This is a genomic window from Acinetobacter sp. ANC 3813 (genome assembly GCF_002135435.1).
Classification (GTDB): Bacteria; Pseudomonadota; Gammaproteobacteria; order Pseudomonadales; family Moraxellaceae; genus Acinetobacter.
This window is the reverse complement of record NZ_NEGK01000012.1, coordinates 1-55,620: the sequence shown is the minus strand read 5'-3', so window position 1 is coordinate 55,620 and position 55,620 is coordinate 1. Positions and strand designations below refer to the sequence as shown.

General features: G+C 44.4%; 69 protein-coding genes and 2 pseudogenes (1 of these 71 only partly in view). 63 read left to right on the top strand and 8 right to left on the bottom strand.

What is annotated here, in order from left to right:
• From B9T34_RS16280 to B9T34_RS16110, 35 genes are all read left to right on the top strand, one after another.
• On the top strand, positions 1–909 hold the 3' portion of the coding sequence (locus B9T34_RS16280) for a leucine-rich repeat domain-containing protein (RefSeq protein WP_086214189.1). Its footprint begins 234 nt before the window's first position; the window shows 909 of its 1,143 coding nt (coding positions 235–1,143); its start codon lies beyond the left edge, outside the window; its stop codon occupies positions 907–909.
• Positions 910–916: 7 nt separating this feature from the next.
• The gene (locus B9T34_RS16275; RefSeq protein WP_171265230.1) at positions 917–1,987 is read left to right on the top strand and encodes a leucine-rich repeat domain-containing protein; all 1,071 of its coding nucleotides are present in this window, start codon (positions 917–919) and stop codon (positions 1,985–1,987) included.
• Positions 1,988–2,080: 93 nt separating this feature from the next.
• On the top strand, positions 2,081–2,782 hold the full coding sequence (locus B9T34_RS16270) for a hypothetical protein (protein WP_086214187.1): 702 nt from the start codon (positions 2,081–2,083) through the stop codon (positions 2,780–2,782).
• A complete protein-coding gene (locus tag B9T34_RS16265; RefSeq protein WP_086214186.1) occupies positions 2,779–3,336 on the top strand; it encodes a hypothetical protein in 558 nt (185 codons plus the stop codon). The genes B9T34_RS16270 and B9T34_RS16265 overlap by 4 nt, the downstream gene beginning before the upstream one ends.
• A gap of 94 nt (positions 3,337–3,430) precedes the next feature.
• A complete protein-coding gene (locus B9T34_RS16260; protein WP_086214185.1) occupies positions 3,431–5,314 on the top strand; it encodes a hypothetical protein in 1,884 nt (627 codons plus the stop codon).
• Positions 5,315–5,381: 67 nt separating this feature from the next.
• Complete coding sequence (locus B9T34_RS18945) at positions 5,382–5,939, top strand: hypothetical protein (protein ID WP_213034167.1); 558 nt, start codon at positions 5,382–5,384, stop codon at positions 5,937–5,939.
• 3 nt (positions 5,940–5,942) lie between these two features.
• The gene (locus tag B9T34_RS16250; protein WP_086214184.1) at positions 5,943–7,286 is read left to right on the top strand and encodes a hypothetical protein; all 1,344 of its coding nucleotides are present in this window, start codon (positions 5,943–5,945) and stop codon (positions 7,284–7,286) included.
• An 11-nt stretch (positions 7,287–7,297) separates the two neighbouring features.
• Positions 7,298–8,062 carry a hypothetical protein gene (locus B9T34_RS16245; protein ID WP_086214183.1) on the top strand — a complete coding sequence of 255 codons (765 nt, stop codon included), beginning with the start codon at positions 7,298–7,300 and terminating at the stop codon, positions 8,060–8,062.
• An 88-nt stretch (positions 8,063–8,150) separates the two neighbouring features.
• Entirely contained in the window at positions 8,151–8,585 is a 435-nt protein-coding gene (locus B9T34_RS16240) for a hypothetical protein (RefSeq protein WP_086214182.1), read from the top strand.
• A gap of 113 nt (positions 8,586–8,698) precedes the next feature.
• Complete coding sequence (locus B9T34_RS16235) at positions 8,699–9,220, top strand: hypothetical protein (RefSeq protein WP_086214181.1); 522 nt, start codon at positions 8,699–8,701, stop codon at positions 9,218–9,220.
• Positions 9,221–9,571 (top strand): hypothetical protein, encoded by a 351-nt coding sequence (locus B9T34_RS16230; protein WP_086214180.1) that lies wholly within the window; start codon positions 9,221–9,223, stop codon positions 9,569–9,571.
• Complete coding sequence (locus B9T34_RS16225; RefSeq protein ID WP_086214179.1) at positions 9,568–9,882, top strand: hypothetical protein; 315 nt, start codon at positions 9,568–9,570, stop codon at positions 9,880–9,882. The genes B9T34_RS16230 and B9T34_RS16225 overlap by 4 nt, the downstream gene beginning before the upstream one ends.
• A 4-nt stretch (positions 9,883–9,886) precedes the next feature.
• Positions 9,887–11,344 carry a hypothetical protein gene (locus B9T34_RS16220; protein WP_086214178.1) on the top strand — a complete coding sequence of 486 codons (1,458 nt, stop codon included), beginning with the start codon at positions 9,887–9,889 and terminating at the stop codon, positions 11,342–11,344.
• Positions 11,329–13,344 (top strand): hypothetical protein, encoded by a 2,016-nt coding sequence (locus B9T34_RS16215; protein WP_086214177.1) that lies wholly within the window; start codon positions 11,329–11,331, stop codon positions 13,342–13,344. The genes B9T34_RS16220 and B9T34_RS16215 overlap by 16 nt, the downstream gene beginning before the upstream one ends.
• Before the next feature lie 75 nt (positions 13,345–13,419).
• The gene (locus B9T34_RS16210; protein ID WP_086214176.1) at positions 13,420–14,040 is read left to right on the top strand and encodes a hypothetical protein; all 621 of its coding nucleotides are present in this window, start codon (positions 13,420–13,422) and stop codon (positions 14,038–14,040) included.
• The gene (locus tag B9T34_RS16205) at positions 14,040–14,477 is read left to right on the top strand and encodes a hypothetical protein (protein WP_086214175.1); all 438 of its coding nucleotides are present in this window, start codon (positions 14,040–14,042) and stop codon (positions 14,475–14,477) included. The genes B9T34_RS16210 and B9T34_RS16205 overlap by 1 nt, the downstream gene beginning before the upstream one ends.
• 3 nt (positions 14,478–14,480) lie before the next feature.
• Positions 14,481–15,377 carry a hypothetical protein gene (locus B9T34_RS16200; RefSeq protein ID WP_086214174.1) on the top strand — a complete coding sequence of 299 codons (897 nt, stop codon included), beginning with the start codon at positions 14,481–14,483 and terminating at the stop codon, positions 15,375–15,377.
• Entirely contained in the window at positions 15,374–15,826 is a 453-nt protein-coding gene (locus B9T34_RS16195) for a hypothetical protein (RefSeq protein ID WP_086214173.1), read from the top strand. The genes B9T34_RS16200 and B9T34_RS16195 overlap by 4 nt, the downstream gene beginning before the upstream one ends.
• A gap of 1 nt (position 15,827) precedes the next feature.
• Positions 15,828–16,757, top strand: a complete 930-nt coding sequence (locus tag B9T34_RS16190; RefSeq protein ID WP_086214172.1) for a hypothetical protein — start codon at positions 15,828–15,830, stop codon at positions 16,755–16,757.
• An 80-nt stretch (positions 16,758–16,837) separates the two neighbouring features.
• The gene (locus B9T34_RS16185) at positions 16,838–18,442 is read left to right on the top strand and encodes a hypothetical protein (RefSeq protein WP_213034166.1); all 1,605 of its coding nucleotides are present in this window, start codon (positions 16,838–16,840) and stop codon (positions 18,440–18,442) included.
• A complete protein-coding gene (locus tag B9T34_RS16180) occupies positions 18,443–19,111 on the top strand; it encodes a hypothetical protein (protein WP_086214171.1) in 669 nt (222 codons plus the stop codon).
• Between the two features lie 67 nt (positions 19,112–19,178).
• Complete coding sequence (locus tag B9T34_RS16175; protein ID WP_086214170.1) at positions 19,179–21,839, top strand: hypothetical protein; 2,661 nt, start codon at positions 19,179–19,181, stop codon at positions 21,837–21,839.
• 11 nt (positions 21,840–21,850) lie between these two features.
• Complete coding sequence (locus B9T34_RS16170) at positions 21,851–25,198, top strand: LPD1 domain-containing protein (RefSeq protein ID WP_086214169.1); 3,348 nt, start codon at positions 21,851–21,853, stop codon at positions 25,196–25,198.
• 121 nt (positions 25,199–25,319) lie between these two features.
• Positions 25,320–25,520 carry a hypothetical protein gene (locus B9T34_RS16165; protein WP_086214168.1) on the top strand — a complete coding sequence of 67 codons (201 nt, stop codon included), beginning with the start codon at positions 25,320–25,322 and terminating at the stop codon, positions 25,518–25,520.
• Positions 25,521–25,541: 21 nt separating this feature from the next.
• Complete coding sequence (locus tag B9T34_RS16160) at positions 25,542–26,531, top strand: hypothetical protein (RefSeq protein WP_086214167.1); 990 nt, start codon at positions 25,542–25,544, stop codon at positions 26,529–26,531.
• A gap of 251 nt (positions 26,532–26,782) precedes the next feature.
• Positions 26,783–27,019 (top strand): hypothetical protein, encoded by a 237-nt coding sequence (locus B9T34_RS16155; protein WP_086214166.1) that lies wholly within the window; start codon positions 26,783–26,785, stop codon positions 27,017–27,019.
• 38 nt (positions 27,020–27,057) lie between these two features.
• A complete protein-coding gene (locus B9T34_RS16150) occupies positions 27,058–27,246 on the top strand; it encodes a hypothetical protein (protein ID WP_086214165.1) in 189 nt (62 codons plus the stop codon).
• A 76-nt stretch (positions 27,247–27,322) separates the two neighbouring features.
• The gene (locus B9T34_RS16145) at positions 27,323–27,613 is read left to right on the top strand and encodes a hypothetical protein (RefSeq protein ID WP_086214164.1); all 291 of its coding nucleotides are present in this window, start codon (positions 27,323–27,325) and stop codon (positions 27,611–27,613) included.
• Positions 27,614–27,662: 49 nt separating this feature from the next.
• Complete coding sequence (locus tag B9T34_RS16140) at positions 27,663–28,445, top strand: hypothetical protein (RefSeq protein ID WP_086214163.1); 783 nt, start codon at positions 27,663–27,665, stop codon at positions 28,443–28,445.
• 5 nt (positions 28,446–28,450) lie between these two features.
• On the top strand, positions 28,451–29,185 hold the full coding sequence (locus tag B9T34_RS16135) for a hypothetical protein (RefSeq protein WP_139841282.1): 735 nt from the start codon (positions 28,451–28,453) through the stop codon (positions 29,183–29,185).
• Between the two features lie 186 nt (positions 29,186–29,371).
• Positions 29,372–29,887, top strand: coding sequence for a hypothetical protein (locus B9T34_RS16130; RefSeq protein WP_171265229.1), 516 nt, complete (start codon positions 29,372–29,374; stop codon positions 29,885–29,887).
• A 3-nt stretch (positions 29,888–29,890) separates the two neighbouring features.
• Complete coding sequence (locus tag B9T34_RS16125; RefSeq protein ID WP_086214160.1) at positions 29,891–30,160, top strand: hypothetical protein; 270 nt, start codon at positions 29,891–29,893, stop codon at positions 30,158–30,160.
• Positions 30,157–31,023 (top strand): glycoside hydrolase family 19 protein, encoded by an 867-nt coding sequence (locus B9T34_RS16120; RefSeq protein ID WP_086214159.1) that lies wholly within the window; start codon positions 30,157–30,159, stop codon positions 31,021–31,023. The genes B9T34_RS16125 and B9T34_RS16120 overlap by 4 nt, the downstream gene beginning before the upstream one ends.
• A gap of 108 nt (positions 31,024–31,131) precedes the next feature.
• Positions 31,132–31,677, top strand: coding sequence for a hypothetical protein (locus B9T34_RS16115; RefSeq protein ID WP_086214158.1), 546 nt, complete (start codon positions 31,132–31,134; stop codon positions 31,675–31,677).
• A 46-nt stretch (positions 31,678–31,723) separates the two neighbouring features.
• Entirely contained in the window at positions 31,724–32,002 is a 279-nt protein-coding gene (locus B9T34_RS16110; protein ID WP_086214157.1) for a hypothetical protein, read from the top strand.
• Between the two features lie 122 nt (positions 32,003–32,124).
• On the opposite strand, the gene B9T34_RS16105 is transcribed toward B9T34_RS16110, so the two are convergent.
• The 8 genes from B9T34_RS16105 to B9T34_RS16070 form a co-directional block, all read right to left on the bottom strand.
• Positions 32,125–32,490, bottom strand: a complete 366-nt coding sequence (locus tag B9T34_RS16105) for a hypothetical protein (protein ID WP_086214156.1) — start codon at positions 32,488–32,490, stop codon at positions 32,125–32,127.
• A gap of 400 nt (positions 32,491–32,890) precedes the next feature.
• Positions 32,891–34,219 (bottom strand): hypothetical protein, encoded by a 1,329-nt coding sequence (locus B9T34_RS16100; RefSeq protein WP_086214155.1) that lies wholly within the window; start codon positions 34,217–34,219, stop codon positions 32,891–32,893.
• Between the two features lie 846 nt (positions 34,220–35,065).
• Entirely contained in the window at positions 35,066–35,623 is a 558-nt protein-coding gene (locus B9T34_RS16095; protein WP_086214154.1) for a hypothetical protein, read from the bottom strand.
• A gap of 42 nt (positions 35,624–35,665) precedes the next feature.
• A complete protein-coding gene (locus B9T34_RS16090) occupies positions 35,666–36,004 on the bottom strand; it encodes a hypothetical protein (RefSeq protein ID WP_086214153.1) in 339 nt (112 codons plus the stop codon).
• Between the two features lie 11 nt (positions 36,005–36,015).
• The gene (locus B9T34_RS16085; RefSeq protein WP_086214152.1) at positions 36,016–36,675 is read right to left on the bottom strand and encodes a ParA family protein; all 660 of its coding nucleotides are present in this window, start codon (positions 36,673–36,675) and stop codon (positions 36,016–36,018) included.
• A 127-nt stretch (positions 36,676–36,802) separates the two neighbouring features.
• Positions 36,803–37,630, bottom strand: a complete 828-nt coding sequence (locus B9T34_RS16080; protein WP_086214151.1) for an ERF family protein — start codon at positions 37,628–37,630, stop codon at positions 36,803–36,805.
• 5 nt (positions 37,631–37,635) lie between these two features.
• Positions 37,636–37,992, bottom strand: coding sequence for a hypothetical protein (locus tag B9T34_RS16075; RefSeq protein ID WP_086214150.1), 357 nt, complete (start codon positions 37,990–37,992; stop codon positions 37,636–37,638).
• Between the two features lie 201 nt (positions 37,993–38,193).
• A complete protein-coding gene (locus B9T34_RS16070) occupies positions 38,194–38,997 on the bottom strand; it encodes an XRE family transcriptional regulator (RefSeq protein WP_086214149.1) in 804 nt (267 codons plus the stop codon).
• Between the two features lie 194 nt (positions 38,998–39,191).
• Here B9T34_RS16070 and B9T34_RS16065 point away from each other — a divergent pair, with 194 nt between their 5' ends.
• The 28 genes and pseudogenes from B9T34_RS16065 to B9T34_RS15930 form a co-directional block, all read left to right on the top strand.
• Positions 39,192–39,515, top strand: coding sequence for a hypothetical protein (locus B9T34_RS16065; RefSeq protein ID WP_086214148.1), 324 nt, complete (start codon positions 39,192–39,194; stop codon positions 39,513–39,515).
• A gap of 98 nt (positions 39,516–39,613) precedes the next feature.
• Positions 39,614–40,630: a hypothetical protein gene (locus tag B9T34_RS16060; RefSeq protein ID WP_086214147.1), complete on the top strand. Its 1,017-nt coding sequence runs from the start codon at positions 39,614–39,616 to the stop codon at positions 40,628–40,630.
• Positions 40,631–40,632: 2 nt separating this feature from the next.
• Positions 40,633–41,619, top strand: coding sequence for an ATP-binding protein (locus tag B9T34_RS16055; protein WP_086214146.1), 987 nt, complete (start codon positions 40,633–40,635; stop codon positions 41,617–41,619).
• A gap of 10 nt (positions 41,620–41,629) precedes the next feature.
• Positions 41,630–42,553: a hypothetical protein gene (locus tag B9T34_RS16050; protein ID WP_086214145.1), complete on the top strand. Its 924-nt coding sequence runs from the start codon at positions 41,630–41,632 to the stop codon at positions 42,551–42,553.
• A gap of 10 nt (positions 42,554–42,563) precedes the next feature.
• The gene (locus B9T34_RS16045) at positions 42,564–42,941 is read left to right on the top strand and encodes a hypothetical protein (protein ID WP_139841281.1); all 378 of its coding nucleotides are present in this window, start codon (positions 42,564–42,566) and stop codon (positions 42,939–42,941) included.
• On the top strand, positions 42,938–43,168 hold the full coding sequence (locus B9T34_RS16040) for a hypothetical protein (protein WP_086214143.1): 231 nt from the start codon (positions 42,938–42,940) through the stop codon (positions 43,166–43,168). Before B9T34_RS16045 ends, B9T34_RS16040 begins: the two co-directional genes overlap by 4 nt.
• Entirely contained in the window at positions 43,165–43,728 is a 564-nt protein-coding gene (locus tag B9T34_RS16035; RefSeq protein ID WP_086214142.1) for a hypothetical protein, read from the top strand. Before B9T34_RS16040 ends, B9T34_RS16035 begins: the two co-directional genes overlap by 4 nt.
• A gap of 132 nt (positions 43,729–43,860) precedes the next feature.
• Positions 43,861–44,040: a hypothetical protein gene (locus B9T34_RS16030; protein ID WP_086214141.1), complete on the top strand. Its 180-nt coding sequence runs from the start codon at positions 43,861–43,863 to the stop codon at positions 44,038–44,040.
• Positions 44,030–44,467: a hypothetical protein gene (locus B9T34_RS16025; protein ID WP_086214140.1), complete on the top strand. Its 438-nt coding sequence runs from the start codon at positions 44,030–44,032 to the stop codon at positions 44,465–44,467. The genes B9T34_RS16030 and B9T34_RS16025 overlap by 11 nt, the downstream gene beginning before the upstream one ends.
• A 10-nt stretch (positions 44,468–44,477) precedes the next feature.
• Positions 44,478–44,828 carry a helix-turn-helix domain-containing protein gene (locus B9T34_RS16020; protein ID WP_086214139.1) on the top strand — a complete coding sequence of 117 codons (351 nt, stop codon included), beginning with the start codon at positions 44,478–44,480 and terminating at the stop codon, positions 44,826–44,828.
• Between the two features lie 11 nt (positions 44,829–44,839).
• Positions 44,840–45,259 (top strand): hypothetical protein, encoded by a 420-nt coding sequence (locus tag B9T34_RS16015; RefSeq protein ID WP_086214138.1) that lies wholly within the window; start codon positions 44,840–44,842, stop codon positions 45,257–45,259.
• Between the two features lie 13 nt (positions 45,260–45,272).
• Complete coding sequence (locus tag B9T34_RS16010) at positions 45,273–45,578, top strand: helix-turn-helix domain-containing protein (protein ID WP_086214137.1); 306 nt, start codon at positions 45,273–45,275, stop codon at positions 45,576–45,578.
• A 34-nt stretch (positions 45,579–45,612) separates the two neighbouring features.
• Positions 45,613–46,065 carry a hypothetical protein gene (locus B9T34_RS16005; RefSeq protein ID WP_086214136.1) on the top strand — a complete coding sequence of 151 codons (453 nt, stop codon included), beginning with the start codon at positions 45,613–45,615 and terminating at the stop codon, positions 46,063–46,065.
• On the top strand, positions 46,062–46,547 hold the full coding sequence (locus B9T34_RS16000; RefSeq protein WP_086214135.1) for a hypothetical protein: 486 nt from the start codon (positions 46,062–46,064) through the stop codon (positions 46,545–46,547). Before B9T34_RS16005 ends, B9T34_RS16000 begins: the two co-directional genes overlap by 4 nt.
• A gap of 3 nt (positions 46,548–46,550) precedes the next feature.
• On the top strand, positions 46,551–46,937 hold the full coding sequence (locus B9T34_RS15995) for a hypothetical protein (protein ID WP_086214134.1): 387 nt from the start codon (positions 46,551–46,553) through the stop codon (positions 46,935–46,937).
• Complete coding sequence (locus B9T34_RS15990; RefSeq protein WP_086214133.1) at positions 46,930–47,532, top strand: hypothetical protein; 603 nt, start codon at positions 46,930–46,932, stop codon at positions 47,530–47,532. Before B9T34_RS15995 ends, B9T34_RS15990 begins: the two co-directional genes overlap by 8 nt.
• Positions 47,532–48,089 carry a hypothetical protein gene (locus B9T34_RS15985; RefSeq protein WP_086214132.1) on the top strand — a complete coding sequence of 186 codons (558 nt, stop codon included), beginning with the start codon at positions 47,532–47,534 and terminating at the stop codon, positions 48,087–48,089. The genes B9T34_RS15990 and B9T34_RS15985 overlap by 1 nt, the downstream gene beginning before the upstream one ends.
• Positions 48,086–48,463 (top strand): annotated as a pseudogene (locus tag B9T34_RS15980) (hypothetical protein); the annotation flags it as partial. The gene B9T34_RS15985 and the pseudogene B9T34_RS15980, both read left to right, overlap by 4 nt.
• Positions 48,464–48,783: 320 nt before the next feature.
• Positions 48,784–49,092, top strand: a complete 309-nt coding sequence (locus B9T34_RS15975) for a hypothetical protein (RefSeq protein ID WP_086214131.1) — start codon at positions 48,784–48,786, stop codon at positions 49,090–49,092.
• The gene (locus B9T34_RS15970) at positions 49,089–49,559 is read left to right on the top strand and encodes a hypothetical protein (RefSeq protein ID WP_086214130.1); all 471 of its coding nucleotides are present in this window, start codon (positions 49,089–49,091) and stop codon (positions 49,557–49,559) included. Before B9T34_RS15975 ends, B9T34_RS15970 begins: the two co-directional genes overlap by 4 nt.
• Positions 49,556–50,584 carry a hypothetical protein gene (locus tag B9T34_RS15965; protein WP_086214129.1) on the top strand — a complete coding sequence of 343 codons (1,029 nt, stop codon included), beginning with the start codon at positions 49,556–49,558 and terminating at the stop codon, positions 50,582–50,584. Before B9T34_RS15970 ends, B9T34_RS15965 begins: the two co-directional genes overlap by 4 nt.
• On the top strand, positions 50,571–50,966 hold the full coding sequence (locus B9T34_RS15960) for a hypothetical protein (protein ID WP_139841280.1): 396 nt from the start codon (positions 50,571–50,573) through the stop codon (positions 50,964–50,966). Before B9T34_RS15965 ends, B9T34_RS15960 begins: the two co-directional genes overlap by 14 nt.
• Before the next feature lie 303 nt (positions 50,967–51,269).
• Entirely contained in the window at positions 51,270–51,593 is a 324-nt protein-coding gene (locus B9T34_RS15955; RefSeq protein ID WP_139841279.1) for a hypothetical protein, read from the top strand.
• On the top strand, positions 51,590–51,868 hold the full coding sequence (locus tag B9T34_RS15950; protein ID WP_086214126.1) for a hypothetical protein: 279 nt from the start codon (positions 51,590–51,592) through the stop codon (positions 51,866–51,868). Before B9T34_RS15955 ends, B9T34_RS15950 begins: the two co-directional genes overlap by 4 nt.
• 349 nt (positions 51,869–52,217) lie before the next feature.
• Entirely contained in the window at positions 52,218–52,667 is a 450-nt protein-coding gene (locus B9T34_RS15945; RefSeq protein WP_171265228.1) for a VRR-NUC domain-containing protein, read from the top strand.
• Positions 52,664–53,398: a helix-turn-helix domain-containing protein gene (locus tag B9T34_RS15940; protein ID WP_086214124.1), complete on the top strand. Its 735-nt coding sequence runs from the start codon at positions 52,664–52,666 to the stop codon at positions 53,396–53,398. The genes B9T34_RS15945 and B9T34_RS15940 overlap by 4 nt, the downstream gene beginning before the upstream one ends.
• A gap of 18 nt (positions 53,399–53,416) precedes the next feature.
• Complete coding sequence (locus tag B9T34_RS15935) at positions 53,417–54,559, top strand: hypothetical protein (protein WP_086214123.1); 1,143 nt, start codon at positions 53,417–53,419, stop codon at positions 54,557–54,559.
• A 187-nt stretch (positions 54,560–54,746) separates the two neighbouring features.
• Positions 54,747–55,620: pseudogene (locus B9T34_RS15930) on the top strand (hypothetical protein); the annotation flags it as partial.

Genomic DNA, 55,620 nt, shown 5'->3' with positions numbered 1-55,620 from the left:
GCGGGACTTTTTAAAAACTGGGCGCTTAAAGAAGTGGTTTTGCCAGAGGGCCTGCTGCGGATTGGTGGGGAGGCATTTTCGGGCTGTGTTGAACTGGCAGTTATGAATATTCCTTCGACATTGACAACCATAGAATATTCCGCGCTGAGTGGAGTAATTGTTCCAAAAGTCGTGATTCCTGCATCGGTCACAACATTAAGCTCTTGTCTTTCGTCTTTTGGCGGGAGGGAAATTATTGTGCAGTGCGCACTGCCTATTCCTTCATCTTTTGCAAATGGCTCAAAAGCAGTCAGTGTAGAGCTGAATCCCAATATAAAATCAATTGCAGATAATGGGTTTTTTAATAACCCAAATTTGGTAAATATCAATCTGGAAAATATTGAATATCTTGACGCATATGCACTTGCGCAGTGTAAAGAATTAAAAGAAGCCAATTTGACGTCTTTAAAGCAGGCCGCAGCCAGTAATTTCAGAGGTTGTTCAAAATTGGAAAAAATAACTTTTGGCAATAAGCTCAGTCATATTCCGTCTGTATTTTTATCAGACGCTTATGCGTTAAAAAAATTGGTACTTCCTGCGGTTAGTGAATTGAGTATTGCAAACAGTGCAATTACTGGGCTATCAACGCTGGAACTGCTTGAAATTCCTGCTGTTAAGTTATCAATGTCGTATTTTTCGATAACAGATATGCTTGTGGTTAAAACTATTGTAATTCATGCACAGACCATCCCTGCTATATCAGGTTCAACCGCAAATTCAGGGGCGCCGTTCACAGCGCTGACTATCAATAATAAGACTGTAAAAATTTATGTGCGTGATGAGCTGTTAGAGGGCTATAAAACTGCAAATGGATGGTCCGTTATAGATCCGTCCTGTTATTACCCGCTCAGCAGTTATGTTCCAGCGTGAGGCTATTATGACAATTACCAGTAAACTAGCAAACATTGCAGCCATAAAGTCACAGTTGAAAGCGGCCATCCGTTCCAAATCTGTTAGCATTTCAGATGCTTTGCCGCTCAGTCAATATCCTGTCAAGATTCAAGAAATCCAAATGGCAACAGAGGCCAATATTGAGATTACATACATAAATCAAGCGTCTGGATTGATGATTGATGTCATTACGCTAAAGCCGCCATGTTCATATCTGCAAAACTATGCATTTGCATACAGTAAGGCCCGCTTTATTAATTATCCCAGCACAGTTAAATTTATCGGAAACTATGCATTTGCATACAGCAGTTCGCTGGAATTTATGGAATTTAAAAGCACACTTAATACTGTGGGCGCCGCTGTTTTAAGAGCATGTACTGCGCTGGTTGAAGCTGTATGCAATCAGCCTGAGAATATGTTGTCTTTTGAAATGTTTTATGGATGCACCAAGCTTAAAAAAGTGACGCTAGGCCCGCAAATAAAAAAACTGGGCAACTCTTGTTTTAGTGGATGCACAGTGCTGGATACGGTGAATACAGAATATCTGGAAGAAATTGGCGGATCTAGTTTTAGTAACTGTTCGACGTTGATTAACTTAAGCTTTCCGTCATTGACTGCAATTACAGGAAACTATGCATTTTCTACCATGTCGAACTTAGAAAGCATCAATTTTGGGAATCTTGCCAATTTTTCAAGTTCATACATGCTGGAAAAATGCCCTAAATTAAAAAAAATCATATTCAGTGATAAGGCTGTGACCTTCGGAAATTCAATATTGTATTTTCTTACTGGGCTGAAATACGTTGAATTTAACGCCTTGGGGACCATGAATATTGCGAATAACGCATTTGTGGGCATGTCTGCGCTGGAAGCCGTTGTATTTAAGTCAAGTACACCGCCGACCCTTGGCGGAACCGCGCCATTTGCAGGCTATCCAACGGCAATGAAAATCTATGTTCCTGACACGGCGGTCAGCGCGTATAAAGCGGCCGCAAACTGGGCCGTACTGGCGCCGTATATTTACCCGATGAGTGAATTTGTTATGCCTGCCCTATAACCCGCTTAATGCGGGTTTTTTATCGGGAATACGGCGCAAAAGGCGCCTGCCAGATCCTTCACAATGAGCCATATTTTACTGTGAGTGAAGGCAATGCCGAACATTACCGAAATTTTAGCGAATGAGAGCGGGCTGCAATATTCAGGTGTAGAAGATGCCAGTTCTAAAACTGGCTCTTATCCAAATATTGGCGCTATTACAGGCGTATTTAAGCGCGGCTGCTACAACAAGCCAATGACCATCACAAAGGCCAATCAGCGGGCTATGCTGGGCTATGATCCTGAAAACCCCGCTTATGCGGCCATAGCCGATGCGCTGGATGCTGGCTTGCCGAGTGTTCAGGTCCTGCGGATTAAGGGACAGGCTGGCGGTGGGGCACTTCCGCCATTTCCAGATATGTCAGAAGATGGTGCTGCGGATTTCATTCAATACAGGGGCTGGTTCGGCCTAAGTTGGATGAGTGATATTCAGTGGAATCTTGAAATTGACGGGGTTATTTATACTCAAACCAAGCCGATACCGTATCCATTTAAAGACACGCTAGACGGCTCAATTCATCAAATCTTAATTGATCATGGATTGGAAGAAATGTTTACCGTTACGGAAGACAGTTCAGGCGGCGGCTATATGTATCTGAATGAAATTGGTGTAAAGCGTATCCGCTTTATTCCGCTTAGCTTAACGACGGAATACCCTGATAAATATCCATACCGTGTTGAGGGTGCAGAAGTAATCGAGGACCATGTAACAAAAGTCTGGTCATTTATTCTTAAGAAATTACCAGAAGAAGGATGATCATTTCATATTGCACTGTATGCGGCGGCCGTCTTTGGCAATTAAGGCGGACGCTAGAGCATAACCTGAGCTTCACAGAGGCTGGCCGCTTTGAATTGTGCGTGCTGGCCTACAATGACAGCACTATAGAGCCTTATCTGCGGGAATACTATGCAGATTATCTGCTGGATGGTCGCTTAAAGGTGAAAACGCATTTTGATAATTATCAGCCTGCAGACGGCAGTGATTTTGCCTGCGGGTATGTGAAAAATTTATCTCATGCAATGGGTACAGGTGAAATTCTTTTTAATCTGGATGCGGATAATTTTATTGGTGAAGCGCATGAGCTTTTACAGCACCTAAAACCAAGTCAGGTGATTAAAAGCAGGGATTTTAAGCAGGATGGCCGATCTGGCCGCATCGGGGTTTACCGTGAGCTGTTCACTGCAGTCGGCGGATATCGGGACACTGGGCGCACTGATGACGGCGATTTTATTTTGCGCTGCTTGAGGGCTGGCGCAAAGTTGGTTCACATGAATTGCTCTATACCGCCATTGCCCAATGTTCAACCCTAATTTAAAAAGCTGGAAAACCGCCAAAGGGCGGTTTTTTTTATCTTGCAAAATATGGTCATCGGTTCGCCATAACGGCACTTATAGGAACAAGACCATGACCAAAGACGTATCACAAGAAATTAAAACCGCCGCTATGCTTGGCGCTGTAACCGCAAAGTTTTTAGGCCTTATGGGCTATGGCAAACCCCTTGCCAGCGGTACGGTATCATACGGCGCACAGTATGACAGCATTGTCGCTAATGCTCTTGAGCATAAATTCCGCAAAGAAGCGCTTATTCCTGAGCCTCTTTTGCAATTAGAAAAAGCCTTAGAGGGCAAAGTGGGCGCAGATGGCAGCCGCGCATTCAATGCAATTTTGGATTCAATCAATATCGGTGTTGAAGCCCATCGAAACCGCAATGGCGGTGATATGCCGCATGCGAATTTAGTCGCTACCGCGCTGCTGAATGCCGCACAGCAGTACACGCTTGGTTCAAATGAAACAGACGGGATTTTTGATTCAGCCAGCAATACTAATCACTCAGCAAAAGAATACTTCTTAGACAGCGTTTCTTCTCAGCAATCTGGGCATGCTGCGGAAGTTCCGACACTGGCGATGGTAACGATTGCAACAACGATTGCGAACGCATTGCCGCTGGTGGCTTACTTGCCGAACCCGAAAGGTTCACAGACTGTTCCGCTGGTGTATGTGCGCCAAATTGCAGCCAATAACTACGGCCAGACCCGAAAAGGCGATTTTTTGGACGGTGTGACTGCTGCGAAGCAATTCTTTGATTCTGTACACCGTCTTGAAATGACGTCTGCAGATCAAAAAACCTTTACCGTGAAGGCATACCGCTGTGTCGAATCAGGAACATTAACGCCTGACGCTGGTTCGGGTGATTTGCCATTGGTCGCAGGCGCAACATTCATCACTATTGCAGGCCAGCCATTCGCAACCGATGAGCATAAGAATCAGACTAGCGGAAAAGCTTCTGGAACATTGCCAATCTATCCGCAAGATCATGACGGCCTTGTTCTTGATGGCGAGACTTATAAGCTGGTTAGCGGTACGGTTGATTTTTCAACAAACACCGTGACGATTACGCTTGATAAAGCTCTTCCAGCTGACGTTAAGGTCGTTTCGCATGTTATTGCGAACTATGAAGCAAAAGACGGAAATAACAAGGCGATTCTGCCGACGCCTTCGGTAGATGCTGACTTGGATTACGGCTATGTTTCGGCTTATGGCATCCGTGCTATTTATGTCGCAACCATTGATGCATTGACTCAGATGCAGAATGAATTGGGCGTGGATATGCGCGCTGCATTCATTGCTGTGGTGATTTCTAAGCTCATGCTTGAGCAAAACGTCAGCTTGCTGCAGCAGGCGCGTGAACGCGCTGTGGGCGGCGGCATGGTTCGCGTCGTGGACTTATCGCGCGGCTCTTCAATGACACAGGCATTCAACCGCACAGCCGACCTTGCTGGTGAATTAATTCCTGCTGTGGAAGAAAGCAAGCGCCGTATCATTGGCCGCACAAATCATACGCCAGAAGGCTTTGACATTTTTGTCACTGGCTCACTAGGCACGCTGGTCCGCACACTGGCGGATGATACTAATTTCATCCCGTCTGGCCTGACTTTAGGTGCGCCGAACAGCATCGTCCGCATTGGTTCACGCGGTACTGATCATTACTACTATGTGCCAGAAGAGGCGGAAGTGGTTGAGTTCGGTTCAGTTGCTGTGGGCGGTGCGCAGATCCAATTCAGTGAAATGCTGATTACTGCGCGCAACAGCGTGGCGGCTAAATCAGTATTTGTCGGCCATATTGCGGTCCCTGTGGTGACGGGCGATGTGCGCGCGCAAGTCTTTGAAGAAGGTGTGACGTTCTATACGCGCCAAGCGTGTCAAATGAACCGTAACAAGCGTTTTGGTGATCAGGTCGCTGTACTGCGGGTTCAGAACTTGCCAGCGTCTTTAACGCAAGACGCATAAATTTTGGTTTAGCAAATGGCGTGAGTTTCACGCCATTTCAAAATCCCTTTAGTTATTGGTGAATGACATGACCACAAAAACACAAGAGACAGAACCAAAATTAACCGCTGCGCAAAAGCGCGAAAAAGCAGCGGCGGAAGCAGCCGAAAAAGCAACGGCTGAAAAAGCAACGGCGGAAGCGGCCGAAAAAGCAACGGCTGAAAAAGCAACGGCGGAAGCGGCCGAAAAAGCAGCAGCTGAAAAAGCGGCGGCGGAAGCGGCCGAAAAAGCAACGGCCGAAAAAGCAACGGCGGAAGCGGCCGAAAAAGCAGCAGCTGAAAAAGCGGCGGCGGAAGCGGCCGAAAAAGCAGCTCAAGGTGTTTCTGCAGATCAGTCTGATGATGATCAGCAAGGCGAAAAAGACCCTGATACGGCGCAGGATGAGCAGTCCAATCTTGGACCTAATCAAATCCGTATTCAAAACCTTGGCCGCCGTGCAATTTGTCAAGTGACCCATAAGATCATCCCAGCGGGTGAAACATTGGTGATTACTTATGAAAATGCAGAGCAAAAGCGGCTGGCTCATGGAAACTTTGCTCAGCTGAACAGCTTTAGCGGTATGAAACGCTTCATCTTGGAGGCATAAGCTATGCTGAGTTATATCCTGACTTTGTTGACAAGCGGTGCAATGGATCTGCGTTTAGCAGACACTGAGCCGTCTTATTCAGAAGACCCAGTTTTTGAATTGGCTTTTTCTTCTGATAACTATTTCGATTCAGCTGTCATGATGGCGGTTGGATTGACTCAAACAGCACCCATCAAGGCGCTGGATGAATTGTCATTATCTGTGCTGTTTTACGATGATACAAATAATGACGGCATTTACTTCTTTAAGGGCATGCTGAGTGCTGATGAAAATGAAGTTAATTCAATTGTCGCGGTTATGGATGCCCACGGGGATTTCAGCGATATTGAGCTGAATCTATTTGAGAATAACCTCCCTGCTGGTCCGTCTGATTTCTTTGACGAAGCTTTGGCTTCTGACAGTGCGGAATCATACAACCCTTATGCAACTTTGGGTAAAAAACGCCAGCTGCTCACTGTGCCGACAGGACAGCCAAGCAGTGTCCCAGATATTTATCAAACGCTGATTCGTCAGGATGATCAGGCCACGGTCCTTTATTATCAAGTTGGCGATAATCTGCAGGATTATACGGCATTGGTGCGCGCGGCAAAAAAAATGCGTGTGCGCTTGATTGTTGAGCTGCCGCCGACCCTGACGATTGATCAGGCTGTAGCTATGGCGGAAGACCTGACGCTGGATGAGCATTTTGTAACGTTCATCTGGGCGCCAATCATTGCCCGTCCTTTTGATGCAAAAAAACTGAAAGGCAAAAAAGTTGCGCGCTGGTGCGGCGGTACATTGCTTGGCCGTTATGTGCTGCGTCAAGGCAATAAAGACCGTAACGGCATTCCTGCAATTCACCGTCCAATCGCAGGGCATGACTACCCTTTCAGCTACTTGGGTATTCAGCAAAACCCTGAGATTTTTTTAGATGACCCTGACTTTAAGCGTCTGGCGAATGCAAAAATCAATATGGTGAAACGTGAGCGCTATCCAAACGGCATCCGCTTCATTCTGGACGACAGCCTGACCACATACAATGACAATCAGAGCCTTTTAAAGCTGTGCAATGCCAGTGACATTTCCATGTTTATTGACAGCCGCCTGATTGATATTTGCAAGCGTCATCTGCAAAAGCACATGACTGGATTCATTGAAGATGCAACAACGGAATGCACGGAATTTCTTGACAATTGCACGTCTAAAGACCGTCCTCTTCTGGTGATGTCTGATGAGCTTGGCGGGTATTACGATTTAAGCATTGTCCCTAGCACGGACCGTCCACATGACACTTTTGAGCTGGAATGCGGATACCACACACAAGGCACAGCGCGCGCTGGCCGCTTAAAAACACGAATTTCAGCTTAATAGGTGTAGCTATGAACACACAACTTTTTCCATTTCTTCAAATTCAAACCGATGCTCAGCAGCTGCTGATTGATAGCGCTGCGGGCGCCGCTGCTGCTGCAGTGCTGGATAGCGATGATATCAATACGGGCGCGCTGAACTCAGAAATTCAGGGCTTGCGCCGTATGGCATTAGCGCTGTCTTTAGTCTTGGCTGACGATATTGTTGAAAAAAATCTTGAAGAAGGTGAGCTGCCTACAGACCGCCTTGATACGCTGATTGCAGGCGTATCCAGCGGTGATGATGAAGAGTTTGAAGCGGATCAGGCGACGCTTGACATCATTATCGCAAACGTACAGGACGCTATGGCTTCACTGGGCGTTTCTGATGATTTAATCGCTACTATTTTCAGTGAAGATGTTGAAGCCAATGAAGCGATTGAGGCTGCTGCAGAGCAGATTCTGTCTAATCTTCCAAGCAGTGAAGATCTGCCTGAATTTACGGATATGTTCGTATACGGCGAGGCGGAAGATGAAGATTCTGAACTCATGATTGACGGCGTTTCAGTCGGTAAAACCACGACGAAATCAGGCAAATTTGGCAAGCTGGTTTATAAAGCCGTGAAAGCTATCCGGAATGGCCGTGTAACCGTGGTCAATAAGCGTGTATCTGGCAAAGTGAAGCTGTCAGCTGCTCAGCGTCAGGCTTTGAGCAAAGCCCGCCGCAAAGCAAGCTCTAGCAGTGCGATTAAAAGCCGTATGCGTTCGATGAAAAAAGCGAAACAAATGAACATTTAAACAAAGTGTTCAAATGAACATATTGTTCATCAATAAAAATCAAGGCCCTTAACGGGGCTTTGATTCATCAAGGATAAGGATAGCGATAATGTTTAAGAAATTAGAAAACCTTGTATTGGATATTCCGCTTGGGGCTTATGCGCAAACTGCGGCAAATTGCGTTACAGCAGTGCTGAATAAGCCGATTGGCGTGGATATGCTGAATATTGTGACGACAGGACCGCAGCGTGATGCGCAGATTTATGGCTGGAAATCGCCAATAAATGAGCATACGGATGAAACGGGCTATTTCTTTTTTATGCCGATTCAAATGGAAAAACCAGATGCGATATGCATCGGCGGCCAGCGCACTGAACTGCAGCTGAATCAGCTGTATTTGCTGGATGACCGCCTGCCGCACAGCACCGACGGCGAAGGCAATACGATTGCCCTGTTCAGCGGCTCATACAGTGAAGAGGAGCTGAATGATGATTTGTATCAGTGCATATTTGCTCAGTTCAAGGAAATGGCAGAACGCGAATAAAGACCAAAGCGCCGTATATTTTACGGCGCTTTTCATTAGGAATACCGCAAAACCCCGCTTTTTTAAATCATCCAAAATACAGCCATAGCAATTCAATTTTTGAGCATAAAACTATGGCTAAATTCGTACTGGCAGAACTTGCAGAATCTCATCCGCTGGTGATCAAAATCCGTGAAGTTTTGGAACAGGCAACAAAGCAAAAAGTCGCTTTAATTATTGTTGACAAGATGATTAAGCGCGGACCCGATCAGGCGACCAAGAAAATCACTTTCAGCATGGAAGAGGGGCAAACGCTTTCATTTGTGCTGCGCACGGATGGCGATGTGGTCCAGCACTTTATGAACAATAAAAACATTCCGCTGGTACGTGTCATGGACTATGACAATATGACGGGCTTTATGGAGGGCTTGGAGAGTCTGGCTCTAAAGCTGAAAGCAAATCAGGATAAATTCAATGTGAAACGCCTGTCTGCGCGGGTCATCATTCCACGCACCAAGGCCCCAGCGCCTACCGTCCGCAAGCGCATTGAAATGACGCGCGCATATCTAAAAGAACAGGAAGAGATCCTGCAGGCGCGCCGTGATTCACTGGCGGCTAAAAAAGCGGAGCTTGAAGCTATTAAGGGAGCAGCTTAAATGAGTTTTTCAGTCTATTTGTGCGCAGTTATAGCGATTGCTTTTTTTATTCAGTGGGGATTGATTCTGCACTGGACGAATGGTGCCCTGATTGCGGAATTTGCAAAAAAAAGAAGCGTTTTAAGCTTTGCTGGTTTTATTCAGGCGCATAAGTATGCATTTCGCTTCATGCTCATGACGTGCATTTTTGAAGTCGCATTGTTTGGATTTTGCCTGCTGTACTTCATAGAGGCGTTTTATCCTGATTATGCTGGATATATATGCTGGTTGGGTACTTTAATCATGTATGCCAAGGCGCGTATTTATTTTGGCATAGCGGCTTTTACAATTCTTAAGGTCCAGCACCCATGAATTTCATTTTTCGCGTTTCGGATATTCTGCGCATGCTGGAACACTGGATGGCGACGCCGCCAAACGGCTATATCGGCGTGAATTACGGCAGAAATCCGCGGCAGATCCTGCAAAAGCCTATGACGGAAGATTCAGCAGATTTACTTCTGCAGTGGGCGCGTGAAGACATTCCAATTCTTAAAAACATCTCAGATTCTGAGCTTTATATCGCGCATGAAAAAGTGAACTTTGAAACCAAGCGCTATTACTTTGTTATCGGCGCAGACCGTCTGAAAATCAAGACGGAAACCGCTGAAACTGTAGAGGTTTAAATGTATGCCTTCATTGACCAAAATTAAGCAAGTGACTGAAATTGCTTTACAGGATTTTCCTGAAATTCAAGCCCGCTATTTAGCGGGGGACCCAACAGTCACAGCGCCAATTCAAGTGATGCAGCACATGCTGGCAGAGCTTGGCCGTGATGTGGATGTTTCTGAATTAGAGCCATTCATTAAGAGCCGTGAATCCACAATTCTAGCGGATGCCAGCAATAAGGGTATTTTGCCCAAGGGTACGGCGACACAGCACCGTGTATCAATTAAAAACAATGGCACAGAGCGCGTGACGATGCAAAGCGGCCGAGTGTTTGAGGATGGTCAGGGGCGAGTCTGGCGTTTTATTCAGAATGCTGAAATCCCTGCAGGCGATGAAATCCGTGTACTGGCAGAGCAGTCGCAAGAGCGTATTGTGGTTAAAACCATTACTGAAACCTTGCCGTTTTTTTCATTCCAGCTGCCCATCACAGAAGACATGGCGCTATGCTCATTGAGCGTTAAAGACAATGAAGGGGATTTATACAGCTTTGTAACGCGCTGGATGAACGCGCAGGCGGGTGAAAAGGCCATTACCCTTAAGACTGATACCCTGCGCAGCTTAACGCTTGAATTTGGCGATTCTGAACGCACTGGGCATACACTGCAGGCCAATACAGAACTAAGCATTACCATTGTTGAAACAGACGGGGAATTGGATGCTGCGAATTTAAGTGATGCCATGCTGGTTGAAACCTATACGGCGAAAGAAGGCAAGCTGCGCATTAAATTTGAAGCGGGCGGCTTGGTGCGTATGGGCGCGAATCCGCTAAGCATTGATCAGATGCGCCTGCTGGCGTCTTATCCGACGCATGATGATAACGCCGTATTTTTGGGTAATTTTGAGTTTTTAGTCCGTAAAAACTTTATGTCGCGCTCATATTTCCTGAACGTCTGGAATGAGTCTATTCATGAAACGCATTACGGCGCAAGTGTGGCGAATATTAACCATTTGTTTGTCAGCATCACGCCTAAAAACAGCGGCGAGTATGCGCTGATCTGCGGTGAAGTTGCCAATTTGATTGCGCAGGCAGACAGCCTGTACGGCAATTCAAACATTGTATTTAAGCCGGCAGAAGAGCGTAAATTCAGAATTAAAGTGAATGCCGTGCTTTCGCCTGTTCATGATGTGGATGCGGTCAAAGAGCAGATTAAATCGCTATTGCTGAGCCATTACGGCAAAGAGCAGATTGCAGCCAGCTACTATCTGCAAAACGGCTTTAACTTGCTGGAAATCAGCCAGCTGCTGCAGCGTGATGTTCTGGCCTTTCAGGACCGTCAATCTAATTTAAGTATTGAGACAGAGGATCTGCAGGAAAACCCAGTCAAGCCGCACCATTGGCTTTACATGGATGCCAGCACGATTGAGATTGATATTCAGCGATCTAGTTTATCTGGGGGCAGTCGATGGACAGTTCTATAAGCCTTTTAGAGCCTTATAAATCATCTTTTGCTTATGATGATACGGAAAGACAGCTGCAGGCCCTATTTATCAAGCTGTTTGATGATCTTTACGGCATGCAGATTAAAAATATTCACGACTATGGCATGCCTCATTTTGGCAGCGCAACCGTCGTGGAGCGCTTCACTAAGCAGGATGGCTTAGTGGTCCTGCGTAAAAGCGAAATTTCAGACATTATCATGCGTGTGATTTATGCGAACTGGCGTTCACTTGGTTCAAAGCGCGGACTGGCATTTCTGGAATTTGTGCTGACGATGATCTGGGGCAATCAGTGGGAAATCAGCCGTCTATATCACAGCATTGAGCGGTCGAATGAATACCCTGCTTTGGCGACGACTGAACCAACGATTAATTCATTTTTGACGTCCCGTATTGCCATTACGATTAATCAAGAAGTCAATGCAGATAAAATCCGCGAAATTGCGCCGATGATTGCCAAGCTGGTGCCTGCAAATATCGTGTCAAAGATTATGGCTGGCATGGACTTTGATGATATTGATGATATTGGCATGGGCATGGCATACAAAGCGTATGCTGCGGCAAATTATCAGTATTTTGAAGATCTGATCGTGGACCGCATCCCGTTCACGGATTGGGGTGTGGCTCGAACTTTTGACATTGTAGGCTTTACCGTTGAATACAATGGATTCAGAACGGATTTGGTTGATACAGTCTATGCTTTGGCTGTGGTCAATCTGGCGCCTTTGGCACTGTCTGTGATGTCTATAGCGAAGTATCAGCAAATGCAGGCCGTTGCAAATGAAATTGCGCGGCTTCATCCAAATTATGACGCTTATGCATTTGATAATGCGGCCAGCGCAGTACAGATCCTGAAAGTCCCAGCGGATTACACGGCGAATACTGCGGATACAGCGACAGTGCTTATTGCGCGTATAGAAGCCAGCGCGGATGTGTCTTACACAGGCAGAGCTGAAATGAATGCGGTGCTTGACTATTTGGGATGGCAGTATTCAGACGGCGGACTGAAAAGAAGCGGCCCTGCGGGGATCAGCCGCACACAGCCGCACATTTTTAAAGCGGGCGCTTTCAAAAGCTTTGATACATATCTGGACGCTGCGCAGAAGCTTATGCAGGATCTGGTGCAAAACAGTCCAGAATGGGCTGAGCGCACTTTGGATGGCGGCTTGGTGCTGGACGGTTCAACCGAGAGCAGTGAAACCTATCTGCAGAATTACAGCTATATGACGCCTGAACCGACTTACACCGACGGCATTATGGATGCGGCTGAGTTTTATTTCACCTATGCCTATGATTCTCAGGCATGGAAAGGCGAAACAGCAGATGCGGTTTTTGAGGCGTTTAAAACCTATTGGAATGACGGCCATGCTGATGCCAGCGGGAATATTGACGGCTTGCGTTCAGCAGAGATTCAAGCCAATGGCGATGTGGTGTATGACCCGATTTATGCCAGTGACCCAGACTTAATTCAGCTGATTACTGTGCCGCGTCAAAGCAATCCGAATTATGACCCATCGGCTGCATCTGTTCCGCCGTATCAGGTCGATGATCAATTCACCATAGTTTCAGAGAAAGTTCCGAACCCTGATTTTGCTGCGGAAGATGCGCAGGAAGTTTATGACGTGACTGCAATAGAAAAATCAAACGTATTTTTATTGGCTTTGGCTATTGCGGATGAAGAGGAAAGCGCCAGCAATCGGGAAATGATTTATGCGGCCATGAAGCAGGCTTATTTTCAGGATACGGCGCAAGCCGCGACAAATGCGCTATATACGGCGAATATTCAGGCGCTTGCCTATAGCGCTATAACCGGCAGCATGCAAACTATATTTGCGGCCGCTGTGGCTGATACGATGGATTACATCTGGATACATGCCTTTTTATCTGAAATTGCAGAATCGGTATACAGCAGCAATCCTGCAGATCAGCTGATTACCTTGACCCAGCTTCGGGTCCTGTTTAATGCGAATACTGGCGGATAAAAATCAGGAATATCGCAAAAAGCGGGATCTGTAAAAAAGGCAAAATGACTATAAATCCATATAGGTTTTATAGTCATGAAACAGAGCTTTATTCAAACCCTACACGATTACACAGGTGATGCTGTTCTGGCGCAGAACTTAAGTGCGCCGATGCTGCAATGCAACGGCATGTTTGTTCCAGATGCGATGCCCAGCATTGCCCTGCTGATTGTGAATTTCAGCCGTCCCGTAATTACCAATAATGAAAGCGCCGAATTTAACTTAGCAGGCGGTTTTCAGGGCCATGTCGCAGGCGCGCCGAAAAACCGCTATGACAGCCAGCTGCAGATCATTGAAACCGACACGGGGCAAATGACCGCATTCAGTGAGCTTATGCAGAGCAATGGCGGCACGACGGACGGCTGGATTTATGACGGACGCAAAGGCCGTTTTGTCAATGCGCACCGCATTACCAATGTCACAATGACTTTTGAGGCGCTGGATTATGATGCAGAAGGCGTCAGCACCATTCAGCGCGCGTCCGCCAATGCGAAATACAACTATTACGGCTTAGTGAATAATTTGGGCGCCGCAACTTCGGTTGGACAAATTATCGGCTCAGCAGACGGCACTGCTGAAATTTTCGCGCAAGCCAAGTCCCTGCTGAACAGTGTCTTGTCTGGCAATCCGCTAATGAGCGCAATGAAGAATCTATAATGAACTTAAAACCATTTGATGATCAGGGGCAGCATCAAGACAGCGAGGCGGGAACAATCGCCACGCTGTCTGAAAAGCTTGCTATAGAGCTGGGGCTGTGCGGCTATTCTTTAACGTCAGAAGATATTGAAATCGCACTGGCTGCGGATTTTCTTTTCTATGCAGGCTGGAACAGCACATACACACAGCGCAACCGCCTTAATAGCCCAATGGACGAAACTCAGCTGATTTCTGTCAATGAATGGGTTGTGATAGAGCCAGTCATTCGCGCGCATTGTGAACTGATGCAGGCACAGCGCATGGAGGGTACAGGGTCGCTGGGGGTTGAGCGCTTCGGCATGAGTGTTTCAGAGGCTCAGCCCGCTTATGCGGCGGCTAAGATGGATTTGCCGAAAATTAGCTTTGTAGAGCCGCCATTTATTTTAGATCTGGATTGATTTATGCGGATATTTTTATCAGATGGCACGGCGATTGGGACAGACCGATTTGTCAGCGGCACTTGCCGAACGGATTGCGTACCTGTTCCTGCATCACTTGAATTTCAAACGATTCTGCATGACAGCATTGACGAGCAGCTACGGGAAGGCTGCATTTTACGTGTGGGCGATGATTATCTGGAAATGAAGATCATTAAGCGCGTGACAATGCAAAGCGGAATCATCCGTGATGATCAGCAGCTGACATTGGCTGCCGTTGTTGCTGTGCTGAATGGCTGTGAAAATTTGATTAAGCCGGCAGCGCGCGCCGTATACTTGAATGAATCATCCATTGGCGCTGCAATGCGGGCCAATGGGAATAAGCTTAAGGTCACAGAAGATGTTCCGCTGGTAAATTATTTCTGCGCCGTGGGCGCCACGCCGACTTATGAGCTGGCCCGAAAATGTTCAGAAGAGGCATGCGTCATTTTTTGCGACAAAAACAGCAAAATCATTGTTAAGCGCCTGTCTCAAATCATGAATCAGGAGCCAGTTTCATCACTTGCGGGTGTAAATGTGCAATGGGTTGAAAACCCGACCCAGCTGAATCACAGCATCCCAAACTATCAAACAGTCAATTCTGACGGCAGCACCATTGAAGGCAGCCTGTCTGCTGGAAAACAGGCATCTTTTTATCCCAATATTGATGCGCGCCGCGCTAGAAATTTAAGCACTGTGCTTGTCGTTCGCGGCACCATCATGCGGGCATATACGCCTGAATGGATGGCTGGAAATGTGGTGCTGATTGATCAAAAAAAATATGTAATTTTAACGGCCGCGCACCGATTTGATACGGGCGTACTGGGCGGGGCGACGGCATCTGCTTCAAAATTCTGGATTGCAGAGGTAGTGACAGCATGAATAAGCAGTATTTAGGGGATTGGGCGGCAACGATCTTGAGTTATGACGCTGCGGCGCGCACGGCCAGAATCAGCATTCCGACGGTGACGGATGGGCTGGATGAAGGGATTATCGCTACTTTTGCTTATCCCGTGGGCGATGATGATAAAGACACAGAGCGCGAGATACTGGCAGGCGCAGAATGCTATATCTTTTTCCTGCAGGGCCAGCCAGAAGCGCCTGTAATCTGGGCATACCGCTCACATGGAAAAGGCGCAGTCATTGATACGCGCCGTATACGTCAGGAGAACATTGAGCTGCTGGCGCGGACGAATATCACGGCCAAGGCGAAAACTATTGAGGTTGATGGGTCAGAAGTGGTCAATATTCACAGCGCCGTACAGGTCAATATTTTATCTGAGGCTAAAATCAGCCTGTCAGCGCCTCAGATCAGCATGAACGGGGTTTAATATGCCTCAGATCTGCATTTCCTTCCCGCCGCCAAGCTATGACGAATTAGTCAGCCAGCTATACGGCGCAATACCTGATTTACCGACACTGGAACAGATTAGCGCCTTAATTGGCATACCCTGCCCGATTTATTTAGATATCAGCCAGTATACAAATGAAATCTCACAAATCATTCAATACTGGCAGAGCATGCTGTCTGTAAAAACACTGCTGGCGATGATACAGCCGATGGTCAATCTGCTGGGCCTTAACTTGGCTGCGCTGCTGCCTAAGATCCCGTATTTGAATCTGAATATCATGGATTTAATTGCGCTGGATGCAAACGCGGTCAGGGCGATGATTGCCGATGCGCTCAAAAATTATGGACAGGAATTTAAAAATGCGCTGGCCGCCTTTTTACCGTTGCCGATTTATATAGATCTGAATATTCCGTCATTTGAAGTCAATGCCATCCTGAAAGCCATTTACAGCATGGCTGTCAGCAGCTTGATAGAAATATGCACCAATTTAATCGGCAGTGTACTGAATAAGCTGAAAATCAATGCTTTGCTAAGCCTGCCTGCCCTGCCGACACTGGACCAGCTGCAGCAGATGGTCATGCAGATTGTTCAGGATAAAATTGCAGAGAAAACAGGAGAGCTGGCCGCTCAATTCGATGATGAGATTCAAGCATTTCAGCAGGCTGTATCAATGCTTGATTTCAGTATTGATGACGTCTTTGCATTAATCCAATTTCCCCAGCTGCCCGTTATTAAATTTCCAAAGCCGCTGTTTCCTGATTTCAGCTGTTTATCCTTTGAGCTGCGTGAAGCGATTCAGATTTTTATGCAGGGCGTTATGGCCGCTGTCATTGAAAAAATAGTCAGTTTTGTGAAATCAGTGCTTAGTGTGCTGGGCGTTCAATTTCCAAGCATCTGCATAAGCATCTGATTGCTGGAATATCGCCAGAGAGGTGATTTTTAAAAGCCTGAAAATAGAGCCTGATATAAATTTTAAGACGGGCTTCATGAATGAGTAAGGTCGGGCGTTTCCTTTCAAATATATGGCAAGAACGCCAGCTGAATCAGAGCATGAATGAATCAGCTGGGCTTAAAGACATTAATGCTGCCTATGCTGGGCTAGAGCCTTATTCGCTAGGGACTTATGAAACAGAGGGTCTAAAGCGGCGGGACAGAAAATCTATTTATACCGCGTATAAAGTCATGATGCAGGACCCGACTATTCATGCGGCCTTAAATCTGCTGGTCGCGGCTGCGCTGGGCGGCCATGAGTCGCGCGGTGAAATTGTTTTTATCAACCCGTCTGACGAAGTGACTGGTGAAGGAAAGCGCGCAAATGAATTGCGCAATATGGTGATGAAAGAAGCGCCTTATCTGCAGAGCCTATTGAATAAAAATGTTTTTACGCTGTGCCGAAATGCCATTGGACACGGCGACGGCTATATGCGTGTATATCCGAAATCAGGCGTCGGCATATCTCATGTTATTTGCAATGAGCAGCTAGATCCGCCGCTGATTCAGGCGTATGAGCGCGCAGGCAGGACCGTCGGCTTTCATGTCTTAGAAATTAACAATATGGAAATCCGCAAGATTTCTGAATTGAGTACGCATCAAATTTTGCGGATGAAGATGCAGCGCACACAGCCGCTGCCGCAGTTCCGCATGGACAATATTCTAACCCCGCAGCTGCTTCAAGAAGATGATTTGGATAAAGTGGGCGTTATCCCGTCCCCAGTGGGCGGCTCTTTTTTGCAGGCGGTGGAGGAGCCTTGGACCTCATGGGCGCTGAACTTTACGGCGCTAAATACCCAGCAAATTGCCGATTCAGTTAATCATCAATTGCTAACGCTGGATATGTCAGGGATGCCAGAAGATTCGCGCCGTGTGTATAAAAAGGGCCTGCAGGAAACGATTCAGAAACAGCAGGAAAAAACCAGAAAAGCACTGCAGGGCGGAAAGGAAATTTATGAAACGCATTACACGCTTTTCCCTGTCTATGGTGAAAAACAGCTATTGTCCCCGCTGGGCAATTTTACACAGCGCACGGCGCCAATGAGCCTTGATCTGGTTATGACCCATTTGAAGCGCGGTATCGGCGCGCTGGGGCTTGATTTGTCTCTAGTGGGATGGATGGAGCTGATCAGCGGCGGACTGGGCGATGGCGGCGCTTTTCATACGTCTGCGCAAGTTGCCACATTGAGCGTTTTGATTCGTCAGGCGCTCACTGAAACGCTGAATCAATTCTGTATAATGCATTTTGCGTATAAATACGGCGTTATATACGATGAAAAAAACCTCCCTTTTAAAATCGAGTTTTACAGCGATATCAGCGCAGCGGCAACCGAGGCGCTGAATAATAAAAATACCCGCGCCAATACGGCAACATTGACAGCCTCAGCAATCCAGATCATTAAAGACTTGGGGATGTGCAAAGATGCCAATATGTATTTCTTGGATGAACTGATGGGTATTGATCAGATTAAAGCGCAGACCATTGCTGACTCTATTGATAAAGCCCAGAAAAAGGCAGAAGCGGCCCAGCGGGAAGAGGCAGGCGGTGTTCCTGCGCATCACGGCCAGCAGGAAGGTGAAAACAATGACGATGAGGGTATTTAAATGGCGTTTAATGTCGGCAAATTTAATGAAATCAGCGTCAAAAGCACAAAAAATGCGATTAGCGGCTTTGTAGCCAAGCAGACTGATAAAAAGCTGAATCAGACGTTTAAGCAAAAGCGCTGGTTCGGCCATAGCGGGGATGAAGCGCAGGCCATCTTAAAGCAAGTCTATGCGCTTGGGCAGCTGCTGGCCGCGAATTACTTCATTAAGTTCAAGCCGTATCGGAATAACAACCTGAGCAGCTTGCCGATGATGCAGGACAGCCTGACGGGATATTTATGCACTGAGGCCACAATTCCCCTGCTGAATCTTAATTTTGAACAGGCTCAAGTGGGCATGTTCCAGACCAGCCGCCTAGTCGGCACCAATCTGCCAGAAATCCAGCTGGTTTTTATTGAGACTGGTGATGGCCGCATAGTCAATTCAATCCTGCTATGGCTGAAAATGATGGTGAATGAAGACGGTACATTGAACCCGCCTGCTGAATACGCTATGCGCTTAAATGCAGGGGTATTTTCCAAAGATTACGGATTGGACTTAAAGCCGATTGATTGTAATTTCTTGATCTGCCCTTCTGTTTCAAATCTTGACGCCCTTAATGCAATGTCAGTCAGTGAAGTTTTGCTGGTCCCTGTCACTTTTCAGGTACTGCGCACATTCATGGAATAACCCGAAAAGCGCCTTTTGAAATTCAGCGAAAATAAAGGAAATAGCTGAACGCATAAGGCGCTTAATCATGATTTACCCAAATATCTTTATTCCTGAATATAAAACAGGGCAGACAATCCGCCTGACCACGCCGACAGGTCAAATGCTGGACTCATGCGATGGCAATCTAGGCAAGCTGAAAGGCTATAAACGCGAAATTAAGGCGGTTATGTGCGACGGCGCAGAAGATTCAGCACAATGGCGCATATTCAATCTGGTGAATGACAACGGCTATTTTCTTGATCATGCGGCTGTATACGGCGCAGTCAGTGATTCGCAGGCTCAAATGCTGTGTATGAAATACTTAGCCCCAAGCTTCGCATGCAAAATTCACAGCCATAGCGACCTGACAGACAATGCGCTTAAAACCTTTCTGGATGGCGCAAATCCGACGCATTTAACGCCGTATCTATTGCAGAGCGATGTTGAATTTTTGGATAGCGTCGGCACATCCAGCGCAGTGCAATGGGACGGGGAAACGCTGATTTCTCATAATGGGTTAATTGCTAATGTCATGCTTGATATGGCCCGCAGTGATGTATCAGGGCAATTGGTTGAGCAGCTGACTGCAAAAGAGGCTGCAGATTTTATTCTGGATGATCAATGCAGCTTTGCCATGCTGGATGCAATGATTATTAAAAACAGCCAGCTTGATCGTGTAATTGAAAAAATGGCTGAGGCGCTGCGCACCAAAAATACAGAAGAGTTTTTTGTCAAAAATGTCACCCTGATTGAGCCGTTCAAGCGCCTTGGCGTGGTGAATGTTGGCGCAATCTTTGAAATGAGCGATTCTCAGACTCTTACTGTCCTGTTTAACAATCCAGATGCGACCCCTGCCAAGCTGACAGGCGCGGATATCATTACAAGCTGGAAATGGATTCTAAATAAGCGTGATGTCACTGCTGTCCTGCAGCCGCGCGCCGTGGATGCAAAAAAATACCCTATGATTGCGGGCCGTATATTTAAACTTCTGGCGCAAAATCATGACCGCTTCAAGCGTGCTCAAATGATGAAAAACCGTGATGAATTGCTGCTGAATGAGCTGGTCACACAATTAGAATCAGGTCAAAGTGAAATGAGTCAGCTTGACGGCCAAATTCAGGATGTTCAGCATGAAATTGATGCTGAATCAGAGCGCAAACGTCTGGATGCTGAATCAGCAATGGCGGCTGCCGCTGGTAACAATCCCGACGATACTGGTAACAAAACTGGTAACGCGGACAATGCAGAATTTTATTCAGATGACTTTAACCCGACCGCTGCGGAAAACTATCAAAAGATCCTTAGCAATGGTGAGGTTTTAGAACATTATCAAGACCATCTGGATTCAATGTTCCAGAGCCGTATTATCGCCGTTCGCAATGCGCTGCGGGAACTAGGCTGGGATGGCGAAAAGCACAAAACCCTTTCTAAAAACGGCTTAAGTCTAAGCTTTGATTATGTTCAAAAAGGCGGCGGCGGCAACATTGTCGGCATGACTTTAGAACTTAAAGAGGTTGGTTTTTCATATCAGGATGATTTGAGCTTAACGCCAGAAGAACTTGCGCAGAAAATCAATGATGCTGAGGATCAGGATATGGCCCTGCAGTATGCATTCAACTTGCTGACAAAAGATGATCAGGCGTTTATTGCGCAGCTGAAAGGCAAAGGCATGGGTAAAATTTCCATGACCGATACAGGTGTAATTGCCGCCAGCCGAACTGCAGAAGGTGAAGCCGAAAGCCTGAATTTCACATCTGAAAATGGCCTAATGACTGATTTCTTACTGCGGTCTATGCAGTTCGATGATGTTGATAGTCTGATTGATACGCTTCAAATCCCAGAAGTACCGCAAGTCACTGGCGCTGAATTTGGCGACCCTAATGATACAGCAGCGATTCGTAAAGCAGTTAAGCAGGCAATGCTTGAAATGACTGGAAAAAGCTATCCATGCCCTGCTCTTGGTGCTGAGGTGGAAGTTCGCAAAAACGGCACTAAAAAAATTATTAAGTTTTCTGCCGATGTTCGTAAATTACAGGCGATTTCTGCGCTTAAAGAGCTTCTGGAAAATGCTGTTAAATATGATGAACGTCCGCCGTATAACCCAGAGGAAGAGCAAAACATTAAAGCCTATCACTTCCTGCATTCAGCATTTTTATTAAATGGTGAATCTTTAATTGCGCGATTCGTTGTGCGTGAAGATGATAAAGGCCATTACCATTATGACCATACAATTCATGGCGATTTAGTATCGCTATTGGGTATGGCTAAAAATGCAAAAAGCCCGCTTTTAGACGGGCTTTCTACAGCAGTTTTTCCAACGGCAGGAGTGTCACAAGATGAACTTGCTAAACTGACCCGCTTAGCAAACTGCCAGCTTGATGTCAGTATAGAAAACGATCAAATAAATGTCAACAGCATGCTAGATGGGGCGAATGGCGATGATGCAGAGGTTTTAAACATGTATATCGCCAAAAATGAACAAGATGAACAAAATGTTCAAATGAACAATGTTAGCCCTGAGCCGTCCGAAAATGAACAATTTTTGAATGCGGTTATCGCGGGTACTGCAGACATGCTGGCGGATGCGACAGGCGACAAATTAGAGCAGATCGGTGAAAACCTAGATGAAGCGCTAACAGACCTTTTTGAGCAGGCTGTGAATGCTTATACGGCGGCAGCTTTAAACAATGCTAAATCATTCAACTAAGAGCAAAAATCATGAATAAATTAAAACTTGCGCGTGAACTGAATGCCCTAGTTGAACAGGTGAAATCAGGCGAACTAACTGGATTAAATAAAGTGCGCGTCCCGCGCCGTATCAATGCCATTATTATTGAATTGGGCGGCCAAGTTGCAGCGGCTGCAGATAATACTGCGGCTGCTTTAAATCCAGATGGCTTATCCGATACAACAACAGATGAAAATTACCGCTGGCGTGATACGGCGTACATCGCTGGCGCGCGGAAATTCCTGTCAGCCACGTTTGCCGATGCGAAAAAAGAAGGCCGTAACGTCAATATCAATGATATTGACTGGCAGGAAATTGAAAAAGATATGCGTCTGGCGCAGTCGCTGGTGAATAAAGCAAATGTCTTTGGTGTTGTGGATTGGGCGGGCTTGCGTGAAGCGGGTATGCCGTCAAATGTGGCCTATCTGATTAAGCGGGTTTATACGGCGGTAGGTAAAGAGCCTTTAGTCCCGACCAATTCAGACAGCATGCGCAACTATGTACGTGGCATTTCTGTGTTGCGTGAAACATTGGAAAAATGCAGATCTTATGAAGATATAGAAGATGCACTGGTTAGCATTGGTAAGATGTGTTTGCGGCCGAAATATGCAATTGAATACTATAAAAACCCTGCGATTGCGGATTCATACGGGCCTGCTGGCATCCTAGAAAATCGCTGTATGGCTGAACTAGGTGAAAGTTTCCGTTCATGGATATTTAAGACAGGCAATAAAGCATTGTCTGAATGCAGAAGAAATAAAAATCCTGATACCTATCACGAATCCAAGGGCGCAACATGGGACTGGGCAAATCTGGAACCTAAAGTGAAGGATGAAGAGGGCAAGGAAGTTAAGCCGAAAAAGGCGACCTTCCAGCTGGAACATGCGTCAGATATTGAACGTACAGGCGGTACAGAAATAGATCTGCAGTCATCTAAACAGCTTGAGGAAATTTTCGGATTCCGTGGTATTCAATCAGGCAATTGGGTCCTAAAAGACAAATCAAGCGCTGAATTTCATATGAAGGCCACGGCCGAAGCTATGCTGGATATGTCGGATGTGCTGGGCATTGATGCCAAGCATTTAGGTCTGGGCGGAAATTTGGCGCTTGCCTTTGGCGCACGCGGGAAAGGCGGCGCCTTGGCGCATTATGAGTCATCAACCAAAGTCATTAACATTACTAAGATGAAAGGCGGCGGCTCATTGGGCCATGAATATTTCCATGCAATTGATAACCTGATTGCTGATTTAATCGGTGAAACTGGCAAAGACATCCGCTTCTTTGCAAGTACCGATTATAATCAGATTCAGGATGAAGAGCTGCGCGCTGCTTTTGAGGGGTTGAATGAGGCGCTGACAGTACGCAAGGACCTATTTGCATATAAATCGCAGTATGTAGACCTGTCTTTGGAAACGCAAACTGAACGCACGATAGAATGGATTAATCAAAATGCTCAGCAAATGCCACGTTTGCTCAATCTATCAATGGACGAAGCAAATGCACTGTCATTGGCTGAGCTTTCAATCCGCTTTCAAAACTGGGCAGAGGATTTCCAGCGCAGGAATGAGCGGATGAATGTGCGCAATGTGGCAGAGCGTCATTTAGGTGATTACTTGCTTCAACGTCATTTTTCTGTACAGGATGTTCCTGTTAATACTGATGGTGAAGTGGAAATGCCGCTGACAGGCGCTAAAAGCACGTCACAATTTAAGCGCAGCGCTATGTTTTTGGATGGTGGCGGCAAGAAATCCTATTGGGCCAAGGATTATGAAATGGCCGCACGCGCATTCTCAGCGTATCTGCAGGACCGTCTGGCAGAGCAAGGCCGTAAAAATGATTACTTGGCTTATGCGACACAGGGCGGCAATGGCCGTATAGGTGAAGTGGCATATCCGCAGGGCAAAGAGCGTGAAACGGTGAATGCTGCTTTTGATGAGCTATTCCGTGTCATCCGTACTAAAGAAATTCTAAAAAAGGCATCTGAAAATCAGGCGCTGCTTGATTCGATCTTTGGCGGTACACCAGAGCTTTACGATGAAAGTGCTGCTTATGACGATTTCTTTGCTGATGTTCAAAAAGAGCTTGAAGATGAAGAGATGCAGTCTGGCATGCTGGACTCAAGCAACTCTTCTGATGCGACTCAAGCATGCGCGAACTATCTGAAAAGCCAGCTGGTAGAAAAGGGCTGGATTATTGGCGAAAAAGGCATTTACAGCAATGCTGATGAAGAGTTCCAAGTCCGCATCAATCAGCGCCGCTTATACACCTTTGATATTGAGATTTATCAGGGTCCCAAGTTCATTCAGTGCGTGACAGAAAACGGCATTTTCATTCAGGATTGTGTCGATTTCATTAATGCATTTATTGTGAAAACTGAAAATAAACTGGAATACATGGCCGAGCTTAAGGCAGATCCTGAACTGAATCCCGATGATCTGGCTGCGGCCGCGAATACTGTGAATGTTATCCAGATTACGGATGCTATTGCTCAAGGTGCGGCAACCAGTCAGCTGAATGAGGGTGAAAACCCGACACAGCAGCAGCTGATTGCAAATGACTATAAAACGGCAAAAGTGAATATTGCCGGCTTAAGCATTGCGATTGAAAATCCTATCGGCAGTATCCGTTCTGGAACCGATGAGGCTGGGAATGCATGGGAAACCCAGATGACCGCGCATTATGGCTTTATTGAAACCACGCTGGGCGCAGATGGGGATGAGCTTGATATTTTCATTGCATCTGATGTGCCGCATGATTTTGACGGGCGTGTGTATGTAATCAGCCAGAATGACCGTAATGGACGCTTTGATGAACACAAGGTCATTATAGGGGTGGACAATAAAACGCAAGCCGTGGAGCTGTACCGTTCGCATTATGATGAAAATTTTAATGGCGTAAGCGCCGTGCATGATCTGAGCCTAGAAGACTTTAAGGCGAAAATTTACGGCGGCCATACGGCAATGTTTGACAGCATACAGGGCGCAATGCTGGATTCATGGCTGAATGACGGCAGTTTTGATCTGCTGCCGATTAAACGCTTAAAACTCGATAATCTGGATGATGGCAGTAAAGATGCTAAACCGACGCTGCGTGAGCCGATTGTCGTTATTGAGCAGGGCAATAATTTCAATGTGGTCCACGGCCGAAAACGCTATGAACAGGCCCTTAAGAATGGTGAAAAACTCATTCCAGCCATTGTTTTTGATGGTGAGCATATCCCTACACTGTCAGAGGTTAAACAAGCGCGCCAGAAGTGCGGAAACGCCGTACATTCAGAGGCTTTCGCAGTCATTCTGGAAGAGCTGGCGGCAGACCGTGCTGAGGCAGCTTTAAGCTAAGTCCCCTGCCCTGTAAAAAGCCCGCTATATGCGGGCTTTTTATTGATGGGTAATACGCATTGACAACAAATGAACAAAATGTTCAAATGAACAAAGTGTTCATAATTATTGAGATTAAAAAATGTTTAGATTGCCACGCGGGAAAGACTTTAAATTTTATGCATTTCAATATGATGTGTCTGGAAATATGTGCCGTGACAGCATTTATTTTGAAAAAGAATCTGAGATTGAAATGTTCATAGATAGTCAAATGGAAGCTGGTGAATCCCTAATGGTCTATCATGTTGATGATGCATTACATTTAAATAAAACTAAATCTTAATAGAATTGCCAAGGGGTTCACATGGAGCAAAATACTATTTTAATTGCATATTCATTTAATACTGATATTTCAGAAATTGATATGGATGCAATGATTCAGCCGAAACTATGGCCTACTTTAGAGGGTGATGAATCATTTATCGCTGTAGAGCGTGAGATTATCGAATGGCTTGAGCTGAATGTGCCTGAAACCTATAAAATTGCAGTGGAAAGCTCAAAGCGAAAGTCTCATGATAAAATTTTAATCAATGCAATTAAGGCAAAATTACTTTTAGAGCAATCAGAGCTTACAGGTTTGCTGCCGCTGCAGAAGTCCCGCTTTTTTAGTCTGTTTTCCCCTATCTTTGAAAATGTTTTTAAGGCTGTAAAGCGCGCCCAAAAAACACATGATGTACGCAGTGAATTAATAAAAAGCACAATGTCCTTAAAGCAAAATATTGATGCATCTGTTTTATACGATTCTTTTGGTATTACTGAATACCCTTTGAAGCGTGTTGAAGAGCTGCTGAAAGCACAGCCAGAATCAGAATATTTAAACTTTTGCAAAAGCTTGATTTTGGAAGCTGAACTGCTGGACGACATACGCCGCAGCGTGGAACTGGTTGAGCGCTTACCAAAAGATCACAGCAATTATCAGACATGTTCATGCTGTTTTAGATGGATTCGGCTGCAGCCGCATGACCGCACTAAGATTGCTTATCATGGGTATAAGATGGATAGGCATAGCAATACGGAAATTATTGATCAGTCATGCATAGGATCTAAATTCATGCCGTTTCAGATCAGCGCTGATGGCACGATGGCCGCTATTCAAAATCAGAAAAATCGAATTAATAGCGGCAATACTTTTCTAGATTCATTTAAAAATAAGAATTTGACCCGCGACATGCAGCGCAAGATTTCTGGCGTTAAATCTGAAATTAGAAGCGCTGAGCAGTATATTCAATATGCTTTGTCAAAGATTGAAGCGAATCACCCAAGCAGATTAGATGAAGCAAGAAATTTAAAATAGGATTTCAAATAAAAACCCGCGCGCCTTCTGAGGTGCGAACGGGTTTTTTGAGGCAATTTACAGTTGAATTAATGGGTCTGTTTGTAATTCCGCTGCCAGTCCATTAAACGAAAATATCAGCGGAATCGCAATAAGCACTGTGCCAGATTTGCCCGTTTTTAAGTACGGCGCATATTGTCTAAATGAACAATGTGTTTAAATGAACATATTGTTCATTTAAACAATTCAATGGGGCTAAAGAGGATGTGAAAGTGGGAAAAGATCAGAAGCTAATCGAGAAATGCCCTGCATGTGGTCATGATGAATTTTATAGAAAAGGGACTGTATCAGGCTGTTATGTTTATCGCTATAGATTTGATGGTGAAGAAACTTATAACGGGGAAATGCATGACACGATCACATATAAAGAAGGTAAAACATGTTATTGCGCTGAATGTCATAAACCTTTAGGGGTTTTTGAGATTAAAGTCGACCGTGTTAATAAGTAAGGCTAATCTTAATACTATTTCTGAGGCTGAGAGAATAAATGAAATTTGAGGTATGGCCCGCAGGCAACTTCTGGGAAGTTGGATTCTTTAAGGACAAAAACCGCATGAACTGGGTGGGCTTAAAAGCGTTTAGCAGTCAAGCTGAGGCCGATGCTGAACGCTTTCGCCTGATTGGCGGAAATACCCCGCCAGTCAACCCAGAGCCAGTATCGGAAGACATGGAATAAGGGCGCAATGCCCTTTTTTATTTATGTTTAAATGAACATAGTGTTCAAATGAACAACTTGTTTATTTAGGTGTGATATGCGACTTAGAACCAGAGGGCACGATTTAGAGAATGAACGGGAGCTGCGCGCACTTGGGGAAAGCCACGGCGCTATCCATATGTTTTTTATTAACGGCCATTTCTGCCATTTCTACAAGAAGGGGGATGCAGATTCTAAGCATAGCTGGCTATTTATGCCGATCAAAGATCAGAAGTGCCTAGAGTGGAAAATAAGCTATAACTTGGCGCTTGAACCTGTAGTGAAGTTTTACAGCAATCTGGGATATGACGCCGTACTCATGCCGATTAAGCTGGAAAACGGCGAATAGAGCGTTTTTAAAGTCATTCAAACTACCCCTGATAAATAGGGGGTTTTTTATGGCTTATAATCCTGTAAAAGTTGAAGACGTTGTATCCAATAAGACAAAGGCTGAGAAGCAATATAAAAATCCGTCTAATTTTGGAAAGCTCAGCGACGTCTATCAGGCGCGTATACGGAAGTGTGATAAAGAAGGTGCGCTGATAGACAGTGATGAACAGGTAGTCGCTGTGGCTAGTGAGGGAGAAGTCCATTTGGAATCCCAGTATTCCACGCCCTTTGAAAACTCAAATCCAGAACAGCGCCTGCCCACTCTAATCGGCATGCTGCAGTCTGGCGACTGGACAAATACAGCATCAAGTGTTTTGGGCGGTGTTTTTGGTACAGAGCTTTCTGCAGATAAACAGGAAGCTATGAATATATTTGAAGGCCGAAGCAATTTAACAAAAACTAATTCGACCCAGATCTTTGTTTCCAGCGCGCCATTTTCAATGAATATGACCCTGTATTTTGAGGCATGGGAAAACGCTAAATTTGAAGTTGAAAATCAAATCAGGCTTTTGATGCGCTGGACCCTTCCTGAAAAGTTGGAAAATGGCAGTTTGATTGCCAGTGTTGCAGAAAATAAAAACCTTCAATCGTTATTCCCGTCAATTATACCGCCGTATCTGGCGCTTTATCACGGCGGCAAGAAATATGCGCCGATGATCTTAAATAGCCTTTCTGCGCCCATTGCGGTGCCAATGGATAGCGAAGGAAATCGAATGGCTCTTCAAGTGCAGGCCAGCTTCTTATCCCGCACCGCTTGGGATGCGGAAAATATCAATCAAATTTATGGATGATCAGCATGTCATATCCAATTATAGAAATTGCCAATCAGCGCCGCTCATTTACTGATGCAACAGTAGGTTCACTTCTCACCATTGCAAAGCTGAATAAATCGCACTATGAGTCCCAGCTAACAGCGTTTTTAAGTTCTATTTTGGGGCCTAATATAGATTTCATGAAGATGACTGCAGAAGAACGCTATTGTCATTTGCTGGTGTATCTAGATTTGACGCAAGACCGTAACGCCCTGCGCGGGAAAACTAATCCAGCTGACTACATATCTAAAGCCCTGAATGATTTCAGCAAAGAGCGTGTTAAGTCAGAAAAAATGGATATGACGGTGCGGCACTTAACAGGCTTGGAGGTTACGGCGCTAGAAATCGGCTGTGAAACGACAGAAGACTGGATGCTGGGTGAAATGGGGCTAACAATAGGGCTTGATGAGCGTCTGCCGCCGCTGGATACGCCTTCGACGCTGGATTTTACGGCCAATGTCATTCACAACAGGATAGAAACTATTAAGGGTTTTTCAGCCTTTGAATTTAATGAAATATATGATGAATTTTTAGATCTGCAGGGCCAGCAGCAGCATCTGGTCAATATTGCATTTGATAATGGCATTGTTCTGGAAAAAATAGACAAAAGAGGTACAGATGATGCGCCGTGCCGATTTCGGCCAGATCATGCATTCACAGGATACGCCCAAGAGCTGCTATCAATTGCACTGGGAGGAGCTGCAGCAGTTCAGTATTGATTCAGGCGTAAATTTGCATGACGCAATGAAATTGCCATATTGGGTGATAGGGGATTTTTACAGCAAAGGAGGCTGGAAAATCAAAAAATTGCAAAATGAAAACCATGTTCAAATGCTTTTAAACATTCAAACGCATTTAGAGAATATTTCTAAAAAAATCTAAGAGTGTTTTAACGGCAGGCGAATATGATGATTGAAAAACTAGGGATTGTGTCAAAGGCTATCGGATATTTTCTAATGGTGGCGATGCCTTTGGCAGCTGATTTGGCACAGGCTGGCAGTACACGTTTAGCGCAGACAAGCGCTATGCATGGTCATGTATTGAGTAATGACTCACTGCGCAGTTTTGCAGTGACGTACAGCTATTTCATGCTGATCTTGGCAAGTCTGGTTTTTCTGGTTATCGGTTCAATTGTCGGGGTTTTTTATCCAACGCCTAAATACGGGCCACGTCCTTATCCAAAATGGATAAAGCTTCTGCTGTCTATTGCTGGCGGGAGCTTGGCTTTTATTTATTACATTTCAACAAAAAAAGATATTGGGCCAATCATTCTGCTATGGGTCGCCGCCGTATCTTTTGTATTTCCTGCAATCGCGCATCTTATTCACGCTGCTGCCATTAAGGCTGCTTCGCTGCGTCTATCGGTTAATCAATCGGATATAGACCAGATCAATAAGAGCTTTGATGATCGGGAGGAATAAGCTATGACACTTCATGTAATCATCGGTTTAGCAATTGCGCTGTCTGCGATTGCAGTGGTTTTTGTTTCTGACAAAGTTATTGATACGTCATCTTCATGCAAGCGCAATTGGATTATTGTGTGCGTGGTCCTGATCGGTGCATTTATTGCGATTGAGTCATACACGGCGGCATTGCTCTTAGGCAGCGCGCTATTAGCTGGAATCCTGACAAATCAGGCATTTTTATTCCTGTTAAATACAGTAAACGTGTTTAACAGGAAAAGCGATCCATGAACCAAAAAGACGCATTAAAAGAGATTCAAAAGATTCTGAAAACGGCGGGTTTATACGGCGGCGCAATAGACGGGCAAATCGGATGGATTAGCTATAGCGCCGTATTGGACCTGAAAGAAAAGACCAAACAATTCAAAAAACAGGCCCGTGAAATTCAGGGGATTCTGGCTGAACAGCGCGTATATTTCGGTGCCATTGATGGGGATTTTGGCGGCGGTTCAATGTCTGGCTTCAATTCACTTCTGCCAGCGCCCCAGCTGACGGATGAAATGCTGAAACGCCTGCATTCTAAGGCTGTTTCTGGTTTTGCAGTTATGATTAATGCGGCCGTCGCAACGTATCATGTCAAAACCAAAGCCGATCTGTGCGGCTTTCTAGCCAATGTTCTGCATGAATCGTCAGGGTTCAGTGAATTGCGCGAAAATATGAACTATCGGGCAGAGCGCCTGCTGAAAGTATTCCCTAAATATTTTAAAACAGCACAGAGCGCACAGGCAATTGCGGCCCGTGGCCCTGCTGCTATCGCCAATACTGTTTACGGCGGCCGTATGGGTAACAGCAAAGATAATGATGACGGATTTAATTACCGTGGCGGCGGTCCAATGCATTTGACTGGCCGTGATAATTACAAGCTTTGCAGTATTGGCATAGGTGCAGGGGATACCTTGCTTAAGAGTCCTGAACTTATCGTTAAACCTGAATATTCAGTAAAATCTGCGCTATGGTTTTGGTCGCGAAATTCCTGCAGCGGCGCAGTCAATAAGGGCGATTTCAATCAGTCCTGTGTCATTGTTAATGGCGGTAAAAATGGGCTGGAAGAGCGCCAAGCGCTGTTTAAAAAGGCATGGTCCGTCCTGCCTTAATGATTGGAAGAAAGCCCGCTTAATGCGGGTTTTTTTATCTGGAATACGGCGCAAAAGGCGCCTGCCAGATCCTTCACAATGAGCCATATTTTACTGTGAGTGAAGGCAATGCCGAACATTACCGAAATTTTAGCGAATGAGAGCGGGCTGCAATATTCAGGTGTAGAAGATGCCAGCTCTAAAACTGGCTCTTATCCAAATATTGGCGCTATTACAGGCGTATTTAAGCGCGGCTGCTACAACAAGCCAATGACCATCACAAAGGCCAATCAGCGGGCTATGCTGGGCTATGATCCTGAAAACCCCGCTTATGCGGCCATAGCCGATGCGCTGGATGCTGGCCTGCCGAGTGTTCAGGTCCTGCGGATTAAGGCAGGGGTAGAATTGATATGCCAGAACTTTGAGTTTGCTTCAATTTATGTGAGGCTGACGCCTGTACCGCCTATCAGTTTGGCGAAGCTGCTGGCTGATGCGAAAAATAAAATTCTGAATGTGAGTATCTCAAGAGACGCGCAAGGTCCGTGGGAAACTGTCAATTATACAGTCAATAATGAAACCCCTGCGGGAACAGTTAGCTTCACAATTCAATCTAATAATGAATTTAACTATGTGAGAGTCTGTGCGCCGTATCAAGTAGACCTATATGCGGTGTAAATATTAAAAGACCGCGTAATGCGGGTTTTAACGGCGGGATAAAACAATGCCAAACATTACCGAAATTTTAGCGAATGAAAGCGGACTGCAGTATGAAGGTGTTGAAGATTTCCGCACTGATACGGGTGCATATCCAGACATAGGGCTGATAGTCGGCCGCTTCAAGCGCGGCTGCTATAACAAGCCAATGACCATCACAAAGACCAACCAGCGGGCTATGCTGGGCTATGACCCTAGAAATCCGCACTATGCGGCTATTCAAGATGCTTTGGAAACGGGCGTCAGCAGCGTGCAAGTGCTGAGAATTGCCGAAATATTAGAATAAAATCCAGATCCAGAACGCAAATGAAAAAAAGTGAACAATCTGTACGACGGTTCACTTTTTTCATGCATGAAAGCATAAATTAATGCAGATATGCATATTTAAATAAATTATTGTTTTTACAGTTAATTATAAAAATCTTTATAGCTTTTGCGAATACCTTGGCAGACTGATTTGCGCTCATAATTTTCTAAATCGCTTTGCGCGGCCTGCATGCCTGCCAGAGTTACGTCATAGATGCGGTCCTGCCCCAGTTTATTGATGCAGACTTTATTAATGCCGCCAATTTGATTGTTTTGACGTTTACCCATTGTGAAATTGCATGTTCCATTCATTACCGTCAAATAGCCGATCAGATCTGCATTTTTTTCACAGTATTCTTTGCTTAAATCGCTGGGCTTGAGCAGTGAAGTGTCAATTTTTGGAAGTTCGGCCAGTGCTGAACATGAAATAAAGAGCGCTGCGGACAGCATGCAGATTGATTTTTTCATTATATTCCCCGTTTTATACAGTAATTATTTGATCTTAAACGATCAATTTAAAAAAGTATTCAGGGAATGGATAAAATGCAGACAAAATTATGCCCGCATGACTAGCCATAGCGATGCGGGCAACTTTCGCAGAAATTCTGATAAGGATAATCTTTGAAAGGAATCTGCATTTTATAGAAATAAATCAATGCAGTAAATACCGTTTATGCAATAACTGTACAGTTTGTGTACTTGAAATCGCCCTTTTATCATTTTATGCGTTCAATTATGCATAAAGTTTTAAGATGTCGGTACTTTGCTTTGTGTGCGCCTCAGAGGTCCTAAGAGGCGCTTTATTTTACATAGGCTAAAGTATGCAATGGCGCATATGAAAAACGCATACAGAGCATTCTGTATAGTTTTACACGCAATCAAGCATTAATTGTTCAGTGGGCATGGCGCTTAGTTCAAACTCATCATTCAGCCAGCGCTTAAGCAGCGTGCGCATGCGTGAACTAGGAACATAAACATTAATTTGATGGCCTTCACGGATGGCTGAGCGCCAAATCCATTGCACCATTTCAGAGAGTGCAAAAATATCCTCTTTTACGGGGAAGCCTTTCATTGCCGAGGCTTTAACAACCATTGGATTCGGGTACAGGTTGAGGAGGTAGGCAACATTTTTACGATCTTTATAGTCGTTAGTCGCCTTGGTGTTGAATGCCAGCCATTCGTCACGATAGCGCGTACCAGCAATGGCCGTGCATCCTTCTTTGAATGACGTCCAGATGCGGTCATTTTTCTTTGATTTGCACTTATTTCGGAAGAAATTGTCTAAATTTTTTGAAAGCTGGTCACAGACGGCTTTTTTATTTGACTTGTACTGGCTGGAACTAAGCGCCGTGGTTTTTTCACCAATCGAGTTGATAAATTTATCATCTGACAGATTAATGAGATGCGCTATTTCAGATGGTTTTGTACCGAAACGAATCATTTCACACTTAACGCCGTATGAGCTGAGATAAGCGGACATCTGAGATCCGTCAAACATATACGTCGCAATCCAGACCTCCTTAAACGCGGTCAGGGTATCTATGCTGAGTTCCCAGACGATTAATTTCTGGTCCACATAGAGCAGCTGGCCCAAATCGCACATGGTCGCCAATGTTTCGTATTTAGTCCCAGTCGGGTCGCCGCCGTTATCGCCAAAGTTTCCGCGCTGAAAGCGCAGCGTTACATTGTCATCATCTATCTTAATCCAGCCCAGACGAAATAAGGCTTCAAGTTCAGTGGACGTATATTCAGAATATACGTCATAGACCTGAATTGTTTCGTCAATGATTAGAATATAGTCCTTTGCTTCATTCAGCATGGACGGGGACAGGTTCATAAATAGCTGGTGCGTGCTGACAATATTTTCGCGGTTTTTAATCAGGTACTGCAGACTTTCAGCTTTATTCCCGCCTTTGTAGCTGGGGTGTTTGAATCTTCTGTTCTTAAGTGGCGAATCTTCATATTGATAATGCACACTTGTATCATCATGCGTGGCGATCAGCGGGCGCTTAAACGAATCTTCTGGATCGTATTTAGTACCTGATATGCGGTGACATTCATCCAGCAGGGGAGTGATATATAGAAAATTCTGAGCATGGTCCGCATTGCGGATGCTTTCAATAATGGCTGTGGTTTTTCCGCTGCCCATCATGGCATCAAAAACTTTAAACCCCGTTTGGCTTTTAGAATCCTGCATTTTTTATTCCTTCGGACGGGCTGTATGCCGCGCACCGTATAAGGTTGGCTGTATATTTTTAAGATTGAAAGACAATAATACTTTTTCAAGACAAAATCTAGTTTTTAAGACAAAAAAGTGAGTGTTTTTGTCTTGAGACTATTTTTCTGTCTTGGATTTAAAATCCTGTCTTTGTAAGCAGCTGTTTTTTTTAAATTTAAAACTGTGGATATCTAAGACAGCTTTTTGTCTTGGCGAAAAGCCTTGAATAGCACGGCTTTCGCGGTAATTGCCATCACGAAAACACTTGAATTTTAGCTGCATAAAAAACACACTCAAGACAAAACCTTGTCTTGGGAGTTTTGTAAATTATTGATTATGTTATTAAAAAAACGGAAAACCTTAAAACAAAAAAAATTAAAAATATTATCTAAAACGCACACACATATACACTGATTCGATTTTTGCATTTGTGCCATCCTTCCGCGCTTGGTTGAGGCTGTTTGTGTATCTTTTTTCGTCGTTCGCTTGGATGCTGACAGAACATGCAGCGCTTTTGAATTTAAACTTTTAACCAGAAAATGGCACGGCGCAGCAAGTCCTGTCCAGCTGAAAACTTTTTTTATAGATTCTTTGTTTTCACTTAAAACAATATGTGAATTATCATGTTAAAAAATGAGCTTAAATTGCTTTAAAAAAAGACAGTAAAAAAACACTCCCAAGACAAAACCTTGTCTTGGGAGTGTTATAACTTATTGAATATGTTATTGAAAAAATGAAAAACCTTAAAATAAAACATGCCATTTTTGCAGTGAGTTTTTCAGCATGTTTTTTGATCTTGATTTGAGTAAAAAATAAGCTTAAATTTTACTTATTTTCTGGCAGTTCAATTGGCTCTTTTTCTTCATTAATTTGGATGGTGTATATGATTGAATAGTTGACGCCGCCATGAATTGCAAAGAGGTCATTTAATTTATCCACAACATTATTGTTGTATGAGTCCCTTGCCTCCATATTGTCTTCAATGTCCATAATATCGCGCTGTTTGGATGCAAAGGCAAAAAGATTCAATTCTATACCGCTTGGATTGGATGATTCAAATACGCCAAATGAGAGCGAATTAAAGCTATTTTCACTGCATTCAGATGCAAAAAATACAGGTATAAACTTCCGCTGATGAGCCAAAACGCACATTTTGCTGATCTGTTCCATTGGTGCGCTGTCTGGATCTATAAGATTAAAATCTGTATTTCTGAATAATTTATTGATGGTTCGCGTGTCATACCGCGAATTGTTTATTTGAATCAATCCTGATGCAAGCTGTGCGGCCGTTGGCGGTTTTAAAATGAAGCGTCCGTTATCCTTTGCCGGCTTAAGCAATTTGCTGAAAATATTTTCAGGTAATAATTTGGCTATTTTACTCATTTAAAGCTCACTTGTTATAAAGGGCCTTGCGGCCCTGTTATTTTATTGTCCTTTGTACTTTTTCAATCCGTCTGCTACACACTGAATAAGAAAATCACGCTTGTAGCGGAACTTTTTAGAGTTCACCAGTAGTTCAAGCATTTCTTGACGCTGGCTGATTGGCATATCAAAGTTTTCGCGGGTTGTCTCTTCCAGTTTTGGCTGAGTTAGCTTAGGCCGATCCTTTTTAGCAGTGGCGGTGTTCTTTTTTTCTTTAGCCGTTGCTGCAGGGGCAGTGTCTTCTAAAGCTTCTGTTTCGCCAGATGCAAAGAGCTTGGCGCCAGCGAAGCGGTTCGCTGCGGGTTCATTTTTTGCTGGTTTTTTGATTGCGATATTGGACATGGGGGAGTTCCTTAGTTGATTGCTGCTAAAACTTCTTTTGCAAATTGAGTGAATTGCTCTTTTGGTTTATGGATACGGTATCCAGCTGCATGCAGGCCCTTGCCAATGACAGCCTGATATGTGTCGTATTCATAAAGTGATGTTTGAATGTAAGGGAGGTCAAAAGTTTTTAAAACTAAACTGCGTGTTTGCCATGCGTTTGCTTTGTCTTTTAAGCCGTTAATAACCAGTTTTAAATTAGTATCTGGCTTGGCTTCTTTGACTTCATTTAATAATTCTATCATGTCATCCAGCGCCCAAATATCAGGTCCTGTCACGTTAAACGGAATAAGCGAAAGATCTGATACAAAGATAATCGCGCGCATTATTTCGGCCATTCGAGGCGGTGAATCAATGAGGATAAAGTCAAATTTCCCGTCATTTTCCTGCAGGACCGCAATTAATTCGTCTGTGGTTAGAACTTTAACTGCAGTGACCTTATCAGCTTCTTTCAATCCGCTTTGAGAAAAAAGCGCAGTCCATGAATAAGCGGTGTATTGTGTTGGCCCGTCTGCATCAATGATTAGGACGGTTTTGCCTGTCATGGCAAGATACCCTGCCAGATTGGCTGTTATTGTGGATTTCCCTGTGCCGCCTTTAAGCTGTGTGGCTGAAATAATTTTAGTCATCATTTTATCCTTATCAGTATTTTATAAACAAGATGTTCAAATGAACATTATGTTTAAATGAACATAATGCATAGTATATAAAATAAAAAAAGCCATCAATAGATGATGGCTTTAAAACGGGCAGGCTGCGTTATTTATTCTTAAATTTCTTGCTGGACTCAGTTTGGATCTGTACCAGCTGCTGACGGGTCAAACTGTTAAAATTTAAATTCCGCGCTTGGATGCATTCAATCAAAGTGGTCCCGTATTTGCGCAGGCGCTCATCCAGTGCATTTTTTGCATGCAATGAGGCCATTTCTGCAAGAGGCTGTGCGTTATTCTGCGCGGGTTGTTGCTGGCTGTTATTGTTCCAGCTTTTTTTCTGGCCGTTATTGTTCCAGCTTTTTTTCTGGACGCTGCTTTTATTTTGCTGATTTGCAATTGTTCCGTTTTCAATTTCAGACGTGATATTGAAAGTTTTTTCATACAGGATTTTTTCGGCTGCTGTGGTCGCTTTGGCGATAGCTTTGTCACTAGGGTCATTCGCTTCACCAATTACACAGACTTCAAAGCTTGAGCCATCTGTGGTGCTGACAAATATGAAGCGCATAGATACAAAAACCTTGAACATAATATCGCCTTTTCCATTCACATATTTACTGCAGGAAGCAGATTCTGTATGCGGGAAGCAGATAACATTATGCATATCCATAAGCGGATTAATCACTTTGTAAATATCACCCATACTTCGGTAATTGTAATTAAACTTATCATTATTGGATTCAGTGCGCCGTGATTTGTTTACACCGCCATGAATAAGCAGGTCGCGCTTGATATTCTTAATCGCATCCAGCACGGCGATACCGTGGCTTAAAGACGGCTTGCAATCATCTGATGCGGTGAGTTGCAAGAATGGAGCTTCATTGCCAATAGGAGCTGATACAGCGCTTTGCTGTGATTGGTTATATTGAGTATTCATTTTGATTAATCCTTATCAAATCGGTTGGTTTTAATCATTGATTTATCATCATTTTTAAGCTCAACTTTATAATCAAGCATGACCTGTTCCTGTGCGCTGGCCTCAATATCAAGCGCGCGCATGATGCCGAACCAAAAACCAAGGCAGGAAACAGTAAGAAATGCGCTAAAGCAAAAGATTAATGTGATTTTTTTTGCAGTTAGGCCGATTTCAGTGAAGAAAACAGAAAATGCGCGGATTGTTAAAAGCACCTTCTGAACCGCGCTATACTTGCTTTTGCGGGTTTTTTTAAGGTTTTCTTGCTGTGGAGCAATGATTTGCACATCATTGGCGTTTGTTGCTGAATTTAATATATTTTTCATGTTTGCTATGGCTAGATTTGCTTAATGAATAACCATTATGCATAAACGCATAAAATTATGCAATAGTGTATAATAAAATTGCGATAAGTAAGCCAGCTATGCGATAGAGCATAAAAAAACAGCCTGTATAAAGGCTGTTTTTTTCTGTTAAAAATTGTTCAATGTAATAATGGCTGCTAGGAAATAACCATTTAAGTCGATTTATGACAATTTATTGGTGACAAATATAATCCTGCCAAGTACATATTTTTTGGCTTCGATATTGGGGATTGTGAAATCAGGGAAGTCTGATTCTTTAGCACGCATTAAAATATCGCCGTTTGGCTGAGTGAATAAATTGCGCGCTGTGATCTGGCTGCCTATGCGGACGGCGTATATATCCCCGCTGGCAATCGCAACCCAATTATTTTCAAAATAAACCGTTGCGCCGATAGTAATGATCGGATGCATTGCGCGTTCACTTTCGATATAAAAATTCAGGCTGTCTTTGTCTATAGTTTCAGGTATTGAGCTGGACAGCAGCATGCGTGTGTCATCTGTTTCAATATCACGGCCAATGATATGCCCGTCTTCCCCATCTTTATATCCCTTATATCGAGGCACCAAAATGAACAGGTTTTTATCAATAATCAGTTTATTGCCCGTGATAGTCGCTGCGCTAGTTTCTGCTGTATTTGCGCCAGAAAGCCAGTCAACCCCTTTATTCAATGCTAAGGCGATTTTCGGCAGATGTTTAGAATTGATTGTTTCCCCATTGATGATTCTGCTGATCGTTGTTTGTGTAACCCCTGCTAATAGAGCAAGTTCCGTTTGATTGATCCCTGCGGAACTCATAGCCATTTCAAGGCGGACAGCTCCAAGTGGGCGCGGTGTTGTTTGAACCCCATACCCTTTCTTTGCATAAGTTATTTCATGAGAAAGCTTTTCAGGGCTTTCAGTTTCGCCCAGATCATCAAGAAGTGTATTCCCTTCATGATCTTGGGCTGCTGTGCGAGCGCTATTCATTTATGCAATCCTTGTTTAAATTCTTAAAAAAAATGCAATATCACATATAAAACAAGGACATTATGCAATATTGCGCATATTAAACAATTGGCTAAGGTTACGGCGTGTAAATATTTAGCTTGTCACTTTATGCGTTTACGAATAATATTCTATGCGTAAAAGTATAATTATTTGCATTAGTGCATAGGGTGATTATGAAAGCCTCAAAAAGAGCCTCAAAAGAAACCATCATGTATGACCGTTTGCCGCCAGAGGGTAAGCAAGCGGTGAAAGCCTTTGGTGACGCAATACGGGTTTATTTTAAAAATCAGACACTAGCGGGACAGGTGCTGAAATGCCATCAAGGAAAAATCAGTAAATACATGCAGGGGGTGAATTTGGTCCCCTTGGAAGTTGCCCGCCGTTTCAGCCAGTACACCAACGGCGTTTTATCGGAAGAATCCATCTTTTTTGACTATTGGGAATGGGTTTATGACCAAGCAGAAGCCAAAAAAGAGGCCGATTTAAAAGCAGCATAAATAGCACATGCTTTAACGCATATTAACAAAGTGTGATATGCGTCACATAAAAATACGCCCGATTTTAGGGTATGCAAAGCGATAAAGGATTCATCCACATGACTAGCCTCATTAACGGCAGCATTATTGAAAAAATGCTGTCTGATGGTACGCCTGACCGTCATAAAAATATTTTCAGGGCGCCGCACGATAAAACCAATCCATACACGCTTATTTCTAACCGCATGCTGCGGGATAAGAACTTAAGACATTCAGAGCGCGGACTGCTTTGCCAGATCCTGTCATGGACCGACTACCATTTTCTTTGCATCAATGCCTTGGTGAAGTTCAGCAAAGAAGGCCGCGACGCTATACGCGGAATGATAGACCGACTGATAGCCGCAGGATATATCCGTAAATTCCAGCAGAAGGACGTGCAGGGCCAATTCAGCCGTGTGGTGTATCAGGTCTATGAGCAAAGCACAGGTGAAGTGCTGGCCGAGCTGGACATGGCGGGAATGAAGGGTAAAGAAGAGCAGGAGGATTCGCCTCAGCTTTCATTGGCAATTGATGGAGATAGCGCTGTGAGTGATCAGAACAATGGAAACGTGAACCAGTCCGCAAACGGAAAACCCGTAAGCGGAAAACCCGACACTAAGAATAACTATGATTCAAGAAATACTAATATTCATAGTAATAGTGAAGTTTCAGCGGAAGACAAAAAGCCAGAAGCAGGCAGGGTCGATCTTTTAAAGCGCTGGCATCTGCAGATGGACAATCCTGATTTCAAAGCCCGCCTATGCATGGCAGGAATGCAAACATTCTTAGTCAGTCAGCAGCAGCTGGATAACTTTCTGATTGACTTCAATCAGGGCCATGAAAAATACGGGAATGTGAGCGAATCACAGCGTATTAAAAACTTTGTTGTTTACCTGATTGGCATTAAAAACACGCCTGCCCAGTACGCTAAACACGTTGCCCGTCTGCGCGCATTGGGTGTGTATATGCAGATGCCTGCCAAGGCGCAAAGCAAGCCAAAGCCTGCAAAATCAATGAATCCTTTTGACGTTAAGCCGGCAGAAAACTTTCAAGTCGATTCTGTATTTCAGCAGACGCTTGAAGATGAGGGTTTTTAGAGATGGAGCCGAGGCAATATGACACTGAGAGAGTGATTCATTCATGCCTGCTGCATGGTGAATACCAGAAGTTTAAAGCTGAAAGTGTACAGGGCTGCCCTAAATGCCTGTCAGAAAAAGAGACTGAGCAAGATCGGGAATTGGTGAAAAAGCAGAGTTTCAGCGGCGCCAAGATGCTGAAAAAAGTCAATGTGAAGTGTGATTTGCATAAAAACACCGTGTTGGAGGTCCCTGTATTTTTATCGGATATGGATATTGTTTGCCCGCACTGTGTCAAAGATAAGCGTGAGCGCAAATTAGGTCCTGCAGAAAAGGCATTTTATAAGCAGGCGGTCAAAAGCGCAGGCATTCCTGAAAACCATTTGGGGAAGCAGTTTTCTAAAGTTGATATGGGGCGCAGTGAAAAACAGGGCCTTATAGCGGCGCGGCTTATTAATTATGTCAAAGATGTAGTGAAAAAAGGCGATTGCCGGAATGCCAAGAACATTTTGTTCAGCGGGAATATGGGGACTGGCAAGACTTTATTCGCAAGCATACTGATGCAGGAAGTTGTGCGCCGTTCGATGGCCGCCAATATCGCAGATGAGGCAGATTTTTCGCTGAAAGGCGGGCTTTCTGTGCAGTTTCTGAGTGAGCCGGCTTTGAAAGATGAAATCACGGCCTCATGGGATAAAGGCAATACGGACACGGTGCAGAAGATTGTCAGCAGATACAGCGCAAAGGGCATTTTGTGCATTGATGATGTTGGCTTGGTCAGCAGCGGTCATGCGCATCTGCTGGATGTATACGCAAACATTATTGATGAGCGCTATAAGCGCTGCCTGCCGACGATTATCACGACGAATCTGCATTCTGATGATCTGGTTCATGCAATCGGCGCGCGTTCTGTAGATCGTTTTTTTGAGAAAAACCGCATTATTGTTGCGAATTTTGACTGGTCTGGCTATAGAACGGCAGAACGCGGCACTGATGAAATAGAAGTGTTTTGAGGGGCTATTTATGAAAAATACAAGTGCCGTACTTCGATGCCAGCGCATTAATAAATGGGTTGCTGCCCGCCGTGGCCGCATGACTTTGCTTGCTGATTCGCTTGGCCGTAAACGTGATGATTTATATAAGCTGGTCGCTGAAAATCGCCTGTCAGTGGAACTGATCAATGCTATTGAGCGCGCGCAGCTGGATATTGAAGCACTGGAATCAGAATGCACCAAAGAGTTTCCAAAATTTAAGCGATTCGTTAAAAAAGGCGGGGGCCGTATTGGCCGTTTATCCAAGAAATTGAATATTCCTGTTCATATCCTGCGCGGGCTGGCCGATGCTAAAGGTGATGGCATCTATCTAATGATTAAGTACCAGACGCATAAGATTGCGTCAGCGGTGCGGGAATGCGAAATAGAGTCCAAAACTGCAGTGTATAGCGTGGAGAAAATAGATGTCCGCGTATACATGGAAAAAAACATAAAAAATAAGCTTCACACTTTTGAAGAGGTTATCGAGCTGGCTGATGCTGTGCGTGATAACGCGGACAGGGGAAATCATGACGGCGCATTGATCTGCAGACAATACGGCGATAAATACAAAATCCTGTCCATTGGCTTCGATTTTGGCTCATCAAACATGGCGAAATCACACGTATGCGACAAATTGAATCCGCATGTCCATGCGCTGCTATTCGCTTCGCTGAATCTGCCTAAGCAGGACCCTGATGCGACTGGGGACATTGTTTCATTTGGACATCATGCGCCGTGTCCAAACTGTGCGGACCGTTTGCTGAATGCAGGCGTAAAACGCGCTTATTGCCTGTACGAGCCTGAATTGATGGGCGGGATGTCTCAGCTGGCGATGCATTTTGTCCCAGTCATTAAGTACAGTGTGGCAGAAAAAACATTTAGAACCATGAATGAATGCGGTGATGCTGCGTAAAGGGGGGAATATGGAAATATACAATCCGCATAACATGCCGATTTCACAATTTGCATCTGGGTTTAACCGCCATTTGGTCGGTATTTTGGGCGGTAAAAAAGTAATATCAGAGATTTTGAATTATCAGCCTGACGGGGCTAAATACTTTGAAATGAATACAGGGCGCTATGCAGTAAATGTCGGCCTAATGGACAGTCAGGGCTTTTGTATGGTCAGGTTTATCAGTAATGGAATTGTCCAGAATGAGCGGGTCTTATACCCAACAGTGGTGAAGCTGTCTGATCTGGATTATGGGATGAAAGCAGACAGCCATAAAAATTCCAGCTATGGGCGGGAGCGCCGTACACCGTACAGAAATTCAACTGGTTTACTTTGGAGCAAGCATTGATTCAAAAAAAACAGGAAAATTATGCGATAACGCATAATGCTTATAACCCTGTGCATAAGATTGAAGAAATTGTGCATAAGTTTTCTTATGCACTGACTTATCAGCACAAAGGACAAAAAAAGCAGCAGTCTGGTGTGATTGAAAGCACAGATGCCGCCGATGCAATACTGCGCCTGCTGGAACAATTCCCGCAGGCAAAAGGAACGGTAAAGAAGGCTATTAAATGATTAACAATATAATTTTAAACGAAATTTTAAATAATAAAGATGAAACGCTGCAGCTTCTTAAGCACTTGCCGAAGTGCGCGGGCTTCATTAATTTTAATGAAGGTGAGCCGATTTTTATCTGGCATGAGAAGCATATCGGCAGCATCGGGCAAAAGTCTCCAAAGTGCTATAACCCTGATACTGATGAATATGAATCAATGAATATTCTTTATCAGCACTGGGATGAATATGTTCTGACAAATGGCGTTTTTTCAGCAATGGATTTCAGAATGATGGCCGCAAAATGCTATCCATTGGAAATTCTGGGCATGGATAAGCTGCGCCAGCTGCTTGCAGAACGTCCTTTGCATGGCGATTTTTATAACGCTGTATCAGATCATTATTACCGTATAAACAGTGATTTAAGTCGTGTTGAGTGGTGGACTGGCCGCGCTGTAGGCGTGCGCATTTGGATAGATTCATACCATAGTATTGAAGAGGCAATACAGATTTTAATTAGTCTGGATGATGTACGTGAAATTGTAGAAAAGCAGGGTACGGACGCCGTATTTGAATGCTGATTCAAAAAACAATCTAAAAACCTTCCAAAGCCCTTTAAAAAAAGGGCTTTATTTTTTAATTATGCACTTGCGCATAATATTTAATTCAAATTATACTCTATCGCATAATACAGCCAAATAAGAACTGCCGAAATGAATAATATTTTATTGCTGTTTGTGTTCCTTCTGTACTTCGCCATTTGTTCGCTTAATTTTGCGGAAACGCATGATTTTGCTCATTTGCGCGGCGCGCTTTCAGTGGAATTGATTCTTTTTGTTATGGCAATTGATTTTGCAAACAAGGAAATGAAGCGGGGCGCCAATGAATTTTGATCTTAGAGCGCCGTGTGGGAATTGTCCTTTCCGCACTGACGTAAAAACTAATTATGACTGGCTTGGAAAAGGACGTGCAGAAGGAATTGCGCAGACCCTGAATGAAAATGTATTCCCGTGCCATAAAACGACGATACACGACGATGACGGCGAATATGACGCCTTTAATCCCAAGGAACAGGCATGTTACGGCGCAATAGTCGTACTTGAACATGAAGGCAAGCTGTTTCAGAACCAAATGATGAGAATTGCCGACCGCTTTGGCATGTATCAGCATCATCAAATCAATTTAAGTCTGCCTATTGTGCGCAGCCGTTCGCAATTTATTGCTGTGCATAGTGATGGTCATTATGCATCGGCAATGCTGACGATTTTTAGCATGGACAAAGCTGAAAAAATGGCTTTGGCAGCGACATATCAATTCTGACGGGGCTGAAATGGAACTGGATAAACAGCAGAAAATGAAAGAGCGTGGCCGCCGTATTGAAGTCATCCGCAAATCAAAGTATGTCAGCGCCACTGAGATTGCCGCGTATTTAGGGATTAGCCGCCGCAGCTATAAGCGAGTTGAAGACGGTGTGCGGGACATGCTGTGTCATGAGGTGCAGTCTATTTGCACATACCTTGGGATTCATCCACTGCGGGTTATGGCTGTGCAAGAGCCGAGCATTCCGCAGGACCGCATCCGAAAGATGGCGCAAGAGCTTGGATTTAGCGCAGCGGAAAGTCATAACCCGCGCATTTATGCATTGGTTCAGCGTGCTTTGAGCGCAAGCCACAATATTTAAGGGATAAGGCTATGAGCATGGGGAAAGGGTTAGAGGAATTGTTTGCCAAGATTCCGAAAATAAAACCGAAGTCTTTAGCAAAGTCTATACGCAGGATTTATAAAGCGCGCATTCGCTTGGCTAAATTTAGTCAGCGTGAGGGCTGCTTTGTCGTCTTGACGGACTATACCAAATGCTTAGCGCCAGCATGCGGGGCGGTATCTGGAATGACACGGCTGGGATGTCCTGTCTGCAGAGGGATGAATATTTCATGGGGTGTATGCATAAACACGGGGAAAATTGAAAAAGACCGTATGAAATGCGCCGTACAGGAACACGAATTTATTACTTACAAGGAATTAAAAAAGCGCCTGATCAGCGGACAGCGCTTTTTAGATGGCGGGCAAATTAAGCCTGTAGAAATCACACTGAAATCACACTTTAAAGACTGATAAGGAACCACACATGGAACACATGGAACAAGCAGCACCAATGGAAGCGCAAACAAAGACTTTAGAGCTTATAGACCGCCATTTAGGTGCTTTGATTAATGAGAACAGCTTACTGTTTCAGCAGTTTCTGGAACAGCATGAAGGTACGGCCAGAAACAAGCTGTTTGATGCTGTAGATCGTCTGCTGATTGATGGCGCTTTGAAGATAAACAAAGGACACCAGACCGATACAGCTGAAAAACTGGGTATGAACCGCGGCACTTTGAGAAAGCGCATTACTGATCTGGATCTAACAGGCTGGCGCTGGACGCGCGTTTAATCCAATTAAGAACAATTTAGGGAAGGGGAACAATATGTTATTTGAAATTATTAATCCAAGTGATAAATGCACATTGGTCGCAGATTCGCTGGAACTGGCCGCCGTGGCGGTATGTTTTCTGGGTTCAGGGAAATACGCTCTAAAGGGGTTGGACTGTGAACATGAGGTGCCAATGTTTTTTTTTGGCGGGCATGATGAATGGTTTTTAGAGCAGTTCAATCGAAATTTTGAAGAATGCAGCACGGCGGCTTTTGAAGAAAAAGCAGTCGAAATGATCAAAATTTTTGACGGGGTAATGATTGGCGGTGCGGATCAGCGCGAATTGTTTGAATTGAAGCAGAAAGATCTGAATGAAGCAGATAAAAAGGCATTCCGTGATCAATGGCTGAATGAACGCCGCACATCTATGAACAATATTTGCGCGCGTGCATGGGGAATTGCTGAAAATGTTGCGGCTAAACAAAAAGAAAAGGCAGGACAGGCATGACTGATATTCAAAATATGAAAATGGGTCCTGATGTTGTTGGGCTAACAAACGCCGTATGTAAAGGCCAAAGCTTTATTTTTGCGGAAAACTTCATGCAGCGCATGCCAATACTGCTGAATACCATGATTAACATGTATTGGCGCAAAGGAAATAAGCCTGATGTTTCGGAAGGTGGGCAAGAGACATTTCTAATTGTCTTTGAGAATCTGGATAGCGTCATAGAGCAAAAGCTGTTTGTGCGTGAAGCAACATATTTCAATGGCTATGAAATGAATATTGAAGACGCTTCTGAATATGCGGCTCAAGGATACGGCATTAAGCCCAGATCAGATGAGTGGGATGATGTGACGTACTTCTATACAGGCTGGGCCTTTGATACAAGCAGCGAATGCGAGTCTTTTTATACATTCATCAAAGATGAAGATGTAAAAGCATGGCGTGATCATCCTGCAGTTCCAAATTTAAACGAATTGGAAGGTTGAGCCATGATTAAAGATTATGAAGCGCATTTACTGGCTGTATACGGCGTTACAGAAATTCTTTGGAAGAACCAAGAGGCGACTATTTTTAGAAATTTGCCGAATTTCCCCAAAATCACTGCAGAGCAAATTACTGCAGGCTGGGTGCAGTGGCAAAAAGGCACTTGGCTGGATGCAAAAGTGATTCTGCCTGCCGAGGGTGAGGAAGTCTTAGTGCATCGTTCTGGACAGGTGTTTCAGGCGACCAAGGCACAGGCATATATGGGCGGCTTTAAAGAGCGAAATTGCTGGGGCTGGCAAGGTACTGGATATATTGATTTTTGGATGAAAAGAAATTTCCGTCTGCCGAGTGAGTTGTATTACACAAAACCGTCAGGGGAACCCAATGTCTGAAATTATCAGCAAAACCAGTGCAGACGTTTATCACGTAAGAGGCGGACAGTATGCGGACTGGATTACAGTGATCATAGAGCCTTGCAATAAGTACAGTGCTGGCGGTGGCCGAATTACTGTGAATATTGGTGATGATAATCAAGGCAGCCATTTTTTCCCGTGTGTAGGCCCTAAAACCTTTATTGAATTTATTGCGGGTGTGTCATCGGAATATCTGGAAGACAGGCTTTTTAAGTCTGAATGGACCCGTCCGCTGCAGACACTGGGTGAACTCATGGCGTGGCTAAAAACCCATAAAATGAGCGAATTGAAGGAACTTAGACGCAAAGGTTTAGTCAGTAAAGAGCGGCTGCGCAGTGTTTATGACTTCTTAAGCCGGCAAGAACATTTTGAAGGGGTCGGGGAGCTGTGGCGATACATGGACGGCGATGATTGCGCCGTGATGGAAGCCATCTGCGGTGATGAATGGTATTACGGGGAAACAATGTGTTTGCCCAATGAGCAAAGAAAAAAGCTTTTGGCTTGCGTTCAGCAAGTAATCAATGCGTTTAAGACTGAACAAAAAGTAAAAGAAAGCCTGATGGAGATCAGTTAATGGAATTTAAAAAAACGTATGCCGTCCGCTATAAAGATCTGCGGGCGTGTCTGCTGATGACTGCAAATAAAGACGTGCGCAAATACTTATGCGGTGTTTATGTGGGTCAGGGGATGGTAGCAGGATGTAATGGGAGGATGGCTTTAATTTGTGAAGAACCAGATTTAAAAGATTTGGAGCTGGTCATCCCGAAAAGTTCAATTATTTCACTGGCTAAAAAACTAGGCCAAAGAGATTCAATTGAGTATGTGCAGCTGCATCAAATAGATGAACAGTTTTGGCTTCTGCAGCATGAAAACAATTATGAATTGTTTGAACCGATAGAGGGGAAATATCCAAATATTAGAGGGGTAGATATTCCAAAACCCGAAAAATATACAGCTGAGGCATTCCCAGTCTTTAATTTGGACTACCTTTTGGCATTTCGCCAAGCGGCCGCAGTTTATCTGAGGGTTTTAACCCCAAAGCTATACCCGACCACAACAAACGGGTCTATGTATATCGAAATTAATGAACGTATTCACGGCATATTACTTCCAATGAGATCAGGCGAATGAGTGAATTAAATGAATTGTGGTGCGTAGGGATACGCCCAGAGGGTGATAGCCCGCATGAACAAGAGCCAGCTATCAGTAAAGAGATTGCAGAGCGCGGTTTAGAGCGTATCCGCAAGATGATAGAAGCCGAAGGCAATAGACTGTTAATTGAAAATTTTGACGATTATTGTCAGGTGCAAAAATGGGAGGGTACGGCGGAAGAGCATGCGGCCAATATGTACTATACAGAAGATTGGTTTAATGAACCTATATATCAGTGCAAAAACATGGAACAGGCTGAAATTGCCTTTCAATTTGGGGAAATTGTCCATTGCTTAAGATCTGATGGCGCTGAAATAGTGACTGCAGATTTTGAAGAGGCAAAGCAGTTTTATTTAGAGCCAGCCATTCATGACGTTCTGGCTGAGCGTAAGCGCCAAATAGAGAAGGAACATTATTCATCTGAGCATGACGATGATTATAAAGAGAATGAGCTGCCAAGAGCTGCAGTTAGCTATGCGGGGCATGTTATTGCACGGCAATGGACTTTTAAAGATTCAGCGCCTGAAACATATCAATCAGAGGAAGCGCCTGATCTTTGGCCGTGGGACCTTGATTTTTGGAAGCCAAAAACACCGCGTAAAGATTTAGTGCGTGCAGCGGCTTTATTGTTGGCTGAAATTGATCGTATGGACCGCAGTGCAGGAATAAAAAAATGAGCAAAATTAAAAAACTTAAGCCAATTCGTTTTAGCGATACGTTCAACAGTGCAGAAAAAAACCTAGCAGCTGGCGTGGTGAAAAAAAGCGCAAAAATTCGCGGGGATTATCAAGAGCATGGCCGCTCATATTATGCCGTTGAATGTGGTTTTTGCTTGGGTCATTTTGATGCTTACAAGTGGTCATTGCGTGGCGGTGGGAAGCGCTGTCCGCACTGTGGCGCATTAATGGGGTCATTATTTGATATGTATCAATGGGCGGCATTAGTGCCGAATCAAACAGAAAAAAACAGGGTTAAAAAATGAACATAGAACAAAATCAAGATTTAGCAAATGAGCCAAAATTCCGCGAATTGGTTCAGAAATTGGCACTGGAAAACGGCTTTAAGCTTAAGGCTCAAGAGGATGGCCGTGAGGACCTGAATGAATACGTTTACCAGTTTGCGGCCGCACTGATAGATAACCAGTGGATTGATGCGAGTGAACCGCCTGAACTCTATGAACAGGAGGACGGAAGTAATGATATTTCGCGTGAAATCATATTTAAAACACGTTATGAGGGCGGAATACATCACGGCTGGTATATGCGACGTGAAGTAGCAGAACCAAGCAATCCATGCGAATGCTGCGGGGAATGGGAATGCGAAAACGATAATGAGCGTGAACCTGAATACGAATATGTTTTCGTAGCCAATTACGGTGATGAGGTATTTGATGAAGACACAGTGGAATGCTATGCGTTTTTGCCTCATTTAAAAGGGGCTGAGGCATGAATTATATAGATCGTGATAAGGCGCGCGATACATTGGCTTTAATGAAGCGTGGTAATTCGACGCAAATTAATGGCATGCGTATTGAATTTGATGAAAACGGGAATTTTATTACTTGGAGTGGGCTGAAAAGTGGGATCTGTACCCCGTCAGTTAAGAAAGTAGTTGGTTATTTATTTGGGGATTTTGAGAATCAGAAAAAGGGAATAGGCATTGATCTATTGCCAAACGATACATTGCTTAAGATTGCTAAAGCATTTTATCGCCGCGCCCGTAAATGGGACAGTCAAATAGCGGATTCATTTAATCATGACGAATACCCAGCTGATGACGTTTTGCTGATGGAGATCATAAATTCACTATCATGGCTGGATTTTGACGGGTTTGCTGTGATTGATAAAAGTGCCGTATCTGTGCTGTATCAAGATGCAGAAGAACCTGAAAACTTTACCCATGATCCGAAAGAAGTGCCAGCTCTTGTGAGTGAGCATGAATTAGGGTGTGGAGGTATTGTTCAAATAGATTGCATTAGCACGACCAATATCAGCAAAAAGCGACTTTACTGCATCTATGAGATGAAAACAGACGGTTCAATGGAAGGCGCATTAAAAATGTGTGAGTCCCCAGAAGAGGCAGAAAAGATTCTGGCGGCCAACATGGAACAGATCAATGCGCATGAAGCAGATCAATGCGCAAGTTATGTGGAATATGAGGAAGAACAGAAAAACGCTTCAAATTATTTTCTCAATTTCCCGAATATACGCCGTGCAGCATTATTGCTGTGGACGGATAACGGCATGATTAATCGTGAAGAGCCGCTATCTGAAAAAGAGGTGTTGCTGTGGCGCTGGATGACTGGATTAGATCAGGAGTATTTGGCCCGTGTGAATACGGCTCTTAATTTCTCAGATGAAGATTTAGCCACGATTTGCAACGGGGAAGAGACAGAGGCGCAAGAGCTTCTAGCGAATGAAGAGGCAGAAGCTTTTTTGAATCTAGTATTTAATGAAGAATATGAGCCAAAATAAATTAACTCAGATAACTGAGGCTGATTTAGCGAGTGCAGATCATGACCGATGGGCGGCCGCCGTATGTAAATGCAAAAGCGGCTACCCAACGGCCTGTATTGAGGCACAGGCTTGCGTATTTGGCGGGTGTTTTGATGAACCTAAGTCTAAATCAAGGGAAGATCTGGAACGCGAAATAGAGCAATTGACGCAAAGACGTGATGAATTATCAGTGACGATAAATCAGTTCAGTTCATTGCTGGATAATCATGTCATGGAGTATCAGCGCATTTATGATCGGATGCTCAAACGGGGAAATCAAAACAGTGCGTTTATTTACAAGGCTGTTTTAAACGATACCAAGGAATTTAAACGGCTGATTGATGCGGTGTACAAGGCATGAAAAGTTTTAGCGGATAAGCGCTTTATGCTGGGCGAGAATGATTAAAGCATAGACAGATTGAGCAGATAGATATAATGTTCATTTAAACATGATGTTCATATGAACACGTTGTTCATTTTACGGCAGAATCAAAATGACTAAAGAAATACGATTCAAGAAAGAATTTGCGTACAAAATCCGAAATAAAAAAAAGACAGTAACGCGCAGGCCAATTAAAGGCGATTTGTTAGAAGCGTTATTGTTTTTCGTGGGGATAACCGAGATACATGCATTCATGACGGACCGTATTGTGGGGGTATGGCCGTGAATGAGAATAAAGAAAATTTTGCTATAGGCGAATTTGTCTGGCTGACTAAGGATATATTCGATGACGGTGGAGATTGCCATCCTGCGGGATATGTTGGCCGCCGTGGGGATTATATGCGAATTACAGGCTTACCAGATTACAATCCAAAAATGATTCATGTTGTTCACTTTGATTACAAGGGAGAGGGCGGAATTTGTGCCTATCCGCATGAGATATCTAAATCAACGCCATTGATTACCATATTGGAACGCCGTGAATATGTTAAGAAATACGGCCTTAAAAGAAGTGGATTAACTGAAAAGGATTTGCGGCAAATATGATTGAAAAAATACAGGTAAGCCAGATAGCAGGCAATATTCAAAAGATGAATACCGCTAAAGATTGTACATATTATGCGCATGAGATGAGAGAGGGTGATTTAAAAGAAATTATTTCGGTGCTTGCAGTGTCAGAAAATGGCCGTGTATATGAATCATATGCACTGACTGGATATATAAACTGGGTTTATTTAGGCCGTGCTGGCGGGAAACTGCTTCAAAAATTAAAAGATAGAAATGAACTTAAGCTGATCGACTTCAATAGCGAGGATGGATAGCCATGAATGAGTTCAGACGCAAGCAGCGCCGTGAAGAGGTGCGCTTTATTTATCAAGTCATAGCCGTGCTTTTAATTTTATTAATTTTGGTCCTTGGACAGCACTGAACCAAATAGCCTAAGCGGTAATCTTCCCTTCTTTTTCCCAAAGCCATAAAACGGCCGCATACGCGGCCTTTTTTATGTGTAATCAGGAAGTGAAATGCTAGAAATGCCCGAATTAAGCATAAATTATGCGTTATTTATGCGATAAATAAACTTTATTGCATAAAATGCATTATCATTTTATGCGTCATCGCATAATAAATGGAGTTCAGCTAATGCCAGCACGGGAAAGAGGCTCTTACAGAATGACTGAAACTGATTTGAAGCGGCCGCGTGCTAAATCAGGTCCAAGCAGTATGAGCAGTGCAGAATACCGGTCCATAGAGTCTAAAAATAAGTCGGAATCACGCATACAGTGTTCACTTATGCGGACGCTGGGGGAAATTCCGTACAAAAAAGGGTTTATTGCTGATTACACCTATTCAATTCCAAACGGCGGTAGCAGAAGCGAAAAGACGGCTGGGATTATGAAAGCGGAAGGCGTAAAAAAAGGTATGCCAGATTTTAATCTATTTATTGCACGCGCGCCGTATCACAGCCTTTTCGTTGAAATGAAAACAGAGAAAGGGCGTTTAAGTGAATCGCAGGAGGCGGTTATTTCGCTGCTGCGCCAAGAGGGCCATAAGGTTGTTGTTTGCCGAAGTGAACAGCATGCAGTTACAGAAATTTTTAAATATTTGGGAATAGGGCTATGAGCGAATCAGAAAAAAATGCTTTAACGATGAGCATAGAAGCGGAAACAGGGCAAAAATTTGATAATCAGTATAAGTTCGGAACGGATGCCAAGGAATTTGACCGCCGCCTGTATGCTTGTGTTGGTCATAATCTGCAGTTGGCGCGTGAAATTTCAGGATTAAGCCGGTCTGATGCTATGTATCAAATCTGGGGATATAAAAATAAAAATATGTCGCCTAACCGCATTTCGGAAATGGAAAGCGGGACGAATAAAATTGAGCTTCGATCAGTGTATAAGGCGTGTGTCGTTTACGGGTGCAGTCCAGAGTTTATTTTTGGGTTCACTGATGAGTTTGAGATGGGGAATATTGAGGCCAAGATGGCGGGGCTTGTATTCCGTTCTGTGCGTGAAAGCGTGATGGATGCAACGAGTACAATTTGTGAGGGCATGGCTCAATCGCTGAGGCATTTACCGCCGTATCAGGGCGAATTGCTTCGACAGTCAGCCAAGGGCTGTGTAGATCTGGCGCTAAAATATGCGCATGACATGGTTTTCCGCGCACAGTACGGCGATCTGCTGGACGCTATATATGACTTACAGACCAAAACCCAGCAATTTGACCGCTATTTTGCGCGCCAGATGCGTCAAATTGAACTGAATATGGCTTCGATGCTTGATAAGGATCAGGATACAAGCGCCACAAAAAAAATGACGATGACAGTCGTTAAAGACGAAACAGTATCAGTATAAATTGGGATAGGCTTAAACATGCCAAAAAAGCATGAAGTTTCAATAAATGTGAGCAAGCGCCATGACTTTGACGTGTGGCGCGAAATTCGTTCGCTTTATGAATCAAAAGCAAGCCCGTCGTATGAGCGAATTAAAGAATTACTGACCATAGAATATGATCTTGAGGGGCAGCCATTTCCTTCAAAAAGCACGGTTTTGCGCAGAAGAAAAAAAGAGGGATGGATTAAGTTAAAAGATGATGGAAGCGTAAAAGATACTAAAATTCATTATGATACAGACTTTTGGCTGTGTGTTAGAAATGTCTATGAAAGCAATCCAAAGATAGCGTATAAGCGCTTAAAAGAGACTGTCCAGAATGAACTGCAGTGCGTAGACTTTCCATCTGTTCAATCCATAGCCGCCAAAGCGAAAGCGGAAGACTGGAAGAGCGTAGAACACCTTCTGACGAAAAGTGACGCAGCTTTAAAAAAGATCAAAAAAAATGTCACTAATGCAATAAGAGTCACTCAAAGATTGGCGGATGATGAAGAAGAAAATTATCTTGAAATTCAATATAATGACCAACGTTATGTAGAGTGTTCTGCGGATGACTATTACGCCATGATTGATGCGATGAAAACCGAAAAATCGCAGATTGAAAAACTCATGGTTAGCGGCAATACAGCCATTGCTGACATGGCCGAAGTGATCTTAAAATCCCGCAGGACCATGCAGTCAGTAAATGGATACGGCGGCGTGCTGCTGGATAATTACATGCTGAATACTCAGCTGCTGACTTCTGATAAATTTATGAGGCATTGCCCGTCCCTAGTAATCAGGGATTTGGAAAAGCAGGGGACTGCCATATCACGGGCTATTTCAGTATTCAGTGACTTGTCTTTTGCGCTGCGGGAGTCGATTAAATTCGAGCTATCGCTGCGCGGGGTCGGCATTGATGATCTGCGGGATGTGGATACGACGAAACTGGTTGATGACCTTGAGGATGAAGAGGCATTTGAGGCACAGCGCGAGAGATTGCGCCAGCGCAGGGAGGAGCTTATCCAGAAGCGTCGTCATATTGAATCAGGCGGACTGCAGGCGGAATGTGATAGCGAAGTGCAGCGACGTATGGCCGAAGCAAATCTGGAAAGTGAAGAAGTTGAGTTTGATGAGATGGAGTAAGATGTACTTATTCCGCAGCTGGCAAGCATGCGGAATACGCTTAAGGAGTTAAACGGCCTTTAAGCCTATACAATGCAAATGCATTACCCAGTCCGAAAAGGCTGGGTTTTTTTTATGGGAATTTCAGCGGGGCGGGCTTTTTCATTCAGCGGATAATATGCAAAACAGCTTTGACTGAGGCGCTGACATGGCGATTAGAGCAGATTCACGGGGTTTTCTACTTGGAGAACGCCGTATTGCGGAAATGACGGACGGGATTGTCAAGACTGAGGACAATACCAAGCAGATTCTGAAAATCATCACTGAATCTATGAAAAATTCCGCGCAGACGATGGAGCAGGCTTTCACGTCCAGCTTTGAGAAAAAGAGCCGAGGCGGCAAGTCTGTCAATGCTGGCTCATCTGGCATGGTGAATACGGCGCAGCGGGTGCGCAAATCCGTGGATGCGGCCGCACAGGCGATTCAGACTGCAGAGCGCGCGTCGGATCTGGCTGAACAGGCAATAGACACGGCGCTGGATGTTGTGAATAAGACGGCCCCGCGTCTTAAGAAGAAATCTAAAGATGCGGCGGATGGAGTTGCTGCAAATAGTTCAGGAGCGCCCCGTGGCACGCCTCAGCGTGGCGCAGATGGCCGTTTTCTGCCAAAGGGCGGCAGGGATGATAGCGGTGCTGGCAGTTCGTCCTTTTTCGGCAGAATGGAGAAATACTGGAAGGCATTTCGCGGTGTGGATGGGATGCATGGCGATGTTGGCGGGGTTGACCCGACAGTGGACGCCGTAAAAGAGCTGACAAGTGTTGTTTCGCCAGTCGGGAAGGTTTTCTGGGGGATGAGCGCCAAGGCTATCGGATTGATACGCGGCCGTATCAGGAAGAGCAAGCAGGATGAAATATTGCCTCAGAAACAGGAGGAGGCGAATAAGAATGAAGCGCGCAGCAATAAAGAACGCAATCGCTTGTTATTGCGCCTGATTGACGCCGTGCGCGGTTCATCTGGCGGCGGTGATGGCGGTGGGCTGGCGGGGTCTTTTGGGGGGGGGGAAAGGGGGGGAAGGGGGGAAG

Bases quoted from the DNA above. Each gene is read 5' to 3' on its own strand.
- B9T34_RS16270 (WP_086214187.1), top strand. From the start codon at position 2,081: ATGCCGAACATTACCGAAATTTTAGCGAATGAGAGCGGGCTGCAATAT.
- B9T34_RS16180 (WP_086214171.1), top strand. From the start codon at position 18,443: ATGGCGTTTAATGTCGGCAAATTTAATGAAATCAGCGTCAAAAGCACA.
- B9T34_RS16115 (WP_086214158.1), top strand. From the start codon at position 31,132: ATGCCGAACATTACCGAAATTTTAGCGAATGAGAGCGGGCTGCAATAT.
- B9T34_RS15985 (WP_086214132.1), top strand. From the start codon at position 47,532: ATGGAATTTAAAAAAACGTATGCCGTCCGCTATAAAGATCTGCGGGCG.
- B9T34_RS16020 (WP_086214139.1), top strand. From the start codon at position 44,478: ATGGAACTGGATAAACAGCAGAAAATGAAAGAGCGTGGCCGCCGTATT.
- B9T34_RS16130 (WP_171265229.1), top strand. From the start codon at position 29,372: ATGATGATTGAAAAACTAGGGATTGTGTCAAAGGCTATCGGATATTTT.
- B9T34_RS16195 (WP_086214173.1), top strand. From the start codon at position 15,374: ATGAATAAGCAGTATTTAGGGGATTGGGCGGCAACGATCTTGAGTTAT.
- B9T34_RS18945 (WP_213034167.1), top strand. From the start codon at position 5,382: ATGACCACAAAAACACAAGAGACAGAACCAAAATTAACCGCTGCGCAA.
- B9T34_RS16000 (WP_086214135.1), top strand. From the start codon at position 46,062: ATGACTGATATTCAAAATATGAAAATGGGTCCTGATGTTGTTGGGCTA.
- B9T34_RS16165 (WP_086214168.1), top strand. From the start codon at position 25,320: ATGTTTAGATTGCCACGCGGGAAAGACTTTAAATTTTATGCATTTCAA.
- B9T34_RS16065 (WP_086214148.1), top strand. From the start codon at position 39,192: ATGAAAGCCTCAAAAAGAGCCTCAAAAGAAACCATCATGTATGACCGT.
- B9T34_RS16275 (WP_171265230.1), top strand. From the start codon at position 917: ATGACAATTACCAGTAAACTAGCAAACATTGCAGCCATAAAGTCACAG.
- B9T34_RS15995 (WP_086214134.1), top strand. From the start codon at position 46,551: ATGATTAAAGATTATGAAGCGCATTTACTGGCTGTATACGGCGTTACA.
- B9T34_RS16250 (WP_086214184.1), top strand. From the start codon at position 5,943: ATGCTGAGTTATATCCTGACTTTGTTGACAAGCGGTGCAATGGATCTG.
- B9T34_RS16055 (WP_086214146.1), top strand. From the start codon at position 40,633: ATGGAGCCGAGGCAATATGACACTGAGAGAGTGATTCATTCATGCCTG.
- B9T34_RS15960 (WP_139841280.1), top strand. From the start codon at position 50,571: ATGAGCCAAAATAAATTAACTCAGATAACTGAGGCTGATTTAGCGAGT.
- B9T34_RS16235 (WP_086214181.1), top strand. From the start codon at position 8,699: ATGGCTAAATTCGTACTGGCAGAACTTGCAGAATCTCATCCGCTGGTG.
- B9T34_RS16030 (WP_086214141.1), top strand. From the start codon at position 43,861: ATGAATAATATTTTATTGCTGTTTGTGTTCCTTCTGTACTTCGCCATT.
- B9T34_RS16175 (WP_086214170.1), top strand. From the start codon at position 19,179: ATGATTTACCCAAATATCTTTATTCCTGAATATAAAACAGGGCAGACA.
- B9T34_RS16145 (WP_086214164.1), top strand. From the start codon at position 27,323: ATGCGACTTAGAACCAGAGGGCACGATTTAGAGAATGAACGGGAGCTG.
- B9T34_RS16005 (WP_086214136.1), top strand. From the start codon at position 45,613: ATGTTATTTGAAATTATTAATCCAAGTGATAAATGCACATTGGTCGCA.
- B9T34_RS15975 (WP_086214131.1), top strand. From the start codon at position 48,784: ATGAGCAAAATTAAAAAACTTAAGCCAATTCGTTTTAGCGATACGTTC.
- B9T34_RS16105 (WP_086214156.1), bottom strand. From the start codon at position 32,490: ATGAAAAAATCAATCTGCATGCTGTCCGCAGCGCTCTTTATTTCATGT.
- B9T34_RS16035 (WP_086214142.1), top strand. From the start codon at position 43,165: ATGATTAACAATATAATTTTAAACGAAATTTTAAATAATAAAGATGAA.
- B9T34_RS16045 (WP_139841281.1), top strand. From the start codon at position 42,564: ATGGAAATATACAATCCGCATAACATGCCGATTTCACAATTTGCATCT.
- B9T34_RS16060 (WP_086214147.1), top strand. From the start codon at position 39,614: ATGACTAGCCTCATTAACGGCAGCATTATTGAAAAAATGCTGTCTGAT.
- B9T34_RS16010 (WP_086214137.1), top strand. From the start codon at position 45,273: ATGGAACACATGGAACAAGCAGCACCAATGGAAGCGCAAACAAAGACT.
- B9T34_RS16170 (WP_086214169.1), top strand. From the start codon at position 21,851: ATGAATAAATTAAAACTTGCGCGTGAACTGAATGCCCTAGTTGAACAG.
- B9T34_RS16015 (WP_086214138.1), top strand. From the start codon at position 44,840: ATGAGCATGGGGAAAGGGTTAGAGGAATTGTTTGCCAAGATTCCGAAA.
- B9T34_RS15945 (WP_171265228.1), top strand. From the start codon at position 52,218: ATGACTGAAACTGATTTGAAGCGGCCGCGTGCTAAATCAGGTCCAAGC.
- B9T34_RS16225 (WP_086214179.1), top strand. From the start codon at position 9,568: ATGAATTTCATTTTTCGCGTTTCGGATATTCTGCGCATGCTGGAACAC.
- B9T34_RS16100 (WP_086214155.1), bottom strand. From the start codon at position 34,219: ATGCAGGATTCTAAAAGCCAAACGGGGTTTAAAGTTTTTGATGCCATG.
- B9T34_RS16110 (WP_086214157.1), top strand. From the start codon at position 31,724: ATGCCAAACATTACCGAAATTTTAGCGAATGAAAGCGGACTGCAGTAT.
- B9T34_RS16135 (WP_139841282.1), top strand. From the start codon at position 28,451: ATGTCATATCCAATTATAGAAATTGCCAATCAGCGCCGCTCATTTACT.
- B9T34_RS16200 (WP_086214174.1), top strand. From the start codon at position 14,481: ATGCGGATATTTTTATCAGATGGCACGGCGATTGGGACAGACCGATTT.
- B9T34_RS16220 (WP_086214178.1), top strand. From the start codon at position 9,887: ATGCCTTCATTGACCAAAATTAAGCAAGTGACTGAAATTGCTTTACAG.
- B9T34_RS16090 (WP_086214153.1), bottom strand. From the start codon at position 36,004: ATGTCCAATATCGCAATCAAAAAACCAGCAAAAAATGAACCCGCAGCG.
- B9T34_RS16125 (WP_086214160.1), top strand. From the start codon at position 29,891: ATGACACTTCATGTAATCATCGGTTTAGCAATTGCGCTGTCTGCGATT.
- B9T34_RS16245 (WP_086214183.1), top strand. From the start codon at position 7,298: ATGAACACACAACTTTTTCCATTTCTTCAAATTCAAACCGATGCTCAG.
- B9T34_RS16120 (WP_086214159.1), top strand. From the start codon at position 30,157: ATGAACCAAAAAGACGCATTAAAAGAGATTCAAAAGATTCTGAAAACG.
- B9T34_RS16260 (WP_086214185.1), top strand. From the start codon at position 3,431: ATGACCAAAGACGTATCACAAGAAATTAAAACCGCCGCTATGCTTGGC.
- B9T34_RS16240 (WP_086214182.1), top strand. From the start codon at position 8,151: ATGTTTAAGAAATTAGAAAACCTTGTATTGGATATTCCGCTTGGGGCT.
- B9T34_RS15965 (WP_086214129.1), top strand. From the start codon at position 49,556: ATGAATTATATAGATCGTGATAAGGCGCGCGATACATTGGCTTTAATG.
- B9T34_RS16070 (WP_086214149.1), bottom strand. From the start codon at position 38,997: ATGAATAGCGCTCGCACAGCAGCCCAAGATCATGAAGGGAATACACTT.
- B9T34_RS16050 (WP_086214145.1), top strand. From the start codon at position 41,630: ATGAAAAATACAAGTGCCGTACTTCGATGCCAGCGCATTAATAAATGG.
- B9T34_RS16265 (WP_086214186.1), top strand. From the start codon at position 2,779: ATGATCATTTCATATTGCACTGTATGCGGCGGCCGTCTTTGGCAATTA.
- B9T34_RS16080 (WP_086214151.1), bottom strand. From the start codon at position 37,630: ATGAATACTCAATATAACCAATCACAGCAAAGCGCTGTATCAGCTCCT.
- B9T34_RS16230 (WP_086214180.1), top strand. From the start codon at position 9,221: ATGAGTTTTTCAGTCTATTTGTGCGCAGTTATAGCGATTGCTTTTTTT.
- B9T34_RS15990 (WP_086214133.1), top strand. From the start codon at position 46,930: ATGTCTGAAATTATCAGCAAAACCAGTGCAGACGTTTATCACGTAAGA.
- B9T34_RS16085 (WP_086214152.1), bottom strand. From the start codon at position 36,675: ATGATGACTAAAATTATTTCAGCCACACAGCTTAAAGGCGGCACAGGG.
- B9T34_RS16215 (WP_086214177.1), top strand. From the start codon at position 11,329: ATGGACAGTTCTATAAGCCTTTTAGAGCCTTATAAATCATCTTTTGCT.
- B9T34_RS15935 (WP_086214123.1), top strand. From the start codon at position 53,417: ATGCCAAAAAAGCATGAAGTTTCAATAAATGTGAGCAAGCGCCATGAC.
- B9T34_RS15940 (WP_086214124.1), top strand. From the start codon at position 52,664: ATGAGCGAATCAGAAAAAAATGCTTTAACGATGAGCATAGAAGCGGAA.
- B9T34_RS16205 (WP_086214175.1), top strand. From the start codon at position 14,040: ATGAACTTAAAACCATTTGATGATCAGGGGCAGCATCAAGACAGCGAG.
- B9T34_RS16025 (WP_086214140.1), top strand. From the start codon at position 44,030: ATGAATTTTGATCTTAGAGCGCCGTGTGGGAATTGTCCTTTCCGCACT.
- B9T34_RS15950 (WP_086214126.1), top strand. From the start codon at position 51,590: ATGATTGAAAAAATACAGGTAAGCCAGATAGCAGGCAATATTCAAAAG.
- B9T34_RS16075 (WP_086214150.1), bottom strand. From the start codon at position 37,992: ATGAAAAATATATTAAATTCAGCAACAAACGCCAATGATGTGCAAATC.
- B9T34_RS16095 (WP_086214154.1), bottom strand. From the start codon at position 35,623: ATGAGTAAAATAGCCAAATTATTACCTGAAAATATTTTCAGCAAATTG.
- B9T34_RS16190 (WP_086214172.1), top strand. From the start codon at position 15,828: ATGCCTCAGATCTGCATTTCCTTCCCGCCGCCAAGCTATGACGAATTA.
- B9T34_RS15970 (WP_086214130.1), top strand. From the start codon at position 49,089: ATGAACATAGAACAAAATCAAGATTTAGCAAATGAGCCAAAATTCCGC.
- B9T34_RS16140 (WP_086214163.1), top strand. From the start codon at position 27,663: ATGGCTTATAATCCTGTAAAAGTTGAAGACGTTGTATCCAATAAGACA.
- B9T34_RS16160 (WP_086214167.1), top strand. From the start codon at position 25,542: ATGGAGCAAAATACTATTTTAATTGCATATTCATTTAATACTGATATT.
- B9T34_RS16150 (WP_086214165.1), top strand. From the start codon at position 27,058: ATGAAATTTGAGGTATGGCCCGCAGGCAACTTCTGGGAAGTTGGATTC.
- B9T34_RS16210 (WP_086214176.1), top strand. From the start codon at position 13,420: ATGAAACAGAGCTTTATTCAAACCCTACACGATTACACAGGTGATGCT.
- B9T34_RS16185 (WP_213034166.1), top strand. From the start codon at position 16,838: ATGAGTAAGGTCGGGCGTTTCCTTTCAAATATATGGCAAGAACGCCAG.